This window comes from Spirosoma arcticum (assembly GCF_054779955.1).
On the sequence record NZ_BAAGXG010000003.1, the window covers coordinates 461370 to 519040 of the forward strand.

Annotated in this window: 43 protein-coding genes (2 of these 43 cut by a window edge); 13 read left to right on the forward strand and 30 right to left on the reverse strand. The window is 56.5% G+C overall.

The genetic code is table 11. The features are described from left to right. On the forward strand, positions 1-17 hold the 3' portion of the coding sequence (locus ACYVHB_RS09110) for an enoyl-CoA hydratase/isomerase family protein (RefSeq protein WP_461051393.1). Its footprint begins 760 nt before the window's first position; 17 of the gene's 777 nt are visible here — the last part of the coding sequence; its start codon lies off the left edge, out of view; the stop codon is at positions 15-17. 13 nt (positions 18-30) lie between these two features. Here the strand turns inward: ACYVHB_RS09110 and ACYVHB_RS09115 are convergent, their stop codons facing one another. From ACYVHB_RS09115 to ACYVHB_RS09140, 6 genes are all read right to left on the reverse strand, one after another. Then, positions 31-903 carry an FHA domain-containing protein gene (locus ACYVHB_RS09115; protein WP_461051394.1) on the reverse strand — a complete coding sequence of 291 codons (873 nt, stop codon included), beginning with the start codon at positions 901-903 and terminating at the stop codon, positions 31-33. Between the two features lie 174 nt (positions 904-1077). Beyond that, positions 1078-5061 (reverse strand): FtsW/RodA/SpoVE family cell cycle protein, encoded by a 3984-nt coding sequence (locus tag ACYVHB_RS09120; protein WP_461051395.1) that lies wholly within the window; start codon positions 5059-5061, stop codon positions 1078-1080. A gap of 32 nt (positions 5062-5093) precedes the next feature. After that, positions 5094-6413: a serine/threonine-protein kinase gene (locus ACYVHB_RS09125; RefSeq protein ID WP_461051396.1), complete on the reverse strand. Its 1320-nt coding sequence runs from the start codon at positions 6411-6413 to the stop codon at positions 5094-5096. Between the two features lie 4 nt (positions 6414-6417). After that, a complete protein-coding gene (locus ACYVHB_RS09130; protein WP_461051397.1) occupies positions 6418-7944 on the reverse strand; it encodes a serine/threonine-protein kinase in 1527 nt (508 codons plus the stop codon). Positions 7945-7949: 5 nt separating this feature from the next. Beyond that, a complete protein-coding gene (locus ACYVHB_RS09135) occupies positions 7950-8996 on the reverse strand; it encodes a PP2C family protein-serine/threonine phosphatase (RefSeq protein ID WP_461051398.1) in 1047 nt (348 codons plus the stop codon). 205 nt (positions 8997-9201) lie between these two features. Then, positions 9202-10242 carry an FHA domain-containing protein gene (locus ACYVHB_RS09140; RefSeq protein WP_461051399.1) on the reverse strand — a complete coding sequence of 347 codons (1041 nt, stop codon included), beginning with the start codon at positions 10240-10242 and terminating at the stop codon, positions 9202-9204. A 336-nt stretch (positions 10243-10578) separates the two neighbouring features. Between ACYVHB_RS09140 and ACYVHB_RS09145 the strand changes: the two genes are divergently transcribed. Both ACYVHB_RS09145 and ACYVHB_RS09150 read left to right on the forward strand, forming a co-directional pair. Continuing rightward, on the forward strand, positions 10579-10974 hold the full coding sequence (locus ACYVHB_RS09145; protein WP_461051400.1) for a hypothetical protein: 396 nt from the start codon (positions 10579-10581) through the stop codon (positions 10972-10974). A gap of 226 nt (positions 10975-11200) precedes the next feature. Beyond that, positions 11201-12361, forward strand: a complete 1161-nt coding sequence (locus ACYVHB_RS09150; protein ID WP_461051401.1) for a hydroxymethylglutaryl-CoA reductase — start codon at positions 11201-11203, stop codon at positions 12359-12361. A gap of 8 nt (positions 12362-12369) precedes the next feature. On the opposite strand, the gene ACYVHB_RS09155 is transcribed toward ACYVHB_RS09150, so the two are convergent. Next, complete coding sequence (locus ACYVHB_RS09155; protein ID WP_461051402.1) at positions 12370-13632, reverse strand: sensor histidine kinase; 1263 nt, start codon at positions 13630-13632, stop codon at positions 12370-12372. After that, the gene (locus tag ACYVHB_RS09160; RefSeq protein WP_461051403.1) at positions 13629-14309 is read right to left on the reverse strand and encodes a response regulator transcription factor; all 681 of its coding nucleotides are present in this window, start codon (positions 14307-14309) and stop codon (positions 13629-13631) included. Before ACYVHB_RS09160 ends, ACYVHB_RS09155 begins: the two co-directional genes overlap by 4 nt. A 186-nt stretch (positions 14310-14495) precedes the next feature. Here ACYVHB_RS09160 and ACYVHB_RS09165 point away from each other — a divergent pair, with 186 nt between their 5' ends. Then, positions 14496-15170: a phosphatase PAP2 family protein gene (locus tag ACYVHB_RS09165; RefSeq protein ID WP_461051404.1), complete on the forward strand. Its 675-nt coding sequence runs from the start codon at positions 14496-14498 to the stop codon at positions 15168-15170. Between the two features lie 260 nt (positions 15171-15430). Here the strand turns inward: ACYVHB_RS09165 and omp85 are convergent, their stop codons facing one another. Together omp85 and ACYVHB_RS09175 are read right to left on the reverse strand one after the other, a co-directional pair. Further along, positions 15431-16837: an Omp85 family outer membrane protein gene (gene omp85, locus ACYVHB_RS09170; protein WP_461051405.1), complete on the reverse strand. Its 1407-nt coding sequence runs from the start codon at positions 16835-16837 to the stop codon at positions 15431-15433. 68 nt (positions 16838-16905) lie between these two features. After that, positions 16906-17538 carry a DedA family protein gene (locus ACYVHB_RS09175; protein ID WP_461051406.1) on the reverse strand — a complete coding sequence of 211 codons (633 nt, stop codon included), beginning with the start codon at positions 17536-17538 and terminating at the stop codon, positions 16906-16908. 157 nt (positions 17539-17695) lie between these two features. On the opposite strand from ACYVHB_RS09175, the gene ACYVHB_RS09180 reads away from it, so the two are divergent. After that, a complete protein-coding gene (locus ACYVHB_RS09180) occupies positions 17696-20119 on the forward strand; it encodes a TonB-dependent receptor (protein WP_461051407.1) in 2424 nt (807 codons plus the stop codon). Between the two features lie 75 nt (positions 20120-20194). Here ACYVHB_RS09180 and ACYVHB_RS09185 read toward each other — a convergent pair whose 3' ends face one another. The 3 genes from ACYVHB_RS09185 to ACYVHB_RS09195 form a co-directional block, all read right to left on the reverse strand. Further along, positions 20195-21376: an ATP-binding protein gene (locus ACYVHB_RS09185; RefSeq protein WP_461051408.1), complete on the reverse strand. Its 1182-nt coding sequence runs from the start codon at positions 21374-21376 to the stop codon at positions 20195-20197. 108 nt (positions 21377-21484) lie between these two features. Beyond that, a complete protein-coding gene (locus tag ACYVHB_RS09190; RefSeq protein ID WP_461051409.1) occupies positions 21485-22594 on the reverse strand; it encodes an NAD(P)/FAD-dependent oxidoreductase in 1110 nt (369 codons plus the stop codon). A gap of 5 nt (positions 22595-22599) precedes the next feature. Next, positions 22600-24519, reverse strand: coding sequence for a LodA/GoxA family CTQ-dependent oxidase (locus tag ACYVHB_RS09195; RefSeq protein ID WP_461051410.1), 1920 nt, complete (start codon positions 24517-24519; stop codon positions 22600-22602). 372 nt (positions 24520-24891) lie between these two features. Here ACYVHB_RS09195 and ACYVHB_RS09200 point away from each other — a divergent pair, with 372 nt between their 5' ends. The 5 genes from ACYVHB_RS09200 to ACYVHB_RS09220 all read left to right on the forward strand — a co-directional run bounded on the left by ACYVHB_RS09200 (position 24892) and on the right by ACYVHB_RS09220 (position 34743). Further along, positions 24892-26790, forward strand: a complete 1899-nt coding sequence (locus ACYVHB_RS09200; RefSeq protein WP_461051411.1) for a 3-keto-disaccharide hydrolase — start codon at positions 24892-24894, stop codon at positions 26788-26790. A gap of 7 nt (positions 26791-26797) precedes the next feature. Further along, complete coding sequence (locus ACYVHB_RS09205; RefSeq protein ID WP_461051412.1) at positions 26798-28966, forward strand: plastocyanin/azurin family copper-binding protein; 2169 nt, start codon at positions 26798-26800, stop codon at positions 28964-28966. A 20-nt stretch (positions 28967-28986) separates the two neighbouring features. Next, a complete protein-coding gene (locus ACYVHB_RS09210; RefSeq protein ID WP_461051413.1) occupies positions 28987-30813 on the forward strand; it encodes a glycoside hydrolase family 9 protein in 1827 nt (608 codons plus the stop codon). Positions 30814-30844: 31 nt separating this feature from the next. Then, positions 30845-33619, forward strand: coding sequence for a glycoside hydrolase family 2 protein (locus ACYVHB_RS09215; protein WP_461051414.1), 2775 nt, complete (start codon positions 30845-30847; stop codon positions 33617-33619). A 62-nt stretch (positions 33620-33681) separates the two neighbouring features. Further along, complete coding sequence (locus ACYVHB_RS09220; RefSeq protein WP_461051415.1) at positions 33682-34743, forward strand: 2Fe-2S iron-sulfur cluster-binding protein; 1062 nt, start codon at positions 33682-33684, stop codon at positions 34741-34743. Positions 34744-34778: 35 nt separating this feature from the next. Here ACYVHB_RS09220 and ACYVHB_RS09225 read toward each other — a convergent pair whose 3' ends face one another. Beyond that, entirely contained in the window at positions 34779-35540 is a 762-nt protein-coding gene (locus ACYVHB_RS09225; protein WP_461051416.1) for a cyclase family protein, read from the reverse strand. Between the two features lie 66 nt (positions 35541-35606). On the opposite strand from ACYVHB_RS09225, the gene ACYVHB_RS09230 reads away from it, so the two are divergent. Continuing rightward, positions 35607-36008 (forward strand): GxxExxY protein, encoded by a 402-nt coding sequence (locus tag ACYVHB_RS09230; protein WP_461051417.1) that lies wholly within the window; start codon positions 35607-35609, stop codon positions 36006-36008. Positions 36009-36111: 103 nt separating this feature from the next. On the opposite strand, the gene ACYVHB_RS09235 is transcribed toward ACYVHB_RS09230, so the two are convergent. The 8 genes from ACYVHB_RS09235 to ACYVHB_RS09270 all read right to left on the reverse strand — a co-directional run bounded on the left by ACYVHB_RS09235 (position 36112) and on the right by ACYVHB_RS09270 (position 42630). Further along, a complete protein-coding gene (locus tag ACYVHB_RS09235; protein WP_461051418.1) occupies positions 36112-37248 on the reverse strand; it encodes an FAD-dependent monooxygenase in 1137 nt (378 codons plus the stop codon). Positions 37249-37268: 20 nt separating this feature from the next. Then, entirely contained in the window at positions 37269-37562 is a 294-nt protein-coding gene (locus ACYVHB_RS09240) for an antibiotic biosynthesis monooxygenase family protein (protein ID WP_461051419.1), read from the reverse strand. A 27-nt stretch (positions 37563-37589) separates the two neighbouring features. Further along, complete coding sequence (locus ACYVHB_RS09245) at positions 37590-38552, reverse strand: fumarylacetoacetate hydrolase family protein (RefSeq protein WP_461051420.1); 963 nt, start codon at positions 38550-38552, stop codon at positions 37590-37592. 51 nt (positions 38553-38603) lie between these two features. Next, positions 38604-39923, reverse strand: a complete 1320-nt coding sequence (gene hisD / locus ACYVHB_RS09250; RefSeq protein ID WP_461051421.1) for a histidinol dehydrogenase — start codon at positions 39921-39923, stop codon at positions 38604-38606. 8 nt (positions 39924-39931) lie between these two features. Beyond that, a complete protein-coding gene (locus ACYVHB_RS09255; RefSeq protein ID WP_461051422.1) occupies positions 39932-41050 on the reverse strand; it encodes an alpha/beta hydrolase family protein in 1119 nt (372 codons plus the stop codon). Positions 41051-41177: 127 nt separating this feature from the next. After that, on the reverse strand, positions 41178-42170 hold the full coding sequence (locus ACYVHB_RS09260) for a VOC family protein (RefSeq protein WP_461051423.1): 993 nt from the start codon (positions 42168-42170) through the stop codon (positions 41178-41180). 117 nt (positions 42171-42287) lie between these two features. Then, positions 42288-42470 (reverse strand): alcohol dehydrogenase catalytic domain-containing protein, encoded by a 183-nt coding sequence (locus ACYVHB_RS09265; protein WP_461051424.1) that lies wholly within the window; start codon positions 42468-42470, stop codon positions 42288-42290. A 4-nt stretch (positions 42471-42474) separates the two neighbouring features. Beyond that, complete coding sequence (locus ACYVHB_RS09270) at positions 42475-42630, reverse strand: hypothetical protein (RefSeq protein ID WP_461051425.1); 156 nt, start codon at positions 42628-42630, stop codon at positions 42475-42477. A gap of 223 nt (positions 42631-42853) precedes the next feature. Between ACYVHB_RS09270 and ACYVHB_RS09275 the strand changes: the two genes are divergently transcribed. Then, on the forward strand, positions 42854-44887 hold the full coding sequence (locus tag ACYVHB_RS09275; RefSeq protein WP_461051426.1) for a M13 family metallopeptidase: 2034 nt from the start codon (positions 42854-42856) through the stop codon (positions 44885-44887). A gap of 33 nt (positions 44888-44920) precedes the next feature. Here ACYVHB_RS09275 and ACYVHB_RS09280 read toward each other — a convergent pair whose 3' ends face one another. The 6 genes from ACYVHB_RS09280 to ACYVHB_RS09305 form a co-directional block, all read right to left on the reverse strand. After that, on the reverse strand, positions 44921-45814 hold the full coding sequence (locus ACYVHB_RS09280) for a helix-turn-helix domain-containing protein (RefSeq protein ID WP_461051427.1): 894 nt from the start codon (positions 45812-45814) through the stop codon (positions 44921-44923). A gap of 20 nt (positions 45815-45834) precedes the next feature. Then, entirely contained in the window at positions 45835-46599 is a 765-nt protein-coding gene (locus ACYVHB_RS09285; protein ID WP_461051428.1) for an SDR family NAD(P)-dependent oxidoreductase, read from the reverse strand. Positions 46600-46604: 5 nt separating this feature from the next. Then, complete coding sequence (locus ACYVHB_RS09290) at positions 46605-47492, reverse strand: alpha/beta hydrolase (protein ID WP_461051429.1); 888 nt, start codon at positions 47490-47492, stop codon at positions 46605-46607. Positions 47493-47512: 20 nt separating this feature from the next. Then, positions 47513-50821, reverse strand: coding sequence for a glycosyl hydrolase (locus ACYVHB_RS09295; protein ID WP_461051430.1), 3309 nt, complete (start codon positions 50819-50821; stop codon positions 47513-47515). 44 nt (positions 50822-50865) lie between these two features. Then, positions 50866-52467 carry a carboxylesterase/lipase family protein gene (locus ACYVHB_RS09300; RefSeq protein ID WP_461051431.1) on the reverse strand — a complete coding sequence of 534 codons (1602 nt, stop codon included), beginning with the start codon at positions 52465-52467 and terminating at the stop codon, positions 50866-50868. Between the two features lie 131 nt (positions 52468-52598). Beyond that, entirely contained in the window at positions 52599-54605 is a 2007-nt protein-coding gene (locus ACYVHB_RS09305) for a glycoside hydrolase family 3 protein (protein WP_461051432.1), read from the reverse strand. A gap of 534 nt (positions 54606-55139) precedes the next feature. Between ACYVHB_RS09305 and ACYVHB_RS09310 the strand changes: the two genes are divergently transcribed. Beyond that, positions 55140-55553: a hypothetical protein gene (locus ACYVHB_RS09310; protein ID WP_461051433.1), complete on the forward strand. Its 414-nt coding sequence runs from the start codon at positions 55140-55142 to the stop codon at positions 55551-55553. Positions 55554-55630: 77 nt separating this feature from the next. On the opposite strand, the gene ACYVHB_RS09315 is transcribed toward ACYVHB_RS09310, so the two are convergent. Then, positions 55631-56617: a formylglycine-generating enzyme family protein gene (locus ACYVHB_RS09315; protein ID WP_461051434.1), complete on the reverse strand. Its 987-nt coding sequence runs from the start codon at positions 56615-56617 to the stop codon at positions 55631-55633. A gap of 301 nt (positions 56618-56918) precedes the next feature. Then, positions 56919-57671: the 3' end of a sulfatase family protein gene (locus tag ACYVHB_RS09320; RefSeq protein ID WP_461051435.1), read on the reverse strand. The gene runs 822 nt beyond the window's last position; only the last 753 of its 1575 coding nucleotides appear in the window; the start codon falls outside the window, past its right edge; it ends in the stop codon at positions 56919-56921.

Consider the following 57671-nt stretch of genomic DNA (forward strand, 5'->3'; position numbering starts at 1 on the left):
AGAAGAACCGAAAATAGGTCCTGCATTGGATCAGGCCGGTTCCAGCAGCAGTTTCGCTTCGCCACCCAGCTCAATCTGGTCGCCGGGGGCCAGTACGTAACCAACGCCGGGCAGATCAACTCGTTCGGTGGTGTCGTCGGCCCGCAAGATCTTGGTTTTGTTGCCGTTAGCGGGTAATCCTCCGGCATCGGCCAGCAGACGGTAGCGTCGCCCGGCCGCGTCGTAGCGAATGGTAGCGTGCTGACGGCTGACGCTCAAATTTGGTTCACCCCGCCCGGCATCGAAACCCGGTTCCCCCGAATCCAGAAACGCAATATCGTTGGTCCGCACCCGCCCCGACGCCGTTTGCACCATCTGCCCGCGACCAATGCGAAACTCGGTTTGCACGGCCGGGTCGAGCAGGTAGCTGGTCTCGGTAGTCTGACCCGTCAGCGTCCGAATTCGCACCTGCAGGGGTTTTTCCGTTGCTGGACGTATCACCTCCAGGCCTAAATTATCCTGCCGGTAGGTGCATTCAGTGGGTAGTGCGTCACGAACAAACTGATAGGTAAATTGCCAACCGGGGGCCAGCCGGATGTAATTATCGGCTAAGTGACGACTCAGTTCAGCCTGAAAAGCACCCGGTTGACCCGAGTAGAGGGCTACCGCCATGCGGTCTTCTTCCGCTGTATCGGCGCAACGGACCCACAGCCTGAGACCCGTCGGCAATCCGTCCGTTTCGTTCGAGTAAGCGGCCAATTTCTCCACAATAAAGCGGAATACCAGTTCGCGCTGCTGGGGCGTTGGCGGCATACCGGCACGCGTTGGCACCGGTTCGCTGTCGGCCACTACTGGTGTTGGGGGGGCGTCAGCAGGGGGCGGTCCCAAGCCGAAAAACTGCTTTAGATTTTTGATGAAAGTCATGCGTTCGTGATTGTGACTACCTCACCCCCGGCCCCTCTCCTTAGGGAGAGGGGAGACGAGAATGGGAGAGACTAATGTATAGTCAGGCTTATCATACTACTCAATTTTGGTAAAACACCCCTCTCCTGGTGGAGAGGGGCCGGGGACGGTCGACCGCTGCTGTGAGGTAGACCGTCAAAATGTTCCTAAATAGCCCCGCTCTTTCAAAATCGGCGCAACAATCGTGTTCGCCAATTTAACGGCATCCGCCGACGATTCGCCCAACTCGATCCTGACGCAGGTGACCGTGTGCGAACGTCCGTTCGGCGTGGGCGCGAAGAACACGTACCAGCCGTCGTTACGCTTCTCCCCCATCACCATCCGTTCGGGCGTTCCGGTTTTGCCCGCCACCCGGCTAATGCTGATTTTAGGCCGCCCCCCCGGATTCGATTGTTCAATCATGAAGTCGCGCAGTTGGTCGGCGTAGGCGGGTTGGTTTATTAGTTTGACGCCATTCGCCACGGGGACTTTCTGAACACCCCGGCGCAGGACGTAGCGCGAGGGTTGCATCACGCCCCCGTTAGCGACAGCCCCGGCCATACGCGCCAGGGCCACCGGCGTTGTGGTCAGTTGACCCTGCCCCCAGGCTAATCCCGAAAATTCGCTCCGGTAACGACGAGGGTAGCGCAGGTCCTGATAAAGTTTGCGTCGAACTACAAACGATGAGTCGCGCCAGTGCTGAAGAATGCGGGCTTTATCGGCAGCGGTATGCGAATCAGCAAACGAATACCCACCAATGTAGTCGATGTTCATGCCCGTGGCTAAGTACAGATTCGCCAGTTCATTGTCCAAGCTATACTCATTGGCGATGCGGATAAAATACACGTTGCTCGACCGGACAATAGCCTGCCGCATGTCGACCCGCCCGCCACAGGGTTCGCTTTCCACCCGACCCCGACGAATAATTTCTCCGCAACCAACGGAAAAGCTAACATCGGCAGCGTCTTCACCTAATTTGTTCAGAGCCGCCGTCGCCGTCATGATCTTTGCCGTTGAACCGGGGGCCGTGGGATACGTCAGGGCCAGATCCCGCTCGGTGGTCAGGTAGGGTAACTTCATGCGTTCGGCGTCGGGCAGGGCCAGTTCGTCGGGCCGCTGAAGGTTGGGCAGCGGGTGCAGCGCCGACGCCAGCACCTCCCCCGTGGCCGCGTCGAGCACGGCCACCGACAGCCGTTTGTCGCTGTAGTCCGACCCGGCCAGTGCTTTTTGCAGGGCCACCTGTAAACCCGCGTCCACGCTCAGGTGCAAGTTGCGATTACGGGACCGGTACTCGTCTACCACACGCCCGTTGATGCCACTGCGCACGGCCGGGGCCAGTTCGCGGTAATCATACAGTGGTAGGGTGAGCGTTCGGGACACGGCGGGCGTGAAACGGTCAGCCCGGTAGCGGCTGGTGAGCAGCGTGTTCTGGCGGGGACGATTATCAAAGCCGCGTAGATCACTCAGGTGCGACGCTTCGGCGAAATAACCGTTCTGCTGTCCCCAGAACAACCGCGTGTTGGCATCGCCCGTCCAGAAAAAGAGTTGTTCACCAAACGGATAAAACCGCTTGAGCCGCCGACGGCTCAGGTCCGTTACCCGGTTGGCATCGAGACCCGCTTGCCGGAACTGGGACAAGTTCCGGCGCACCGTGTCGGGCGAACTGGTCGCCAGCACCCGACCGGCCCGATCATAAAGCGTTCCGGCGGCTAAGGCATCGGTCAGGCGGTTGATGCGCGGGTTGTAGCTGTACACGGGCAGGCCGTCGCGGCTGAGCACCCGGCTGGGCCGCACAATGTAGTCGGGCCAGCGCACAAGCGCCACGTCACCCGCCCGCCCGGCCAACACCAGCGCCCCAACCAGAAAGCCGACAATACCCGTGGCCAATACCGGATCGTAGTGTTTTTCGAGGTAGTCGTGCTGTATGGCTTCGCCCGGACGGTTCGCCACCGCAAACACCACGCCCATGGCCGTCAGGTTGATGATGAGCGACACCTTGCCGTAACTCAGAAACGGCACCGATATACCCGTCAGCGGCACCAACCCCAGCGACCCGCCCGCGATGAGCAGAAACTGCACCCCGGTAGCCAGCGCAATGCCCGCACAGAGGTAAAAGCTGAACGGCTGCCCCGACCGGCGGGCGTGGAGCAGCGTTCGGTGGAGCAGCATGAACAGCAGCCCGAATACCGCCACCAGCCCCACCCAGCCAAGTTCTTCGGCCAAACTCGGCAGGATCATGTCGGTGTGGGCGGCAGGCATGGCCGTGGCGAACCCTTCGCCCAACCCCTGCCCGGTCCAGCCGCCCGTAGCCAGCGTCCAGAAACTGTGCGCTAAGTGGTCGCCCCCGTACACGTCGTTGTTCCACGGACTGAGCCACATGGCTTTGCGGTCGGCTAAGCGGTCGCCTACCACAGGGATCTGATCACCGAAGGCAAACGCGGCTATTACCAGCACGAGCAGCACCGGCCCTTCGGCCAGCAGCGCCAGCCAGCCGGTGGCCGTGGTGGTGCGGGCGTGCCCCTTCCAAACGAGTAAAACCACCGCTATTAGTATGCCCACGAGCGTAGCCACCAGACCGGGTAACTGCCACAGGGCCAGCCCGTAGGCTAATCCCGCCAGCAACGTTATTCCCAGCGTTTGGCGGGCAATGGTGTAAAAAAGCAAAAACGTAAACCCGATCACTAAGGCCGGACCCATGTCGCCCAGCAACAGATACAGGCCCATCAAAATACCCGTTCCGAGAAAAACGCCGATGCTCACCCGCCACCGCCAGCGCAGGTCGGGCAGGGTGCGGAGTTGTTCTTCGTGGGCGGCAAAAAAGCCCGCCAGAAACAGCAGCACTAAGTATTTAGTCAGTTCACTCGGCTGAAACAGCAGTCCACCAATGCGCAGATTTACCCGGACGCCACTGCCCTCCGGTCCTGTTCCGAAAATCAGCGTCAGACCCGCCAGCCCAAACGCCAGCAGCAACCACGTCCAGCCCGTGAGCCGGAAAGTAGCCCGTTGGCGCCCATTCAGCAGCGGATCGAACCACCAGCGGGTATAGAACCGCCCGATGTGCAGTTGCGACACAACGGTCAGCCCCAGCAGCCCCAGCCCAACGCCCGTAACGGCCTGACCGCCGTAGAACGTGTCCTGCAACGGGTCCTGAATGGCCAGCAGCGTCAGCACCGACAACCCGGTGAGCAACATTAGAATCGGCAACAGCAATGGGTCGGGCTGAAACCGCCGGAGCGACCAGAATCCGTGAACGAGCCAGAACGCCAGCAGAAACAGAGCCACATTTAACCAAAAAGCCCCGCGAAACTGACCCGGTGTCCGCACGGTGAGCGCACGGTCGCTTTTCAACTGCCCGTAGGCGACCGGGCCGATGAGCCGGAGCGTGTGCGGGCGGGCCGTGAAGTCATAGTCTGTGGAGCCGGTAAGCCGGGCGGTACCGCGCCGACCGCCAAACTCGAAACCCGGTTTGAGCGGCAGCACACTGTATGACCCATCATCTCGTAATCCCGCAAAGGCAAACCGCCCGTCGGCGTTGGTGCGGGCGTAGGTGAGCGAGTCGGGAGTTTCGTCAGACAGGCGCTGGGCGAGGTGGTGGCGCTTCAGCTGAACCAGCACGTCCGCCATTGGCCGGGCATCGGGTGCACTGTCCAGCACCCGGCCCGTCAGTTGCAGGCCACCCGTGCCGACCACTGACGGGTACGGCCGGGGTCGGTTCAACTCCCGCCGATACAGTACCGAATCGAAACCAATCTGCTGCCGCGATACGCGCAACCGGCTTTGGAAATCGACGCCACCGATTGGACTCTGCCAGGCCACCGGCGTCCTGAGGGCAAACGCCCGTTTGTTGATGGCACCCACATTATCGGGCGTACCCTCCCGGCGCAGTTTGGCAGGCAGCGAATCGGCAATCAATCGGATATCGCGGGCGTCGGTGAGGTAGTTTCCCTGCCGGAGCATCCGCTGAAGGGCATCGCCCCGCAAACCCGGTTGCAGGTTTAGTTTAGTACCGGCGGCATAGTCCCGCTCCGCCTGATTGAGCGCGGGCTGACGATTGACGTACAAACGGGCAAAAAGCAACAGCAGCAGAACCGTTGCGCCGAGCAGGTAAGTCCGTTCGGACGAGAGCAAACTAAATTTCATTGGGTATAGTAAACGAATACGTTGAGGAGTACTCACTGAGCACTATCGGGTGGCATAGTTGCAACGGAGTCGGGTACGGCTTCTCCACTCGCGGAAGAGTCAACCGAAATTTGGTAGGTGGGATCAGCAGTAACCTGAATTTCTCGGTCTTCCCCGTCATTAAGCCCGGTAGCATTGGAATCAACAGCGGCTGATTCGGTATCATACAGTGCGCTGTCGGGCGTCGTCTGAGAGTCCGGCCCTGGCTGAACCGTTGAGCCAGTGTCCCGGATGACGTTGGCTGGTTGGCGGTGCATAAAGTTGTACAGCCCGAATGCTAACCCAATGGCCAATGCAACACCAGCAGCGGCCCACCACCAGTTGCCGCTACTGCTGACTGTCTCCGACGTCGGCACGTCCTCCGGCTCATTGGCAACCGCTGTGTCATAAGTCGCCGTCACCACCGGCCCAGCTACGGTTATGGCAATGGTTGGCGGGGTGTGTATGGACCAGTTTGCCTTTAATTGCTCAACCCGGCTTTGTTCGAGGAGCAGTTCCAACTGATTGGTGTTTTGGAGCCTGTCGGCGGGGTTGCGAACCAGCAAACTCGTTAGCAGCGTGGCTAAACTGGACGGCAGCGGCTGCCCGGACAGGAGCACGGGCGTGGGCATTGGCGCGGTCAGCACCTGCTGCATGAATCGGGCCAGCCCCGTTTCGTCCTGCAACACAAACGGCACCTTGCCCGTCAGGCATTCGTAGAGCACCACACCCAGCGCGTAGTAATCAGCCGCTTCATTAACCTGGCGGGGGTTGTCGAACTGCTCAGGTGCCGCGTATTCGTACGTCATCAGCGACTGGCCCGTGCGGGTGCGGGCGCTTTCGTCGGCCCGTAGTTTGGCAATACCGAAGTCAGTGAGCAGAAAGTGCAGTTCGCCACTGGCCAACCGGCGATATAGCACGTTTTCGGGCTTAATGTCGCGGTGGATAACGTGCCGGGGGTGAATAGCCCGCAAGGCGCCCGTCAACTGCAAACCCAGCCGGATGGTGGTTGGTACGTCCAGATGCCCCTGCTGCCGGAGCAATCCCCGCAAATCGCCCCCTTCCACAAAGTCCATGACCACGTAGGGCAGGGCTGCGTCTAAGTGCACCTCGCGCACCCGGACAATGTTGGGGTGGTCGATCTGGGTCATGATCTGCGACTCGCGTTCAAAACGCCGGAGCGTGTCGGCATCGGTGGCGAAAGCGTACTGCTTAATGGCGACCACGTCGCCGGAGGACAGGTGCCGGGCTTTTAGCACGCGGGCATTTCCCCGGCCCAGTTCGGCGATAACCTCGTAACCCGGTACGTGCGTGTTGAAACTAACGGTTGACATAGCACTATGGGGTCAGCGGTGTAGGAACGGCAATACTGTCGGGGCGTTCGGCATCGGCCCGGAGCACACGGGCGCTGAACCGGGTGCCGCGCTGGCTGTCGGGTGCCCGCCGAATAACGGTGGCATCGGGTCCAATGTTGTTGAAATACATAACGGTTGACTTGAACAGGTCGCCGTTCTCTTTGATATACTGCACCTTCACCGCCACCGACTTGAACGTTACCAGCGACGGGTTTCGCAGTCGGACAGACAGTTCTTTAACGCCCCCAAACAAGCCGGTCTTTCCCCCAAAGGCCTGCGCATTAAGCGCTGCATACCCTTCCATCACCTGCGCCTGATACCGTTGCCGGGCCAGTTCGAGCCGTTGCCGGGAATCTTCCTGCGGAGTTTCCTGAACAGCCGCCGTTTCAGTTGCATTGGTTGTTTTCGTAGTGACTTGAGCAGCCTCCGACGGACGGTTAGTTGTGGTATAAAACCAGTAAACGCCGGAGCCGGCCAGCAACACAAAACCGGCAATAAGCGCAACGGGCATCAACCGGCGACGCGAACGAATTCCGCTGCCCGCTGCCGGACGGTCCGATTGGCTCGTGCTTGAGCGGGCAGCAGCGCTGGTCGCCATGGGTCGATGTCGATACACCTCCGTTTGGGCCGTTGGGGAGCTTGTTGGTTGCGCCTGCTCGCGGTGCAGTTGTTCTACCTCCGCCTGTTTAAGCGTCAGTTTCACCGCGTCGGCACTGTGAATACGTTCGCCGGGTTTCTTGGCCAGCAACTGCTGCAACAGCGTTTCCAGGCTGCCGGGCAATGGCTGATTGGTCGGCAGTACCGGCGCGGGTGGGGGTGTTGTCAGCACGGCGTTCATGAACTGGACAATGCCGGTCTCGCTCCCCATGGCAAACGGTACCCGGCCCGTCAGGCATTCGTAGAGCACCACGCCAAGCGCGTAATAATCAGCCGATTCATTGACCTGACGGGGGTTGTCGAACTGCTCAGGAGCCGCGTATTCGTAGGTCATCAGCGACTGGCCGGTCATAGTCACGGGTTGCTCGTGCAGGCGGGCGACGCCAAAATCCGTCAGCAGAAAATGCAGTTCGCCACTCGCCAGCCGCCGGTACAGAATGTTCTCCGGTTTCACATCGCGGTGGACAATTCCCTGGGCGTGGATCAGCCGGAACGCATCGAGCACCTGCAACCCCAGCCGGATCGTCAGTTCGACCGGCAGGCTGCCCTGTTCGGTAATGAGCTGCCGTGCGGTGCCGCCTTCAATGTAATCCATCACGAGGTACGGCAATTCGGCATCTAACCGCACTTCGCGCACCCGGACGATATTGGGGTGATCAATCTGGGTCATGATCTGCGACTCGCGCTCGAAGCGCCGAAGCGTGTCGGGATCGGTGTTGAGCGTAAAGTGCTTGATGGCCACTAAATCGCCGGTTGCAATGTGCCGGGCTTTTAGCACGCGGGCGTTGCTGCGGCCGATTTCGCCCAGTACGTCGTAACCCGGAAAGTGGGTATTGAAACTAACGGTTGACATAATCGTTATGGCGTTCGGCCTGAATCAGGTTGATTGACCCGGCTGCTGTTGACGGATGAATCCGCTGGAATGATGCGCCGGGGTACTGGGGTTGGGGCTGGTGACTCATACTGCCACCAGAACACGACCGCCAGTAAACTAAGTAGTACCAACAAAGCCCCTCCACGCAGCCAGTTACGCGTCGGGGCTGGTGCCTGAACCGGCTCCGGCACTGAATCGGCGACGAGCCTTGGGACGGGCACCGACAGTGGCACAGTGTTTATTGGTGGCGCTGGCGGTTCCAGCGCGGTCACATCAGACAGGGCCGGATACTGCGTCAGCACAACCGTAATATTATCGTAGCCACCCTGTTCGTTGGCCTGCCGGATTAGTTCGTCAACCTGATCGGCCACCGGCATGGCCTGCATCAATACGTCCGTCAACTGGGCACGGGTGAGCATATCGCTTAGCCCGTCGCTGCACAGCAGCAGCCCATCGCCGGGTAAAAAGTCCGTCTCACCCGATTCCAGAAAGTCAGGGTCGTCGACCCGGTGCGTCACGGAGCCAACGTCGCGCAGAATTTCGTTCCGGCGGGGGTGGCGCATGGCTTCGCGCTCGGTCAGTTGGTTGGCATCTTCCCGAACGCCCACCAGCGAATGATCGTGGGTCAGTTTCTCCAGCCTCTGCTCTCGAAACCGGTACAGACGGGTATCGCCCACGTGCACGTAGAGCAGTCGGCGGGCGTCAGCGTCAGCAACGGCAGCGGTCAGCACGCAGCACATGCGGGCCAGCGTGGGGTCCTGCTGCTTATGACGAACGATCTGGTTATTGGCGTGCACGACGGCTTCGCGGAGCATCGTCAGCGTATCGCCGGTGGGGACGGCCATGTACTGCACAATGGCTTCTTTGGCCAGCGCAGCCGCCTGTGCCCCCCCCGCGTAGCCCCCAACCCCGTCGATCACCACCAGCAGCGCATCGTGCGCCGACCAGAGTGACGTGCTGACGAACGTGTCCTGATTGTCCTGCCGGTGCTGACCAACGTCGGTTTGCCCGGCAATGTGCAATGGGGTCATGGGTAGGGTTGTAGTTTGTGGAAGGGGTTTTTGACGGTCCGCCGTTGCGGTTTGTAGTTTGTGGTTGGCTACCGCAAGTGGCTTCTGCGGCAGCCAACCACAAACCAAGAGCTTACACTCACCTTGGCAAATTGCGGAAGTGCCGCACGAGCAGCAACCCCACAAAAGCCAGTAACACAAGGGCCGTTAGTGCGTCAAGCATACGTTACGAGTTACGTTGGAACGACAGCGTCACTACGCCGTTGAGCAGAATCTGGGACGGGCTGGGCAACTCAACCCACGCTGGGCTGCCCGGTTCACTGCGAGCGACAACGCGTTCGTTCAGACGGGTTTCGTACTGACTGAACGACGCTAACTGAAACTGCCGCGCCGTGGCGTCGTAGCGAATACGGGCGTGCGGATTCGACACGTAGGGCGAAACGAGCCGGATGTAATTGGCAAACGATTCATTGTCGGGTTCCTGACGGGCAATGACCACCTCCCGGTCGTGCATCCAGTACGTTGCTTCGGTATTCTGATCGGCCATGTAACAATCAATCCGGGCCAGCGCATCGGGCTGAGCAGAACGCGGAGCAGCCGGAGTTACCGGCCGGACTGGTGGCGCTGACGATACAACCGGTCCAGCCGGTAGTAGTATCTCCGCGCTTTGGTCGTTACTCTTCAGCAGGGCCGGGTCGATTCGGACGGCAAACGCCCCCGATTCGCGAAAATCAATCTGGCTGAAGGCGGGCAGGTTCAGATCTAATTTCTCGTACACGTTCGTGTTTTTCACTTTGCGGGTGGCCTTCAGGTTGCCGCCCGCCGGGGAACTGGAGACGCTGTCGTTTTCGAGCGACGCGCCAGTGAGCGACCCGATCACTTCGACATCAGCGGGAGTGATCGGTCGCCCGTCGAACTCCGTGCCCGGACCGAACTTAAAGTGCCAGTGCGAGGCAACCGTCACAATCCGGTCCTGTGGCCCTTTGCGCTGATTAATAGATTTGTAGAACGCACTTACCGCTTCGTTGACGATGACCGGCAGAGCCGCCAGTCGTTCGGTGTAGCTCGCCGGGTGCAGAATAACAACGTAATGCGCATCGAACAGCAGACTTGTGCCGATACTCTCCCGGTTCAGTGACGTTTCAAAACAACGAATCAGTTCGTGCAGAATCCGTTCGTTGGTAATCGTTCCGGGCGTTTGTGGCCGTCGTTTGGGCACGAGCAAACTGCCCAACTGATCCCAAAGACGACTGGGTGGTTTTTCCATTTCACTACTAACGTATTATCCGCTTTGGCGTGTATGCATCAACTTTTTAGCGGTGATTAAGTTTTTGGGGGGAGCGGCATTACGGCTCCTCCAGACACGGCATTTTCAACATGAATAAGTCTACATAAGCCGTTTGTCCAGCAACGTCTGAGGCCGTTTCAGTCGGAGAGAAAGGAGAGCTCCACACGGATCGAAAAGAACGGAAACACAATTGTTTGCTGCTAATATGAATAAAAGTACGTTTACCAGAGAAATAGGCACGGATGTTGCTAACACCCAACTAACTGATTATCAGTAACATATAACCTTTCTCAGTCTTTAAACTACACCAAAACTATGATTCGGTATTTAATTAAGGATGATGTTTACTATTCATTAAACGATGTAACTAAATGGTTAGTAAAAGAGCAGTTGCTGACCAATAAACAAAGTCAGTCATTTGCGTTTCAGTGTAAGACGCACGTGGTTGGCAAATTGGCCGATGCGTATGAGCAGGACCAGGTTTACCAGCATCAGGAGCCGATCATTCTACCACTCAATGACTATTTCGTACACTGGATTGTGTGGGCTAAGCTGCTTATTCTGCTGCCGGTAGAGGTACGCACGCACCGAAAAGTAGACGCGATAACGCTCCTGCTTGACAATCCAGCTACGGTCTACCAACGTGCCGAATCAGGCAGCGGTGTTAATTTGGTCTGTATGGACGATCAGGTGAAACTGTCGGTGTATTAAGCCGAAACGCGGGACCGGTAACGTCAGCAGTAACTCCACCTCAATAAGCAACACACCCACTTCGGTCAGTTGAAGCGGGTGTTTTTATGTGTTTTGATCGTGTCAACGACCCATCGACAACGTTTTGCGCTGAGCAATTGTCACGAGCAGCGCTTTTTTCGACGGCGTCGCCTTATCTTGAGCAGCACAGGCGAAAGCCAATCCTAAACCGCTATACCGCCAAGCCATGATCCCGACTGATAAGGCTAATAATTACAACCCCGACATCATTGCGCAGCGTCAGCAGTTTGTGGCGGGACTAACTGGCAAACCACTGCACCACCTCCCCCACTACTCGGTCGATCCGGCCGTGCTGCCGGGCAACATCGAGAACTTCACGGGCGTGGCGCAGGTGCCCATCGGACTGGCCGGGCCGCTGCGGGTGCTGGGCGAACACGCACAGGGCGATTTTTACGTTCCGATGGCCACCACCGAAGGAACGCTCGTGGCGAGTTATAACCGGGGTATGAAAATTTGCCGGGAAGCAGGCGGCATCACCACCACCGTTCTCGACGACGCCATGCAACGCGCACCGCTGTTTACCTTTACCAATGCCCGCCGGTCGCGGCAGTTCGGTGCGTGGGTAACAGCCCATTTTGCCGAAATCAAAGCGAAAGCGGAGGAAACCACGAGCGTGGGCAAACTCCGCGACATTGAGCAGTACACCGTGGGCAAGCTGCGCTGGCTCCGGTTCAACTTCACCACGGGCGATGCCGCCGGGCAGAACATGGTCACCAAAGCTACCCACCACGCTTGCCACTGGATATTGGCGCAGGAACCGGCCGGGCTGGAGCACTTCACGATGGCCGCCAACCTCGACACCGACAAAAAGCACTCGCACCTGAACACGCTGCACAGCCGGGGAAAGCGCGTCGTTGCCGAAATTACGCTCCCCAACGCGCTGATGGAGAACCGGTTGCACGTATCGGCAAAGGCCATGTTTTTCCAGCGACAATTGTCCAACACGGGGGCCATGCTATCGAACGCGGTCAATAATGGGGCGCATTTCGCCAACGGCCTCACGGCGCTGTTCATTGCCACCGGGCAGGACGTGGCCAACGTAGCCGAATCCTCAGCGGGCATCACCTACACCGAACTCAAAGACAACGGCGATTATTATTTCTCGGTCACGATTCCCTCACTCATCGTAGCGACCTACGGCGGAGGCACGGGCTTACCCACGCAGCGCGAATGTCTCGAACTGCTGGGCTGTTCCGGCGCAGGACACGTGGACAAATTAGCCGAAATCATGGCCGCCGTCGTACTCTGCGGAGAATTATCGCTCGGCTCGGCCATTGTCGCCAACGAGTGGGTCAGCAGTCACGAGCAGTTAGGCCGCAACCGGTGAGGAGGGAGTCAGCGCATTAACAAGGTGAACTCATGCAGTCGGGTCGTTTCCTGGTAGGCGTAGGGGACGGTCATGTTATACCGCTGGGCAATCTGCCTGACTAAGGCTAAACCTAAGCCCGTCGAATCGGGGCGGGCCGGGTTTTTGACGAACCGGTCGAAGAGTACATCGGGCGCAAAGGGGAGCGGTGGCCCTATGTTCCGCGTCTTCAGGTAGGTTTGGGTCAGGATCACTTCGGAGCAAGTGCCCGTTTCAGCGTGCAACACCGCATTTTTCAGCAAATTAGTCACCAGTATTTCCGCTAAGTACGGATTCAGGGTCCGGCAGATGTCCGGGGCGACTTGACACCGCCAGTTCAGTCCCCGGTAGTCGGCATAGGGGGCAAACTGGTCGTGCAGTTTCTGGACCAGTTCACTCAGGTTGACCCGCTGTAGCTCCGAAAACTGCTGGTTGTCGATCTTGGTCAACAATAGCAGTCCTCTGTTGAGGTTGGCTAACCGCCGAATGGACTCTTGCGCTGATTCCATCAATTTGACCTGTACCGTCGTCAGCGGTTCGGTGCCCAGCAAGCTGTCCAATTGCGCCGTTACCAGGGCCAGCGGAGTCTGCATTTCGTGGGACGCATGGTCAGTAAACTCTTTCTGAACCCGGTACTGCTGGTGCAGGTTGCGGCTCATCTCGTTCAGGACCGCGCTGAGAGCATTAAATTCTGCGATGTCGCTGCGGGGGAAAGTCATCGGCGTTTTCTCGTCTAACCGGTACTGCCGCAGCCCAGCCGTCAAGCGGTAGAAGGGTTTCCATAACCGCCGGGAAACCCAGCCGTTGAGCAACACCAGCAGGCCCAGCAATACCACGAAGCCCACCGTCACGACCAACGATAGCAACTGAGCGATCTCGTTCAGTTCGCCCATCGCCTGCTTAACCACAATCCGATAGCTGCGGTCCCGCACGGTTATGGTCGCCAGCAGCCGACGAACCGGTACGGGCTGATTCTCGCGCCAGTCATATTCGAGCGTATCGGCGAACACCGGCGCTGTGGGGCGACGCACCGGCACTTCCCGGACGGATGGATTGTCCAGCGGATACCGTCCCATCAACGTATGGCCTTCGGTTAATTGCTGACGAATAAAGGCCAGATCGCTGCTCAACTGCTCGTCAATTTCGTACTGAATTACCCCGTAGATGAGCGTGTGAAACAGCCAGCCACCCCCAATAACCACCGGCACAGAAACCAGCAGCAGGTACAGCAATGCTTTACGGAGCAGACTCATGTCGTTTGGCTAAATAAGTACCCGGCTCCGTAGCGGGTTTTGATGTAATCCGGACAACCCTTGTCGATCAGCTTCCGGCGCAGGTTTTTGATGTGCGTGTACAGGAAATCGTGCGAATCGGCCCCGTCCATGTAATCCCCCCAGACGTATTCGGCGATGGCCGCTTTGGTCAACAACCGATTTGGGTTAGCCATCAAAAATAGCAGCAGTTGGTACTCCTTTTCGGTCAGTTCAACCGGTTTTCCATCAACATTCACCTGATGCGCTAAGGAATCAACCGAGATAATTCCAAACGTAATCAGGGTATTTCCACCAAAAAAGCGTCGGCGCAGCACCGACTTGATCCGGGCGTTGAGTTCGGAAAGGTGAAACGGCTTGGTCAGGTAATCGTCCGACCCCAGTTCCAGCCCCGTCAGCTTATCGTCGAGCGAATCTTTGGCCGAAATAATGATCAATCCGGCCAGTTGCTGAGCCGCTTTGACCTGCCGGATCAGATTCAGTCCATTGCCGTCGGGCAGGCCAATGTCGACCACAATGCAATCGTAGTCATAGTCGTGAATGGCTATGCTGGCTTTGGCGTAGGTAGCCGCCGTGGTGACGACGTACGCTTCCTCTTCCAGAAAATGCCGCATCGCCGTCAGCAGGTCCGGCTCATCTTCGACTAACAGAATCTTCATATACCATGCACCAATTACTCAAATATGCGGTCAGAATTTGTAGCAATCCTATAGCTAACTGATCTCACGGTGCACTTAACTACTGATTTACTACAAAATTGTCCTGTATTCTTGTCCTCCTCGTACGCGTGGCATAACATGAGTTCAGTTTATTTAACGACAAATCGTTCAAACTGGCCCCGGCGTTTGGGCTGGTTTTTCATTTTTACAATCTGGGCCGTTCAGGTTGCCGCCCAGTCGGATACGACACAACCGGCTCCCCGGCAGTCGATTGCCCGTCTGGCGATTCCGTCCGCTTTTATCGGAACGGGGCTGTACACCCTGTCGGCTACCCATTCGTTCAACCGTTTCCGGACTCGGAATGCGCTTTTAGCCTACACCAGTGGCTACCGCACTCACCTCGACGATTACCTCCGGTACGGCCCGACCGTTCTGTTGGCCGGACTGACGGCCGTTGGCGTGAAAGGCCGCTCAACTCCTCTCGACCGGACCGGGTTGTGGCTGACGGCCAATGCGGTTGCGGGGATTGTAACCACCGGCCTTAAGCACACGACCAGCTACCTCAGACCCGATGGTTCCAGCCGACTATCGTTCCCATCCGGCCATACTTCGTTTGCCTTCGCCGGGGCGGGGGTACTCGACCGCGAGTTTGGGCAGACCAGCGTACTCATCCCAATTGCCGGTTATGCAATGGCTGGCACGACGGGTTACCTGCGGATGGTCAATGATAAGCACTGGATCTCCGATGTGTTCGTCGGAGCCGGGATTGGTCTGCTGTCGGCGGAGGCCGCTTATCACGTTTATCCGTGGATTAAGCGAACGCTGACCCGGCGCAGATACCACCCGGCAATTGCCAGATAATCCGGGCGGTTCTGACCGGGTGGCGAACGCTGTCGTGGGTGTTTTCCCGCGTCGGCGGTCCGATACAAAGCCATTCAGATTGGCCGCGTTTCGGATGTCGCCCTGATCGACAAAGTCGAACCGCCGATGCGTGAGCATCGTCATTACGGTTCTTTTGTCAATCACGCTGCTTCGCGAACCCGCTGCGCCCAAGCTACTAATCGGCGGAGGGATGATTTTGGCAGGGTTGCTGGTGCTTGCTTGGCCGAAATAGATCCCCCTTAAAAAATCTGCCCAATACCAAAGTAGAACAGCCGGTCTTCCCTTGACAATCCATAATCGAAAAACAGAATGGTCGAGAGATTCCAGGCCACCCTGGCCCCGGCCCCGTAGGACGTCTTGATGTTGCTAAAATCCAGGTCCTGCCACCGGTCACGCACCGTGCCTGCGTCGAAAAAGGGGGCAACACCAAGCCCAAAATTTTGTCGGCCAACTTTCAGATCGGCCAGCCTTACCCGGAGTTCCACGTTGGTGAACGCAAGCGAACGGGCCAGGAACCGGTTAGCCCGGTAACCCCGCAGCGATTGCCGCCCACCCAGCGCATTGATGCTGCCGTCGGGACTCCACTGGTCCTGATACTCGAAGAAGGGGGCCTGGCTGCCAAAAATGGTACCCGCGCCAATCCGACCGGCCAACACCGTTCGCGTACCGAAAGGCAGTTGCCGGTAGATGCGCCCTTGGAGGAAGAGCTTATTAAAATTAAACTGGGAACCGATAGCCCGGTTAGAAAACTCGTTGGCAACCTCAACGTACACGCCCCGCGTCGGGTCGGGTTCAAAGTCACGGGTGTCGTAAATCAGGGCACCCTGCACGATGGAAATTCGGCCACCATCGAGACCAAAAATCAGTCCCTGCTGCGCATCCCTGGCCAGCAGCGACGTACCGTTCGGGGCTTTGGTCTCCGCCCCCGTGACCGGGTCTATCGCATCCGTTTCGGTGCCCTGAAAGGTCTTGTACGCTAATGATTGAATCTCGTAGCCACCCATTACCCGCCATTTGCCCCTGCCTAAGGCATAATCGGCTTTGAGGTTGAGCATAAACTCCGTTTCCCGAAACCGGTTCGACAAGGCATCGCTTACCAAAGCGGCTTCGCCTTCCTGACCGGACCGCAAGGTACTGCGAGCCCGGTTATAGTCGGCGTAGGTCGCGAACGTTACAGTTGGGTCGGAGGGTAAGCGCAACGGACCCAGGGTGCTTTGACTCGATCCGAAATAGAGGTTCGACGGGTTTTGCTGCGCCCGAAAATCGGCTCTGAAACGCCAGCGGGAACCTTTGTAGTAGGGCACATCCGCCGAAAAAGTCAATTCGCGGGCGTTGGTGGTGTAGTAAGCGACGTTGGCGCGTAGCCTGACTAAGTAGGGCGTGTAGGCGAAGAGCGGGTTGGCGCGGGTGCCATTCCAGTAGGTATTGGTTCGGATCCCTACCCCAAAACCCGTGACCGGGTCTGATGACAGGTCGGGAAGGCCCGTCGTGAACCGACCTTCCCGTTTTTTGGCCAGGTCAGCCTCCGACATGCGCTTGGAGCGAATAAACGAAAGACTGTCCGTGTAAAGACTGTCGGTATTCTGGGCCGCTACTGGCAGGGATAAACTACCGATCAGCACAAGTAAGCAAAATGTTCGTTTCATTGAGTAAGTTAATTGCCATTAAAACACTGAAAGTCAGACCATATAACACTTTTCTACCACCTGAATCATTACTGCTGGGGCACGTTATCCGTTTTACGTAACCGCTGTACCACGAGCGTACCAATCACCAGCAGCACGACGCCCAGAAAGATGTACTCCACGTACTGCCCGACCTGGGGAAACCGCTGGCCCAGCCAATACCCGGCCAGCACCAGAACGGAAATGTACGCGACACAACCCGTGGCGGTCAGCACTAAAAAACGCGGCCACGGCATCCCGCTGCTGGCCGCCAGCAGCGGATTAAAGGTGCGAATGATGGGTAGAAAGCGGCCAATCAGCAAGGCCCAGCGGGGATGTTTCTGGTAAAACGCATCGGACTGATCGAGGTAACGCCGTTTGAATAGAAAGGTATCCGGCTGGTGTCGGAGCCGGTCGCCGAGTTGGCGGCCAATCCAGTAGCCCGTCAGATCGCCCGCTACGGCGGCAACGATCAACACCCCAATGAGCGCGAACACGGGCAGGCTCAGGGTACGAACGCCCGTCAGCAGGCCCGCCGTGAAGAGCAGCGTTTCCCCGCCGGGTACAATCAGGCCGAGCAGAAAACCCGTTTCGATAAACACCAGGGCCGCAATCAGGGTGGTGCCGCCCCATTCCAACCAGGCCGTGTTTAGTAGCAGGATACTAAATGAGTATAGTTCCATAACGTCGTTTTGATTTGGTAAAACAAGCGGTAGAATCTGAAGCATTCCTGAAGTTTGTCAAGCGACAGCTTTTGCTCATGCGACGAAGTCGTTTACTTCAGAATTGCTCCCAAATTACTCGTTAGCTTTGAGCATAAACTCAGCTTACTGTACCCGAATGAAGCCGTTCCTCTTTTTACTGCTGCTTACTTTTTCAGTCGTTACCACATCGGCCGTTGCCGCCTTAGCTCAAACGGCTACTGTAACGCTGTCGGGAACCATCCGGGAGACCCGGAACAAAGCCATACTGCCGTTTGTGAACGTCACGCTGCTCACCCCAGCCGACAGCGCGTTCGTGACGGGCGCTATTACCAACGAAGAAGGATTGTTTTCGATACCCGGCGTCAAGCCTGGCAACTATCTCCTGAAAGTTACCTACGTCGGCTACCGGAACACCGTTCAGCCGGTGCTGGTGGGGCAGTTGAGTGAATTTCTGAATGTAGGCACCCTTGAACTGACCGAAGAAGCGGCTCAACTCAGTGAAGTAGTCGTGACGGCCCAGCCCGAAGCCATTGCCCCCACAATGGACAAAAAAACCTTTACGTTGGCCGACAACATCAGCCAATCCGGGGGTTCGGCTCTGGAAGCTATGAAAAACTTGCCGGGCATTACCGTGGGCGACGATGGCCAGGTGCAACTCCGGGGCAGTACGCAGGTGATGGTTCTGATTGATGGCAAGCAAACGGCCCTGACGGGTTTCGGTGGTCAGTCGGGCTTAGATAATATCCCGGCCTCGGCCATCGACCGGATCGAAATCATTAACAATCCATCGGCCAAATTCGATGCCAACGGCAATGCCGGGATAATCAACATCATCTACAAAAAAGAAAAGAAAGAGGGCTTCAACGGCAAAGTGGGTCTGGCAACGGCCGTGGGTGCCCTGTGGGAAAAACGCGAAAACTACCCCACCATCCGGCCCCAGTACCGCAACACGCCCAAAATCAACCCGTCACTCTCGCTGAATTACCGCAGAAATAAGGTCAACCTGTTTTTCCAGGGCGATAACCTGTACACCCAAACCCTGAACAAAAACGAATTTGCCGACCGGTTTTACGACGACGGCACCGTAATTCGCCAGCAACTCAAGCGCAACCGGAACACCAACATCGTCACCGGCAAAGCGGGCATCGACTGGTACGCCAATACCAACAACACGGTCACCGTATCGGGGCTGTTCAGCAGCGAGAAAATCATCGACCGGGGCGACGAACCATTTTTCAACGGCAGTCTCTCGGAGCGGCTGCGGCTCTGGCAGTTTCTGGAGGATGAGTTGAAAACTACCGTGACGGCTTCGGCCAACTGGCAGCATAAATTCAGGCAGCCGGGCCGGTTGCTCAACGCCGGGTTCAATTACACCTTCCACCGGGAAGACGAGAAGTATTTTTTCACCAATAGCCTGCCGACGTTCACTGGGTTCGACTCCTTCAAGCTGCTGTCGGATGAGCACGTCGGCGATTTGACGCTCGACTACGTGCAGCCCCTGCGCTACGGCCGGGTGGAAGCCGGGGCCAAGCTCCGTCGGCGGAACATCCCGACGAACATGCAGTTTTTTCCGGGCCTGAACTCCCCGCTCGACACCAACGCCGGGGGCCGGGCGACGTACAGCGAATGGATTCCGGCCCTGTACGGCAACTACATTATCGAAACGAAGAAAGTGGAGATAGAAGCTGGGGTACGGGTCGAGTACGTGGACTTACGGTATGAGGTGGACCCCAATCACAACACGTACCGAAGCGACGGTTATCAGTACGGTCAGCCGTTTCCGAACCTGCGCCTGACCTACAAGCTGAACGACAATAACCGGCTTTCGCTGTTCTACACGCGCCGGGTAGACCGGCCCAACGAAGTCGATATTCGCATCTTCCCCAAGTACGACGATGCCGAAATCATTAAAGTGGGTAATCCCGGCCTGCGGCCGCAGTTCACTACCTCGTACGAGCTGGGCTACAAAGCGGGCTGGGAGGGCGGCTACCTTTATTCGGCTGCGTATCACAAGGCCATGCAGTCGACCATCACGCGCATCGGCAGCATTGTTCCCGGTAGTACGCTGATCTACAACATTTTCCAGAATGCCGGTCGGAGCCGTATGACGGGCGTCGAGGTCGTGCTGTCGCAGAGCTTCGACAAGTGGGCCACCGTTAATCTGAACCTGAATGGGTACCGGAACACCATTGATGCGTTTACGGTCGTCAACCAGTATCCGGTCAGGAACACGTTTTCCGCCGACCGGCAGCAGTTGGTTTCGGGCAACGTCAAAGTTAACGCTCTGTTTCACCTCCCCCGCCAGCTTGATGCGCAGCTTACGGCTATTTACTTAGCACCCGACCTGGTGCCCCAGGGCCGGATCGACTCGCGTTTTTCCATTGATCTGGGCCTGAAAAAGAGCATTCAGAAGGGCAAAGGCGAACTGTTCCTGAACGCTACGGACATCGCCAACACCCTGCGCATCCGGCGGACGGTGCAGGGCGAGGGCTTCCGGTATGTCAGCACCGACTACTACGAAACGCAGGTGGTTCGGTTAGGCTACGGGTATAAATTCTGAGTTGGCCATTGTCGCCAGCGGGTGGGTCAGCAGCCACGAGCCGTTCGGCCGCAACCGGTGATGGGTCAGGCGATATCACCGGATAAATCCACCCCAGATGTAACCCTCGAACGTGCGCAACGGATGACGCCCGACAACGTAGTGCTGACTCAGCGCCAAGTTCTGCCCCAAGGATTTCACCTGTTTTAGATCACTCTCGGCGGCTGTCTCTTTGACTTCCATACCAACGGCTTTATCCACGACAAAGTCAATCTCGCGGCCGCTTTTGAGTTGGTAGTAAGCCACGTCGCCCCGGTGAAGCAGTTGGTTGAACACGGCGTTTTCGAAACGCGCCCCGCTGCCTAAATCACCCGCTAACGAAGCGATGCCGTTGTCTAAAAAATACAGCTTACGCGCCTTCACAATCTCCCGGTCAGGGCTGTTGGCCAGTACCGGAACCGTGCGGATGAGGTAGCTTTGCTCAAGCAGGTTCAGGTAATTCTCAACCGTTTGCCGGGCCAGCCCGACTAAACTTGTCAGTTTGGCGATGTCAATCTTGGTACCAACGCGAACGGCCAACAACTTGATCAGTTTATATAGGTTGGCCGGATCACGAATGTCGGACAAGGTCAGAATGTCGAAGTTGACGTATGAACTCAAAATATCGCTGATCAGGTCCTGCTTGTCGGCGGCTGTATCGGCTAAGACAACCTCCGGGAATCCACCGAACAGGATATAGTCTTCGTAGTACTGTTTAAGCCGTTCATACTCGGCCCGGACAAAGCAGGCCGCCTGTTCATACGTGAGCGGGCCAGCCTGAACACCCCTGAACGTGAGCAACTCGCCAAAACTGAGCGGATACACGTCAAACAGTTTTTTTCGACCAGCCAACGACTCCGTAAATTGGTTTTTCAGGTAATAAGCGCTGGAGCTGGTGACGATGAACTTAATCGTGTAGGTATCATACAGGTATTTGAGAACGCTGGGCAAATTCGGCACTAACTGAATTTCATCGAGGGCCAGCAACACCGGCTCATCGAAGCGCAGCCCCCGCTGGGTGAGCGCCTGTATAATGACTTCGTAGTTTGTTTCGGTCCACAGCAGGCGGTTGTCAATGCGCTCTAAGTCGATGTACAGCGTTTGACGGATGGCCGATTCAGCCATAAGCTGCTTAACCAGAGTGGTCTTACCCGTTCGGCGCATACCCGTCAGTACGGTAATCTGAGGTCGGTTCAGGTGTTCTTTCAGTTTACTATATATTGAACGCTCAAAAAGCATATTCTTACTATTATAAAAGTACTCTGTAGATATAGTAAAACTTTTATTAGTGATTCCGGCACGACTTGATGTATTGGGAGCTGGAAACCGTGACCGGTTCATAGATACCTACCGGGGTGCGCGAAGCGTTTGCCTCCGCTGCCAAAAGGGGTGGTCTCTCCAGCGGTGTTCGCTCTCGAAGTAAGATTGCCGGTTAACCAGATACGACCCGTACAATGTCGAGAGCGCCTGGTCATACTCCGTCAGCGCGGTTGAACTGCTCTCCAAACGGCCCGCCACGGCTTTGCCTGCCATCAGACCCGTGTACATGGCCGCTAAAATGCCCTGCGACGAAAGCGGATCGAAACGCAAAGCTGCATCTCCGGTGGCAAGCCAGTGTTCGCCACCCACTTGAGTCAGGACGCTGCTGCGGGCGTCGGCGGACTGGGGCGTGTGAATTGGCACGTAACCATGACATCTGAGTGTAGCCGACACATGCACGGTTGCGGCTACCTGACGGTGGAAGCCCGTCGGAGTAGTCGCTTCTTTACACGCGGCCGACCCGGCATCGGTAAAGAAAGTAACAATCCGCTCATCGTGCGGCAGACGCGCCGAATGAAACCAACCCGTGGGGCCCGCTTCAATTAGGGTCGTTGAATCCTGATCTGACCCGGCGGTCGTGTCGGCTCGATAACGAACAAAAAACGCCACCTGACGGTCGTCATACCGGCGTTTGACACCAACATGCCGGGCCACCACACCAGACCGTCCACTGGCATCAATCAGGTGGGTGGCGCTCACGGATTGGGTTCCTTCCGGCGTTTGAACCGTAAGCTGCCAGCCGCCGGACCGGATGCTCTCTAACCGCGTAACCTTCCCCAACCGGCTGCTGACTCCCGCCTTCTCGGCGCATTGCCGAAGCCGGTTGTCGAACCGAACGCGGTCGAGGTGCCAGCCATGACCGTAGGGCGAACGAATGAAATCGGTGTCAATTAGCGTAGAGTTGCCCCAGGCCGAGCGGTTGCCGTAGCAAGGCAAATGCCCATCCGTCAGGAAGCTCGTCCACGCGCCCAATTCGGTGAGAAGTAGCTGGGCCGACGGCACTAAGCTCTCCCCCACCCGAAAAGCACCAGCCGGGGGATAGTGCCACTGCAACACCCGGCACCCGCGTTCGGCCAGCACTTGGGCCGCCACCGATCCGGCTGGTCCACCGCCAACCACCACCACGTCGTAGCGCATGGACCTCAACGGTTACGGGCACCCCGGCCAACAGGTCCCACGTACAGCCCCGTGTCGTTGGGAATAGCGTCTGAGTCCTCCTGCACGGCCTCCGGCCCCGCGCTTCGCAACAAACGCGTTGGTGACGAACCCGCCGAACCCGGCTTTGACTCCACGTACATCTCCACCGGAAAATCGGGATCGTCGGCCACGCCCGGCCGATATTCAACGACGCCTAAATCGCCAAATTTATCAATCATCGCCACCAGCGCATCCAAGTACCCAGGCCCCAGCAGGCGGTACCAACTCGCCCGGCGGTTAAACGCGTCTAAGCGTTCAGAGCGCGGGCGGCTTGTGTCCATCACCACCTCATAGTCCATTTCTTTCAACACGGTGTTGGGAACCCGGGCGGGCCAGAAAGTGGGCACCAGCGGGTCGTACTTGGCTTCGTAACCCGCCCGGCAACTGGCGGTGTCGCTTTGCCAGGGACAGGCCATCCAGCGCGTAAGATCACCCGGCCCATTCCAGAAAATACCCGGCGGGGTTGTGAACACATCGCTGAGCAGGGCGGGCGACAGCAGGGGGCCGTAGTCCGGTTCTGGGTACGTAGCAGGACGTCGCCGAATGCGGAACGGACTGGTGTACATGCCCGTCAGCCGCATGGGCCAGGTCAATTCGCAACCCGGATGGAACGGCCCGCCGAGGCAATACCACAAAGCTGCTTTGGTAAGCATAGCCGCCTGCTCACTCAGGTTGGTAATCTCGTCGATGGACTGCGGGGCGGGCGCATCAGGATTCCAGTCGGCGGCAAAGTCACCGTTGAGCCACTGGGTCAGGTTCCCGTAGAGCGTTTTGGTCAGGGTGAAGTAGCCATTGGGGGTCGTGGCCGGTACGTTCATGTTGTCGCCATACATCCAAGGCCAGCGCTGCGGCTCAATCTGAAGGGAGTTGGGCGACCGGAAGTAGTTAAAAATCTGACGCCGGTATTCGCGGTAATCATCCGTTATGGTCCCGTCCTTGTCTTTCGTGATTGTTGCCAGCCGCCGGAGCAGAGCAGGATCGGTAAAATCATAGGCTTGCTTATGGCCAAAGGCAACGTAGAATCCCTGATTGACCCACTGGCACTGACTGAACTGCTGAAGAAGCGGCAAAATGTCGTCCTGAAACGAAGGCTGCTTTTTAGGAACGCCGTAATAGCCCTGCACAGCGTCGACCGTCACGTCGTACATCGTTTGAATCGAAATGACGTCGGGGGCGTAATTGGGCGGAGCGCATATAACCCAGGCCCCCTCCACGGGCAGGCTTTTCCCATCAACGGTCACCTGCGCGTCTACCGGCCCGTCGGATACGTCGTCGTGCCAGCCGTTGTTGTTGGCAAACGTGGTGGGTGGGTTGGCCGGATAAGGCGTTCGGGAAACGCCCCGCCCGCCCAGAAACAACAATCGACCCTGCTCGTCGGTACGGAGTTCGCCCAGATAAACCGGCTCACTTAGGAAGTGCCCCCCGTCGAAGCAATAGTCCGAACCCGCCTGATTAGCGCCCGAAATCGTTACTGGACCGGGATCAATGACGAGTTGCTGCCGGTCGTCCCCCACGAAGTTGGCGTTGCGCAGGGGCACGGGCTTGGCCTGGGGAATGTCCATGGCTACGTCGAACTCATACCAGGCGGCTTTTTTATTCGCTACGTGGACTGTCCAGGTAATGTCCGCGTTATCGGCCGTTAATTCAGCGACAATGTCGCCTTTCGCGTTGAGGCCATACACGCGAAACCGGGCGGCCTGCCGCTTCAGCGCCCCGGTGGCATCTTTGTAGAAACCAGCGGGTTGTTTGGCCGCCGTCGTTGTTTCGGGGCCGATGAAATAGTCGGCCGGGCTGTTGCCTACTCTGGCAACGCCAATAGCCGGGTAGATGGCGGCCCGAACGATTGTTTGGTTGGTAGCAGTCATGAGATCAGATACGTCATAATGAGGAAGGTTTGAGGATCAACGTGGATTGAGTATGGGCAGCGCCTACCGTAAAACAGGCAGGAGCAATATAGGTAGCGAAGGAATCGGCTTTCGGTTTTTAACAGTTGGGTCATGTGATATTTATTATTTGGTTGCTCATGGTATCGTTTGTAAACAAAAGGTGATTTAGTTTCTCCCGCCGGGCTGCTTAACATTCCCACCCCTATTTGGCATCAAACAACCCTATGCCATGCGCGTGGGGAGCCGTAATTTTGGTACGACAAAAAATAGGTTTTATATCAGCCTATTTGCGCGGGATGGTATCTTCACGTTACGTTTGACTTATACCATCCTATCGTACTCGTTTACTCTATGCAACACACGTTTTGTGGTTCGCTGCTGGGCCTGCTGCTGGCGGTCAGCGCGGGGGCGCAACCCATTGAACTACCCGCTAACACGATTGCTCTCCAAAATCTGGCCGATTTCAAGCCGACAGGCGGCAACTGGAAAGTCGTCAGCGACGTGTTTTACGACCTGAACAAAGCCGGGGCAGGAGCCACCAAACCGGGTACGGGTGTGCTGGTGAACACGCCGTCCAACAAGAGCAAAGAGCCGCTGTTCACCACCCTCGAACACGGCGACCTGCAACTGGAGCTTGACTTCATGCTGGAAAAAGGGGCTAACTCCGGCATTTATCTACAGAGCCGCTACGAAGTGCAGTTGGTTGATAGCTGGGGCGTCAGCATACCAAAATCGAGCGACTGCGGGGCCATTGGCGAACGCTGGGACGAAAGCCGACCCGACGGACGAAGGGGTTACGAGGGCCACCCGCCCATGCAGAACGTGAGCAAAGCACCGGGCCTGTGGCAGCACCTGACCGTCGTGTTCCGCGCCCCGCGCTTTAACGCAACGGGTGAAAAAACGGCCAACGCCCGCTTTCTGAAGGTGATGCTGAACAGCGTTGTGGTGCAGGAAAATGTGGAAGTAACCGGCCCCACGCGGGCGGCTGCCTTCGCCGATGAGAAACCCACTGGCCCGCTGATGGTGCCCGGCGACGACGGCGCCGTTGCCATTCGCAACATCCGCTACAAAGCCTACAGCCCGGAACCGGTGACGCTGACGAACATGCAACTGAGCGCCTACGAAGGCCGTTTTAAATCGGTAGCTGATTTCGACGCGCTTAAACCAACGCGGCAGATGGACCTCGACGTGCTGGCCCACCTCGCCCCCGGCAACCGCGACCGGTTTGGCGGAAAAATCACCGGCACGCTGCGCATTCCCCGCGCCGGGCAGTACCTGCTCAACCTGAACCTCCGCTGGATTCCCGCCGAAACCGACCCCAACCGCCCCAACGGAGCCGGGGAACTGACCATCGCGGGCAAACCCGTGCTGAGCATTAGTGGTAAGCAGGGCGGCACGGCGTCGGCAATGGTCAGCTTAGACGCGGGCGATCTGCCGGTGGTGCTGGCTTATTACAAAAACAACGGACTCTGGTATGCCCGCTCCAACGACATACTGCTTTCCATCGAAGGCCCCGGCGTTCAGCAAACGACGCTCAATCAGGTGATTCGGGCCGAAGACCCGGTGGGCGAGATTTCGCTGCTGGCCAACCGTGAACCCGTTATGCAGCGCGGTTTTGTCAACCATCGCGGTCTCAAACACACGCACACAATTTCGGTGGGTGAGCCCGGTCAGGCCAATTACACCGTTGACCTGAGCAAAGGCGAATTCCTGCAAATCTGGCGGGGCGATTTTCTGGAAACGACGCCCATGTGGTACGGACGGGGCGAAACGCAGCTATCGGTGCCGCTCGGCAGCGTGATCGAGTTGTCGGGGAAACCGTCGCTAACCTACCTCGCCGATCAGAACGCGGCCTGGCCCGATTCCAACGCGACGTACACCAACTTAGGCTACGATATTGACCCGACGGGTCGGCCCGTTTTCAAGTACACGCTGGGTGCAACAGCCGTTCGGGAATCGTTTACGGCGGAAGATGGCGGTCGGAAATTAATGCACTCGTTTGCCGTAACGCCCGCAACAAGTGAGTCCAGCCAGTCATCCGGCAACCTCTGGTGCCGCGTGGCCGAAGGAAGTGATATTACAGCCCTGCCCAATGGTCTATACGCCGTGAACGACAAACAGTACCTGATTGAGTTGCCGGGTAACCAGAAGCCGATCATCCGCAGCACGGCGCGGAACACAAAAGAGATGCTGCTACCCCTAAAAGCCACCAATAACGCGGGTACGCTAACTTATTCAATCGTTTGGTAAACAACCTATGAACCTCACACATCTTTATATACCTCATTTTGCCAGAACCGCGCTGCTGTCGGCGGGGCTGGCCTTGTTCGGCTTTTTGTCGGCCGACGCGCAGATTCAGTCCAAAACGGGTTTGCCGGTCAGTTCGAGCAGTAAGCAACCCGCTCCGGCTCCGAAGGGACTGGCTAAAGTGGACGCCGACCCTGAAAAGGAAGACGATTTTTATAAACTCATTTCGCTGCCCGTACCGGAAGACATCATTCTGGAAGTTGGCGGCATGGCCACCCTGCCCGATGGCAATCTGGCCGTTTGTACGCGCCGGGGCGAAGTCTGGATCGTCTCAAATCCGTACATCAGCGGTACCGAGCGGCCCACCTACAAACGCTTTGCCTATGGTCTGCACGAACCGCTGGGGCTGGCCTACAAAGACGGCGACATTTACGTGACGCAGCGCAGCGAGGTGACCCGCCTGCACGACAACGATGGCGACGGCCGCGCCGACTCCTACGATAAAGTGTATTCGTGGCCACTGTCGGGCAATTACCACGAGTATTCATACGGGCCGACGTTCCTGCCCAATGGCAACATGCTCGTGACGCTCAACGTAGGCTGGAGCAACAGCTTAGGGCATGGCGTGAGCTTAGTGCCCTGGCGCGGCTGGACGCTCGAAATCACCCCCGACGGCAAAATGACGCCCTTCGCGGCCGGGATGCGCTCGCCCGCTGGCTACGGCATGAACGAATCCGGCGATTTCTTCTACACCGAGAATCAGGGCGACTGGGTCGGGTCGGGCCGCATTTCGCAGGTCGAGAAGGGCGATTTCCTGGGCAACGCCGAAAGTCTCCGCTGGACGGATTTGCCCGGTTCACCCCTGAAAATTAAACCGCAGGACGTGCCCAATACCGGCGAACCACTCTACGACGTGTCGAAGCGGTTTACGGACCTGAAAGCCCCCGCCGTCTGGCTTCCGCACGGCATCCTCGGCATCTCGACGTCGGGCCTGCTGACCGACAACACAAAAGGGAAGTTTGGACCGTTTGCCGGACAGTTATTTGTGGGTGATCAGGGCCAAAGCATTCTGTCGCGCGTTGATTTCGAGCGGGTGAAGGGCGAGTATCAGGGCGTGGTGTTTCCGTTTCGCGAAGGCTTTTCGTCGGGTGTACTGCGGATGGTTTGGGGCCACGATGCGTCGCTGTTCGTGGGAATGACGAGCCGGGGCTGGTCCTCAACCGGCAAAGAACTATTCAGCCTGCAACGCGTGGTCTGGACGGGTAAAACGCCGTTCGAGATGAAGACCATCCACGCTATGCCCGATGGATTTGAAATTGAATTTACCCAACCCGTCGACCGAAATCTGGCGGCAGACCCGGCTTCGTATAAGGTGACGGGCTTCAACTACAAGTACCACGCCACCTACGGCAGCCCGGTTATCAATCGCGGGGGCTGCCCGGTTCGCGGCATCGTCGTATCGAAAGACGGGTTGAAAGCAAGGCTCGTGGTCGACAGCCTGCGACTGGGGTATATCCACGAGATTACGACACCGGGCGTTCGGTCGGCCACTGGCAAAGCACTGCTGCATACGGTGGGCTACTACACGCTCAATAACCTTCCCGACGGCGACCGGTTGACCGTGGCCAGCATCGCGCCGAAGCATGACCACGCGGCCATGATGACGACCTCCACGTCGGGCACACCGCCGGTTAACGCAAAAACGACTACCAAGAAAGCGTCGCCAACCAAACCGGTTGCGGCCGCGAAACCAACCGGCCGGGCACTGGCAAAACGGGTGACCGAGATGCCCGAATCGTGGGGTGAGCCGGATTACACCATCAACATGGGCACAAAGCCGGGGCTGAAGTTCGCGCCGGAGCAGTTTCAGGTAAAAGCGGGCAGCAAGGTGCGGGTAGTGTTCAACAACGAAGACGACATGCTGCACAATTTCGTGGTGGTCATGCCCGGCTCCGCGACGCAGGTGGGCGAACTGGCGATGAAATTGGGGCTGGAAGGGCAGGAGAAACAGTACATTCCCCAAACTGAGAAGGTGCTGCACCACACGAACCTGTTACAACCCAATACCAACGAAACCATCTATTTCATAGCGCCCGACAAACCGGGCAGTTACGAGTACGAATGCTCGGTGCCGGGCCATTTTTACGTAATGCGGGGTCGTATGAACGTTGTGAAATAAGCAGCAAACCTGATTAATTAATGAAAACATCGTTTGGTCGGTTAACTGCCCTTTTAACTTGGCTGATTCTGGCGAATGGCAGCCTCCTGGCGCAGAATCAACCCCTGGCCGAAAGTATCCGGCTGAATCAGGTGGGGTTTTACCCCAACGCGGCTAAAGTTGCGGTGGTTGTGGGCGATACGCCGGGCAAATTTCAGGTGATGACGCCCGACCTCAGAACGGTGGTTTTCGTGGGGCCAATGAGCAGCTCGCGCCAGAATCCCATTTCGGGAAAAATCACCCGCACGGCCGACTTTTCGGCCTTCACCAAACCGGGTGAGTACGTCGTTGTCGTGCCGGGTCTGGGCCACTCCTACCCGTTTACCATTCAGTCTGACGTGCATCGGGCGGTAGCCGTTGGGGCTATCAAAGGATTTTATTATCAGCGAACGGCCATTGAGTTGCCCGCGAAATACGCCGGGCAGTGGGCGCGTCCGGCGGGTCACCCCGACACGCGGGTGCTCATTCATCCGTCGGCGGCTTCGGCGGGACGACCGGCGGGAACGGTCATTTCGTCGCCCCTCGGCTGGTATGATGCGGGCGATTACAACAAGTACATCGTCAACTCCGGCATCACGATGGGGACACTGCTGTCACTCTGCGAAGATTTCCCGGACTATGTCAAAACGCTGAACACCAACATCCCCGAGAGTGGCAATACCGTTCCCGACGTTCTCGACGAAGCACTGTGGAACCTCCGCTGGATGCTGACCATGCAGGACCCCGGCGACGGGGGCGTTTACCACAAACTGACCAATCCCAGCTTCGACGGCATGATAATGCCCGACAAAGCCGTCAAAGACCGGTACGTGGTGGCGAAAGGCATTACCGCCACGCTCGATTTTGCCGCCGTGATGGCGCAGGCCGCCCGTGTGATCAAACCCTACAATCGGGAGTTGCCCGGCCTGGCGGATTCCTGCCTGTCGGCGGCTGTGCGGGCCTGGGGCTGGGCGAAAGCGAACCCGACACTGGCCTACAATCAGCGGGACATGAATACCAACTTCGACCCCGACGTGGTTACGGGTGGCTATGAAGACCGTAACGCGGCCGACGAGTGGATTTGGGCCGCTGCTGAACTGTATGTTACCACCAAAGACGACACCTACTACACGACTGTCAACCTGTTTCCCGATGCCCGGATGCCCCTGCCGTCGTGGGCGCAGGTTCGCACCCTCGCTTATTACACGCTGGCCCGGTCGGGTAACAATTTGACCGCCCTCGGCCAAAAAGACCTGCCCATGCTGAAGCAGCGGTTAGCGGCCATGGCCGATTCGCTAATAATGGGCGCTGACCAGCAGGCGTTTCAGACCGTAATGGGCAGGTCGGCGCGGGATTTCATCTGGGGTAGCAGTGCCGAAGCCGCCAACCAGGGGATTGCGCTCCTTCAGGCGTACCGGCTGACGGACTCACCCAATCGTAGTCGTTATCTTCACTATGCTCTGGGCAACTTAGATTATCTGCTGGGCCGCAACGCCGTTGGCTACTCGTTCCTGACCGGCTTTGGCGACAAAACGCCCATGCACCCGCACCACCGCCCGTCGGTGGCCGACGGCATCGACGCGCCCGTGCCGGGCTTGTTGTCGGGAGGTCCCAACGCCAATGCCGCCCGGCAGGACAAATGCCCCGGCTACACCACCACCAACGCCGATGAAGTGTACATTGACGCCGACTGCTCATACGCGTCCAACGAAATTGCTATCAACTGGAACGCCCCGCTGGTGTATTTAGCCGCTGCGCTGGAAGCCCTGCAACGCGACCAAAAAACCACCCCCGACGCCAACCTGAAAGCCACTAATTCGGGCAAATAGCACTCATTTTTTATTTTTGCTTCCTAACCCAATGCGCATCGCTTTCTACCTGTTCATTAGCTGTCTGCTGGCAGCCCAGCCGCTCTTTGCCCAGAAAACCGAAATCAAATACCTGTCCGGCACGGGTAAGGACGACACGGTTAACTGGGAGTTTCAGTGCACCGCAGGCCGCAACAGCGGCAAGTGGACCACCATTCCGGTACCGTCGAACTGGGAGTTGCAGGGGTTTGGCAACTACGATTATGGTTTCGGCAAAGAGGATTCGCTGGAAGTCGGTTTGTATCGGCACTCGTTCACGGTTCCGGCTAACTGGCAGCAAAAGCGCGTGTTCATCGTCTTCGACGGCTCCATGACGGACACCGAAGTGAAAGTGAACGGTCAGTTAGCCGGACCCATTCACCAGGGGGCTTTCTATCGATTCCGGTATGACATCACCCCTTTATTGAAAGTCGGACAACCGAATCAACTGGAGGTTCGCGTCAGCAAAGTGTCCTCGAACTGGACGGTGAACGATGCCGAACGGAAGGCTGATTTCTGGGTGTTTGGAGGTATTTTCCGGCCGGTTTTTCTCGAAGCCTATCCGCAGCAGCGCATTGAACGGACGGCCATCGACGCTAAAGCCGACGGGTCGTTCAGCATGGATGTTTTCACCGACGGGATCACGTCCACCGGATCGGTCGAAGCCCGGATTGTTAACAAACGCGGCCAGCCCGTCGGTCAGGACCTGACCGTAGCGGTTCAGCCCGGCGATACTGTGGTTCGGGTGCGTGGAAAATTTACCAGTCCGGCCCTGTGGTCACCCGAATTTCCGAATCTGTACCGGGTAAACGTCAGCCTGAAAGTTAAAACGGCGGTCGTTCACAGCCTGACCGAACGGTTTGGCTTTCGCACGGTCGAACTGCGCGAGCACGATGGCCTCTACGTCAACGGGCAGCGGATCATGTTCCGGGGTGTCAACCGGGGGTCGTTCTGGCCCACAACGGGGCGCACCACCAACCGGCAAATCAGCGTGCTGGACGTGAACCTCATCAAAGACATGAACATGAACGCCGTGCGGATGTCGCACTACCCGCCCGACAAACATTTTCTGGAGGTGTGCGACTCGCTGGGGCTGTTTGTGATTGATGAACTGACGGGCTGGCAGTATCCGCCCTACGACACGCCCGTTGGCCGGAAATTAGTAAAAGAGCTCATTATCCGCGACGTAAACCACCCCTGCGTGGTGCTGTGGGCCAACGGCAACGAAGGCGGTTTCAACTTCGATCTGGTGCCCGATTACCCGCGTTACGACATTCAGAAACGACCCGTGATTCACCCCTGGATCAACCGCTATGGCACTAACACGAAGCATTACATCAACTATAACTACGGCCTGAACACGTTTTTCAACGGCCGCGACGTGTTTTTCCCAACCGAGTTTCTACACGGTCTCTATGACGGCGGCAATGGAGCCGCGCTGGACGATTTCTGGAACCTGATGCGGTCTACCCCCCTGTCGGCGGGCGGATTTCTGTGGGATTACTGCGATCAGGCGGTAGTTCGCACGGACCAGGACCGTGGCGACGGACCGGAAAAGATGGACACCAACGGTAATTCAGCCGCCGATGGTATTCTAGGTCCTTACCGCGAGAAAGAAGCCAGTTTCTACACTATCCGCGAAATCTGGTCGCCCGTGTTTTTCCCGAAACGATTCATCACGCCCCAGTTCAACGGGCAGCTCCCGGTCGAAAACCGGTTTGACCAGACCAACCTCAACCGCTGCACGTTCCGCTGGACGCTTAAAAAATTTAGCGGCATGACCCCCGGCGATACGACGACGCTAACGGGCAGCCTGACCGCCCCCGACGTTAAACCCCGTACCACGGGTACGTTGACGGTGTCGCTGCCCAAAGCCTGGCAAGACTACGACGCGCTGTACGTGACAGCCAATGATCCGTACGGTCGGGAAATTCACACGTGGTCGTGGCCCATTTCGATGCCCAGCCGCGTTGCCAATCGGCTGATGGAGAAGGGGCAGGGAACGGTTACTACCCGCAAAACCGGTGACCAACTCACGCTGTCGGCGGGCGGGGTATCGGTTGTGCTGAACACCAAAACGGGCTTGCTGCAGGAGGTAAAAAATACCAAAAACACCCTCCCACTAACCAACGGCCCGGTACTCATTGAGGGGGATGCGGTTTTCAAAAGTCTCCGGCACTACGACACGCTCGGTACGCACGTGGTGGAAGCTACCTACGACGGCAAGTTTCGGTTCAACGTCGTCTGGACAATGTACCCGTCGGGCTGGTTGAAACTGGCGTATCGCTACCGGCCGGGCGTGGCCCTGGAGATGCCTGGCGTAACGTTCGACTACCCCGAAAAGGCCGTAACCGGCATGTATCTGCTGGGCAACGGTCCATACCGGGTGTGGCGCAACCGGCTCAAAGGCGGCACCCTTGGCGGGTGGAACAAGCCCTACAACGATGCCATCACGGGCGAACGCTGGGACTACCCGGAGTTCAAAGGCTACTACGCCAACTTCTACGGGGCGCGGGTGCAAACCACCGAAGGCGCGTTTACGATGCTGTCGGCCAGCGACGATTTGTTTTTGCGGATGCTCACCCCGGCCCGGCCCAAGGCGGCTCCCAATGACAACACGGTGCCGGTATTTCCGGCGGGCGGCATCTCTTTTCTGCACGACATTCCGGCCATTGGCACCAAGTTTCAGAAAGCCGAGGGACTTGGCCCCCAGAGTCAGAAAGCCCTGACAGGTGCCAACGGTGGTCAGGACACGTTTCAGGGGGTGCTGTATTTCGATTTCCGGTAGTGAAACCCCGGAGCCATGTGCGTAAACCGGTGAGCAGACTATGGTCATGAAACGCGAACACTATGCCTGACTCACCCCTAACCCTCCGCGTTGTACGGATTGTTGACGAAGCCCCCGACACGCGCAGTTTCTGGCTGGAGTCGACTGACGGTCGGGCGGTGCCTTTCCGGCCAGGTCAGTTTCTGACGCTGCTGATACGGGTCAACAGCCACGAGGTTCGGCGGTCGTACTCGCTTAGTTCACTGCCCGGCGATGGACTCCGAATCACCATCCGGCGCGTAGCCAATGGCGCGGTATCCCGCCAGTTGCTGGACACGCTGCAACTGGGTGACCTCCTCCAGAGCCTGCTACCCGCCGGTCGGTTCACCCTGAAAACGGAGCCGGATGGACCACCCCGCGACCTGCTGCTGTTTGGCGCGGGCAGCGGCATTACGCCCCTGCTACCCCTGCTGCGGCAGGCGGTAGCGGAGGAGCCAAAAAGCCACGTGACCCTGCTCTACAGCAATACCCACTCATCCAGAATCATTTTTCGGGAGGAATTAGCCCAGCTACACCAGCAGTACGCTAGCCAGTTTGCACTCATCCATCTGCTCAGCCAGCCCGACCACACCGACACCAAATCAGGGGGGCGGGTTGAGCCAGGACGGCTGAGCAACCTGCGACTGCAAACGCTGCTGCCGACGCTGCTTCGGCACGACGCGGGCCGGGCACAGGTGTTTATTTGCGGCCCTGCCGACTACATGCGTATGATTCGGTTTACGCTGCTGGTAACCGGTTTTCGCGATGATCAGATCCGACGGGAAAATTTCGTGGTTCATTCGGCTTCCCCTACTCCGCTTCCGGCATTTACCCAGGCCCGAACCATCCAGGTAGTGATCCGGGGGCAGGCGTTCTCCGTTCACGTACCCGCTTACGTATCCATCCTACAGGCCGCTTTGGACGCCGGTATTCGCCTGCCCTACAGTTGTCGCGGGGGCCGTTGCTCCACCTGTGCCGCCCATTGTTCGGCCGGGGAGGTCAGGATGACTATCAACGACGTACTAACGGATCAGGACAGAGCCGAAGGCTGGATTCTGACCTGCACGGGCTACCCCGCCACCGATGACGTAGTGATTACCGTGTAGACGTACTGGCCTCTCCAAGTAAGTTTTGCCCGAATCTATGCCTCCAGAAAAGCAACGGCCCGGCACCAGCCCGCGCTGCCTCCTTTAATTTTTACCGGGAAACAACTGACTTTAAACCCGTGCGAAGGCAATTGGTCGAGGTTGGCCAATTTCTCGATCTGGCAGTACTCTTTCTCCCGGCCAACGTAGTGAGCTGCCCAGATCACACCCGGACGCGGGTTCTGCGCGTAATCCTCAGCCTGAATGTGCAGGGGAATGTCCCAGCCCCAGCCGTCGGTACCCATGACCTTGATACCCTGGTCGATGAGCCAGTGAGTCGCTTCGGCGGAGGCCCCAACGTGAATTTTCACGAAGTCATCGTCGTGGAGTCGCTTGTCGGCATCGCAGCGCACCAGGACAATGTCGAACGGTTTGAGCGTGTAGTTCATGGCCGCTAACTTCTCCTGCGCGTCGGCGGTGGTGAAACAGTAGCCGTCGGGTTTGTCGGTGAAATCCAGCACGACGCCATCGCCGTAGAACCATTCCAGGGGCATCTGCTCGATGGTTCGCGACGGCTTGCCCTCGCTGGTGGGAAAGTAGTGCCACGGGGCGTCGATGTGCGTTCCGGCGTGGCCCGTCAGGTACAGGAACTCCCCGGCGGGGCCGTTGCCTTCCAGAAAAACGCCTTCAGAAGCCCCGCCGAAGAGTTTGGATCCCATTTTCCGGGCACCTTCTTTGTGGTCTTCGTAGTCAATTTTAGTTGGCAGCGGCTCTTTAATCTCCGGCGAAATAGTAACTGAGAGGTCGATGATTTTCATAATGGAACGCAGATGATTATGATTTTTAAGATTACTTTATGATTTCTTAAACCAATCGTAACGAGCATGAATACCAATTACCTGCATTCTGACATTACTCAGTTGATTTTGAAAGCTTTTTACAAAGTTTATAATACACTGGGATATGGATTTCTTAAAAAGGTTTATGAAAATGCGTTACGGTTAGAAATCCGTAAAATGAGCTTGTCTTGCCCGGCACAGCAGCTCATCGATGTGTATTATGACACAGAAAAAGTGGGATTATATTATGCCGATTTGATCGTTGCTAATTGTGTCATCGTAGAATTGAAGGCGGCAACAGGCTTAGCCCCTGAACACGAAGCACAGCTAACCAATTATCTCAAGGCCACTAATCTCGAAATTGGATTACTTCTCAATTTCGGAACACAGCCGCAACACAAACGAAAAGTGTTCGCCAATGACCGAAAAAATCATAATTCAATCTGACAATGGAACCGCACCGGCGGACCGGCAGATGGTTATGATTTTTATGATGAATTAAGATCATTTTTAAATCATAAAAATCATAACTATCCGCGTTCTATACTATTTAAATCGGAGCCATCATCGCGCCTAATGTCTGACCCATGGTTCGGCCGATGTTGACGCCTTCGGGCAGTTGCCCTTTCCAGTCTAACTGTTCCCATTCGCCGATCTGGGCGGATACCTCCACGACCATTTTACACCGCTCGAAACGGCGATTCATGAACTGCTCAAAAGCCGCCGGAATGCTGGTTTCCCGCCCGATCACTTCTGCCAGCACGACCGCATCTTCAATAGCCAGCGACGCCCCCTGCCCCAACTGCGGAATCGTCCCGTGAACGGCGTCGCCAATGAGCACGATCCGGCCTTTGTACCAGGGCTTAGGCACCAGAATCGTTTCGAGCGGGCGGCAAATGACTAAGCGGGGATCAGTAATCTGATCGACGAGTTCCGCAATCATCGGGGCCGGGTATTCCTGCAGGTGCGCTTTCAGACGGGGGACCAACTCATCTTCGGCAACAAACGGATCGTCACCTTCCGAAGTCACGCAGAATAGGTACATCCGGTTGTGGGTCATGGGCACCAGGCCAACCTTCGACTGCCGACCGAACAGCATGTGAGCGTTGTCCATGTCGGCGGGGCGGTCAAAGGCGTAACGCCAGACCGACTGCCCGGTGTAGCGGGGCTTGACCGCATCGCCGAACAGGTGCTTCCGGACGCTGGAGTTGATGCCATCGGACCCAACCACGAAATCATAGTTGCCCGTTGTGCCGTTCGAAAACGTTACGTTCACCGTGTCGCCGGTGTCGTGCAGGGCCGTCGCAGTTTGTCCCATTCGGAAGGTTACACCCTGCTCAACGGCTCCTTTGTGCAGTACCTCGTGCAACACCCGGCGCGAGATGCCGTTGTGAGCGGGCAGGTGGCCAATGCCGGGCGTTCCCGTCGTACCGATGGGGGTACCGTCGGCCAGCGCGAGATTAAAATGCGAATAGGGCGACCCCTGGGCAATGCACGCGTCGGCCAGGCCCAGCGTGTCTAAGGCCCGCAGCGCGTTAGACGGCTGAATGATGCCGACGCCGTACACGTTGTATTCCTGGTTCATTTCAACGAGTTCGACGTCGAGACCAATCTTCCGCAGTGCCACACCGGCGGACAAACCACCAATACCACCACCCACGATCAATACAGTTGCAGCGGTTGCCATAGTTAAGTAGAGAGTTGAGTTTAAGCGTTCAGGGTTTCATAGTGCTCAACCACCGGTGCCTTGTCGAAGAACGGCCCGATCAACGCCCGCCACTCGGTAAACAACGCCGATTGACGAAAGCCGGTCGTGTGCGCTTCCAGCGAGGTCCACTGCACCAGCAGCAGGTATTTGGTTTCGGTTTCGAGACACCGCTGCATCGAGTGGCTGAGGTAGCCCTCCGCCCGACTGATGACCAGTTCTGCTTTTGCAAAAGCCAGTTCAAAATCGGCCTGCGTACCCCGTTTAATTTCCAAAATAGCGACTTCCGTTACCATTCCTGATTCGTATTTTTACCAGACTGGCTAAACCACCGTGTTTCGCAGGACGCCAATGCCTTCTATTTCCAACTCTACCACATCGCCGGGTTCGAGCGGGCGGTGGACTGAAAAATTATTCTCGATCAGGCTCCCCCGGCCGACCGTACCAGAACCCAGCACGTCGCCGGGCATCAGGGTTACGCCGTTTTCGGATGCCCGCTCAATCATCTGCTCGAAGTTGTAATGGACGGTTTTGTAATTGCCTTCGCAGACTGTCACGCCGTTGATGCGGGTCTGCATTTTCAGGTCGAAACGGTCTTTTGGCCCCGGTGGAAAGCGGAGTGGTTCGGGAAAATCAGCTTCGGTGATGGTGCAGCGGTACTGTTCCATTTCGTCGGCGGTGACGATGCAGGGACCGATGGCGTTGGCAAAGTCTTTGCCTTTGTGCGGCCCCAATGGTGCTTCCATCTCGCGCCGTTGAATGGCCCGTGCAGTCCAGTCGTTGAAAACGGTATAGCCGAAAATATAAGGGCGGGCTTCGTCGGCCACAATGTCGCTGCCCGATTTGCCAATGATGCAGGCTATTTCCAGTTCAATATCCAGCTTCGTTTCCCTGGCGGGCCGTTTGATATCGTCGTCGGGGCCGTAGATCGCCTGATGATTTGTGAAATAGAAAATCGGCATCTCATACCAGGCATTGGCAATGCTGTGGCCAAACGACCGCGAGGCATTGAGCATGTGCATTTCAAACCCGATATAATCCCGGAAGCTGCGCGGATTGGGCAGCGGAGCCAGCAATGTTACATCGCTCGGGGCATACGTTGGGGCCGAATCCCGCCAGCCGTTGGCATCAATCAACCCCAAATAGATTTCTTGGTTATCAATGAAGGTGAGCATGTCAGTGGGCAGTGCGCCGTTGCTCACCTGGTTCATATCGACCACGCCAGCAGCAGTCAGCCAACCGGCACGGGTGATGCCTTCGGGGTTTTGGAAGGTTACGAGTTTCATATAGTGAAAGAGCGAAAGGGTGAAAGAGCAAGAGCGTGAAATCGAGTCACGTCATCCAGTCATTTGCACGCTTTCATTCTTTCGCTCTTTCACCCTTTCACTATATCTTCTTACCCGCAAATCCGCCTGCGCCTGGTGGCCTGCGAAGTTCTCAATGGCGCAGAGCCGTGAGCAGTATTCGCCAATCAGCGCACTGGCTTCGGGCGTCCTGATTTCCTGATACGTGCAGGTTTTCAGAAACTTACCGACCCATAAGCCCCCCGTGTAGCGGGCCGCTTCTTTGGTAGGTAATGTATGGTTGGTGCCAATCACCTTGTCGCCGTAGGCCACGTTGGTTTTGTCGCCCAGAAATAAGCCGCCGTAGTTGGTCATGCGCTCCAGAAACAGGCGCGGATTTTCCGTCATTACCTGCACGTGTTCGGAGGCAATGCGGTCGGCTTCCGAAATAAGTTCGTCCACCGTATCGACCAGAATTACCTGACCATAGTCGCGCCAGGCGACACCCGCAACATCGGCGGTCGGGAGCGTTTGCAGTTGGCGGTCAATTTCGGCCTGAATACCATTGGCAATGGTCGGACTGGTGGTCAGCAGGATGGCGGGCGAGGTTGGCCCGTGTTCGGCCTGTCCGAGCAGGTCGGTAGCGCAGGTTTCTACGTCGGTGGTGTCGTCGGCAATGACGAGCATTTCGGTCGGTCCCGCGAACAGGTCGATGCCCACTTTGCCGTAAAGCTGCCGTTTAGCTTCGGCGACGTAGGCGTTGCCCGGTCCCACGATCATGTCGACCGACTGCACGGTTTCGGTGCCGAGCGCCATCATCGCCACCGCCTGAACGCCACCCAGCAGGTAGATTTCGTCGGCCCCGGCCATGTGCATTGCCGCCACCGTTGCCGCTGGAATTTCGCCCTTTATCGGTGGAGTGCAGGCAATCACGCGCTTCACGCCCGCCACTTTAGCCGTCAGTACGCTCATGTGCGCCGACGCCACCATCGGGTAGCGACCACCCGGCACGTAACAGCCGACACTGTTGACCGGAATGTTTTTATGCCCCAGAATCACGCCCGGCAACGTTTCGACTTCCACATCGCGGATCGCTTCGCGCTGAATTTGGGCGAAATTGCGGATTTGGGTCTGCGCAAACCGGATGTCGTCCAGCACCTGTTCGGGCAGCGTGGCGATGATACGCTCAATCTGCTCCGCCGACAGCCGGAAGCTCTCCGGTGACCAGTTGTCGAGCCGGGCCGACAACTCCCGCACGGCGGCATCACCTCGTTGGGTCACGTCGGTCAGCATCCCTTCAACCGTGGCCCGCACCTGTGCATCCGCTTCGCCCGATTCGGCGTAGGTGATTCCTTTTTTGATTTGTTGTATCATAGCCGTTACTAATCCTGAGTAAGTTCCTGCTGCAGCCAGTCGAGCATCGGAAACGCTTTGGTGAAGTCGTCAACGTGGCAATGCGCTGAACCCGTGCTGCCCTTGGGGACGATGTTGATGTACCTTTCGCACGTCAGCGCATCGTAGGTTTTGTACGCGTTCTCGACGAAGTTCTGCCGGTCATCCTCGCCGTGGGAGATGAAGGTTGGCATGGTTATTTTCTCCGCCACGCCTTCGAGCGTAAACTGCTTTAGTTTCTCGCGGGCCTCGTCCATTGTCTGCGCGTCCACGATGTGCATCACAATCGGGGCCAGCGGGTGATTGTCGGGGCGGTTTTTCCAAATGTCGTAGTAGCTCCAGACAGCCCCCCAGATGGCACAGGCCCGGAAACGGGGTTCAAAAGCCGCCGACCGGGCCGCCATGTACCCGCCCATCGACACGGCCATGATACCAATTCGCTCCGGGTCGAAAATCGGGTAATTAGCCAGCACCCAGTCGAAAGCCAACGTCGCCGGAACCTCGTAATCGTAGCGCGTATGGATGCTATTCAGCCGCAACGCTCCCCCCTGACCGGGTCCGTCGATCACCAGCAGCGAGATGCCCCGTTCGTTGAGCAGGGCACCGGGGCCGTACCACATCTCTTCGGCGCAGCTATCCAGTCCGCCAAACATGATCACCAGCGGGCTGTTTTGGGGCAGCTCCTTCGACGCGTTGAAGAGGTAACCCGGCAGAAAGGACTCTTCGTAAGGGATTTCGACAATCTCGGGTTGGTTGTCCCAGAGAACAATGCTCTTGCGGAACGCGTCGACCGATTTGACGTAGGCCGGTAATTTATCAGTATCGTTCAGTTCCAGAAAAAACTCGGCCGTACGCAAATAATTGGAAGCCCGTAAATAAGCGGCCCGTGCGGTAACGAACCGATTTTCGGACGCGGCTTTTTCGGCTTCGGCGAAGGCTTTTTCACCCTGCTCGTGCCAGGCTTCGTAAAACGAATGTCGATTACCGACCTGTATTTTAGAGGCCGCTTCTAAACACTGATTAAACTCACCACCCCCATAATGACTCTGCGTCAGGATGCGAATGAGCTGGTAGGAGAACATATAGTGCTCCGGGAAATAATGCCACATAAGGAAAGGGAGGATGGAACCGCACCGGCGGACTGGCAGATTTTCATGATTTCTAAGATTTACAATGATCTTAATTTATCATAATCATCATAACAATCAGCCGGTCCGCCGGTGCGGTTCTATTAGACTAAATATCAACGGGTTTAACTACGCCATCGGTAAGGCCGAGCTTCTTGCCTTTGCCCATTTCGGCAAACGGATTGGCCGTTCCCCAGGCATCGTTCGGGTTGTCTTTCAGATAATGCAGGTCCGGGCCGTGGTCGGGCGCGAAAATCAGGCGGGCACCGGCGTAAAACTCAAAAATAACACCGCTGCCGGGGTCGATGATGTAAATAAAAAAACCCTCGTCGGCTTTGTGGCGCGTGGGTGCCCCCATCACACTTTTAAAGCCTTTTTCAGTAAAATAATCGAGGGCCAGCAACACCTCCTCCCGACTGTCGAAGTTGAAAGCGATGTGGTTCAGGACACCCTCGTCCGGTTCGATGTTGGGGTCGGTGAATACGGCAATGTCGTGCGAGAGGTTGCCAATGGTCCATAGCCCGCCGATGGGCGGAATCTCGTCGCTCATGCGCACCTCATCGGGGTTTTTCAGGCCCATGCCTTGCCAGAACTCCTTTTCTTTCTGGTACTGGAATTTTGCCACCATAGTCGTCACGTGGTCGAACCGGCGGGGGTTGACGCCAAGGCGTCGGTTGCTGGCGTAGCGGTCGGCGTAGATACTGCCCCGTTCACCCGTTTCGCGCAGCCAGACCACATCCCAAAACACCTCGTGCGTATGACCCTCGGGCGACAGGAATCGGTAAGCCCGGCCGTGCCCTAAGTCGCCATCGACCCAGCCCTGTCCGGCCCCCGTTTGTTCGAGATAGGCCACGCACTCTTCCAAGGCTTCGGCGCTGTCGGCCCGCCAGCCCAGATGCCCCAAACCAGCCGTTTCGCGGGCGGTGACTTTCAGGGTATGGTGAAAATAATCGCCCCAGGCTCTGAAGTAGACTGACTCGTCATCACGCCCGGTTTCGTCCAGCCCAACAATGTCCCGAAGGAAATGAACCGATTTCTCCAGATCGGGCGAATAGATCTCGATATGTGCTAATTGGGAGAGATAATGCGGGTTCTTCGCCATGATTTAAGGATTCATGTATTTTATGATACAAAACTAATAGAGAGGGTGGCAACGCAGATAAGCGGCAAACGGCAGAAACCATGCAAAATCCGGCAATTTCTTATGGACATCATTGTTTTACTCCGTTAGTAACCGCTTCATTACCCGCTCACACGCCCGAACCGCCATTGCCACCGGAAGGTTGGGAACCCCGTATACGGCATCGCCTTTTTGAAAGCCAGTTACGTCGCTGCCCCATTCTTCTACTACGCCTGCCGCATCCCAGCCTAATGTCATGGGCAATTTAAAAAGAGATTTCAACGCGTCATTTGCGCCATTGCGAGTGACCCAGTCGACCGGGTTTCACGCCACTGGCGTATACGTTTACCAAAATTTCATCCGGTGCGGGCACCGGACGTTTTATCTCTTCAACGTTCATGACCTCCGATCCGCCGAACTGGTGAATTCGTACTGCTTTCATAATAGCAATGGTTCTGTTTATTGATGCAAGAAAGGTCATCACTTCTTGAAAAAGCGATTTAGCCAAAATGCCTTTTGGTTTAGTCAAAACAGCCGGTCAGCATTGGCCTGGCACCCAACGCGGGTTGGCAACCGGATAAAAGTAGCGGCCGTTCCGCTCCCAAATTGATTAACTTTGGCAGTAGTGTACTCTGAAAGCAGGAACTAAACGTAACCGATAAGCCATGAAAAGACTGGTCTATTTCTCGCTAATGCTGTTGCTGGCCGGAGCCTGTCAGCGAGGTTCTATTCCAAATGCAACTAATTCGACAACAAAACGCGTCGTCATAACGGGGATAGACGGGTCTAAAAAACCCGGCGATGATTTTTTTACGTATGCCAACGGCATCTGGAACGATACCGCCCGGATACCAGATAGTCAGGCCGGCGTCGGTTCGTATTCCTTTATGAATTATCCGCAACGCATCCGGCTACAGGCGATCCTGGACAGCGTTTCGGCAGGCCAACAGTCGGCCGGGAGCATCGAACAAAAGGTAGGCGATTTTTATGCGTCCGGCATGGATACGGCCGCCATTAATAAACGCGGTTATGAACCCATCAGGCCCCTGCTCGTCCGAATCGATGCCCTAAACGATGTACCCCAGTTGCTAACGCTGGTGGCTGACCAACAGCAAGTAGGTGATCGATCCATCATTGGCTTCTACGTAGGCCCCGACAACCGGCAGAGTACGGTCAATATTGCGCAGTTCAGTCAAACCGGCATTGGCTTGCCAGAACGGGAGTATTATTTTAAGACCGATTCGTCAACCGGCACGGTTCAGAAAGGATACCGTAACTACCTGAGCCGCCTGTTTGAACTCACCGGGACTGAAGCAGCTACTGCCGAAAAAAACGCAGCCGTTGCCTATGACATTGAAAAACAGTTGGCCACCGCCCATAAAACGAATATTGAACGTAGGGACGTGAAGGCCAACTACAATAAACTGGCGGTCGCTGATTTGGCAAAAAAACAGCCTGCCCTGCGCTGGACAACGTTGCTGAACGACTTAGGGGTACGGGCTGATTCCGTCAACGTGTCACAACCGGCTTATTATGATAAGCTGAATGCGCTGTTAACGGCCGTTCCCATCGATGATTGGAAAGTCTATCTAAAAGCCCGTGCCCTGACCAACTATGCAACGTACCTGAGCCAGCCGTTTGTGGATGCGTCGTTTGCGTACACCAAAATTCTGACCGGGCAGGCGGTTAAGAAAACGCGGGCCGAAGACATGACACAGGCGGTTGATGGTTCGCTCGGCGAGGCACTGGCCCAGTTGTACGTGAAAAAATACTTCCCGGAAGAGGCCAAAAAACGCATGGCTGTCCTGGTCGACAACCTGAAAAGGGCCTTTGAAGCCCGGATCAACAAGCTGGATTGGATGAGCGATTCGACCAAGACCAGGGCAAAAGAAAAACTGGCTGCCTTCACCGAGAAAATCGGCTACCCAGACAAATGGCGGGATTATTCAAAAGTGGACGTAAAACGGGACGCTTACTTTGAAAACCGGTTGTCGGCCGCTAAAAATGATTATCTCCAAAGCGTAGCTAAAGTGGGTCAGCGGGTCGACCGAACGGAATGGCACACGACTCCGCCCACGGTAACGGCGTATAATAATCCTCCGCTCAATGAAATCGTTTTCCCGGCGGGCATCTTACAGCCCCCCTATTTCGACGTGAATGCCGACGATGCGCTGAACTACGGCGGCATTGGCATGGTCATTGGCCACGAAATAACGCACTCGTTCGACGATCAGGGCGCGCAGTTTGACAAAGACGGCAACGTGACCAACTGGTGGACCAAAGCCGACTATGCCAAATTCAAAGCAAGGACTCAGCAGGTGATTGACCAATACAATACGTTTACCGTGCTGGATTCGGTGCACGTAAAAGGTGCCCTGACCGTGGGCGAAAACACCGCCGACATTGCCGGGGTTGCCATTGCCTACGATGCCTTTAAATTGACCGAGCAGGGTCGGGCCACGACGAAATTAGATGGCTTTACCCCCGATCAACGGTTCTTTATTTCGATAGCCCGCATCTGGCGGGTAAAAACCAGGAACGCGTTCATGGGCATGTACGTAAACACGAATCCGCACTCACCGGCCAAGTGGCGTGTGAACGGCCCGCTGATGAACTTCACGCCTTTTTACAACGCCTTTAACGTGCAGCCGGGCGATAAAATGCACAAACCCGAAAAGGACAGGATAGTCGTTTGGTAAGGGTAGGACTATCAGACAGCGCAACAATGCCGGTCAAATACTGCCGGTCAATTGCTTATACTGTTTGGGGGTAAAGCCCGTTTTGGCCTTGAAAAAGCGGGTAAAATCGCTGGGCGTTTTCTCAGAGAGTTTATAGGCTATATCGCCAATGGAAAGCCCCGTTTGCGAAAGCAGCACTTTGGCTTCGAGCAGCAACATGTCCATCAGTAAATCCTGGGCCGATTTGCCGGTTATCGCCCGAACGCATTTGTTCAGGTGGTCGGGCGTAACCGAGAGCAGTTCGGCGTATTCGGTAACGTGCTGTTTTTTATAGATATGCAGCGACAGCGCGTTTTTGTACGATTGGGTAATCCGAAATGCCGCATTCTTTTTGGCCAAAACCGGCGGCTGAGCCAGTTGCTTCAACTCCGTAAAGAGCGCCATCAGATACACTGCTACCACCGAAAAGTCGGTCAGTTCGGGCTTGGCATACTCCTGTTCGAGCCGGTTGAGTAATGGGTTGACAGTTGCCGGGTCGACCAGCACTAATGGATCTCCGTCCGGCTGTAGAAACGGACACGCCCCGCTGATGCTGTTGTTCGGAAAAACCTGCTCAACGATGCCCGGATCGAAATGACAGAAAAACCCACGCGCGTCTTCGCTCATCGACTCATGGGTCGAAATCTGATAGGCAGGCAGAAAAAAGAATGTATTCGCCGAAAACCGGTATTCATTCAGCCCTTTGCTTCGCTTCGACTGGCCGTGGGTGAGAAAAAGGAAATCGTACAGCGTTTTGCGGTGCGGCAGAATCGGAAACCGGAGTTTTTCGCGAATGTCTTCAATCCGGTTAATGTGAAACAGCAAATGCACAGCCGGGCGGATAGGCTGCCATTCGGAGTTCCGAAAATGGTAGTCGTCCAGTTCGCCCGGCTTGAGTGTCTTTATCATGTCGGATTTAAGATCTCAAATTATCTTAATGGTCTTCCGCCATCAACGGGAATAATACTGCCGGTGGTGAACGTCAGCGTGGTCGCTAACGCCAGCACGGCATTCGCTACATCGGCGGGGACGGCTAAGCGGCCCATCGGCGTCAGGTCGGTTTGGGCCTGAATATAGGCCGGGTCGAACTGCCGGGCGTAGTCGCCCATGACCCAGCCCGGCGCTATCGACACCACCCGAATTTGGGGAGCCAATGCCCGCGCTAAGGAACGGGTCATGGAATCCATTGCTGCTTTAGACGCACAGTACGCCACGTTACTACCGATGCCCGTTTGCCCCGCTACCGACGAGATATTGACGACTAACCCGCCTTCGTCCGTCGCCAAAAGGGATTGACAAGCCCGGATCATGGCAAAAGCACCCCGCCAGTTCGTCATAAAAATACGGTCAATCCACTCATCGGTCAAGCCGTCGAGATCCTCGTGCGGCACCGGCGTCGTGACGCCCGCGTTGTTGACCAAGATATCTAACCGTCCGTAGCGCTGCGCCACAAAACGGGTCACCCTACCCAGCGATTCACTATCCGTTACCGACGCCTGAACGACCGCGTGGCCTTCGCCGGACAACGTTTCCAGCAGCGAATTAGCCTTGACCGAATCGCTGTTATACGTCATGACGACGGTGGCCCCAGCCTGGGCCAGCGTCCGGCTGATGGCCGAGCCGATGCCCCCCGCCCCACCGGTAACGACGGCTACTTTACCGGTCAGCAGGTCAGGCGTTTGCTGGGTTGACATTCCGTTCATTCGGTTAGATACCCATTCAGTTTCAGCCAGTCGCCAAACCGGTCGATCCACGTGTCAGTGGGCAGGTTCTGTTTCCGCATCCCGAACCCATGACCGCCTTTCAGGTACATGTGCAACTCAGCCGATTTACCAGCCGCGATCCAGTCATTGTATAGTTTGGTACTGTGAGGAGCGAGACCCAACTGGTCGTCGGTAGCGGCACAGACAAACAGCGGGGGCGCGTCGGTCGGGACAACCTGATGGGCAATTGCACCCGCGCCGAGGTACGGATAAATCGGGGCCAGAAAATCGGGCCGGTTGGCTGCATTGTGATCAAACCCAACGCCCATTGTCACCGTGCCACCCGCCGAGAAGCCCATCAGCCCAATTCGGTTGGATTGGATGTTGAATTCCTTCGCGTGTTGCCGCACATACTCCATCGCCCGCCTGCCATCGGCAATGGCTAAAGGAATGACCGGGGCGTTCTCGGCATCTAATTTTTGCTTATCGGCCATCTTGGGCATCAGCTCGGCGACGGGGTCATTGGTCAGACTGCGCACCACCCGGTATTTGAGCACGAAAGCCGCTACGCCCTTTGCGGTCAGCCACTTGGCTACCTCGATACCCTCGGAATCAATCGAAAGCGTATGAAACCCGCCACCGGGCGCAATAACCACCGCCGTGCCCGTGGCCAGGTCGGCGCTGGGCAGGTAGGCGGTCAGCGTCGGGGTGCTCACGTTGTAAACAACCCGCGTTTTGAACAGATTGGTGTTATTCTCGGCTTCGTCCCACGTCCAGCTCTCAGAGCCGGGGGCTTTGCCTTCATACAGACGAATGACCTGCTGAGCCTGGATAATCGGGCTGATAAGTACGCCCAGTATCAATAAAAGATGACGTGACGACATAGATTTTAAGCGTTTAGGAATTACTTCGACAAAATCCGCACCGGTCCCATCAGGCCCGACGGCAGCAGGGGCGAATCGGGTTGATAGAACGGCATGGTGGTGAAGGTGATCTTGCTGGTGACACCCGGTTGGGCATCGCCAATGAGTCGGTTCACCCACAGGTTGGTGACCTTGATTTGGACAGTGTTCGCGCCGGATTTCAGGGCCTCCGTTATATCGATCTGGAAAGGCTTTTTCCAGGCGATGCCCACATTTTTTCCATTGACAATGACCTCGGCCATATTTTTAACATCTCCTAAATCAAGGACATACCGCCCGTTTCTGGCCACTGCTGGCAGGTTAACCGTATTCTCGTACGTGGCAGTACCCGAAAAGTACTTGATGCCCGCGTCGGTATTCTCAGACCACGACGCCAACGTGTTGACTGTAGCCTGCGCGGGTGCCCCCCGGCCTTCCTGAAAAGACACTTTCCAGTTTCCATTCACCTGAGCTACGGTTGACTCTGTAACCGCCGGTTTTGTGTAGGAAGCCACCGTCGTTTTTTCGCTAAACACGATGAAATAGGCATCCCAGGACTCGAACTTGAGCGGTATGATAGTACGGCCGTCTTTGATCTGGTACGATACGGTTTCGGTTTTGCCTGTTTGGGGATGCCATAACTTGGGAACTTTACCCGTTACCCGAAAGCTAACCGTAGCTTCGTTGGGATCATCGCTGCGGTTGTCGAGCCAGTAAAGGTCGGTATCAGTAGTCTGTCGGTGTACGTAGAGAATGTCAGCCTTATTGCCGGTTATGTCCACGTCTTTCTGAATGCCCATTTCGCTCAATACAACGTTCATCGGCTTAGTCGATACGTTCGGGCTGCTCCAGATTTCGTTAGCAGTGTATGTAAAAGCGTCGGGATTACTGCTCAGACTGGGGGAACCTTCAGGCTTAGCACCTACCACCCTCATGCCTGCTTTGACCAATTCACCCAACTTTTTCAGGGCGGTTAGGCTCATCATGGTATTCGATGTGCCGTCCAGCACCAGCATCCGGTATTGCTGACCGCTCGGCGTAATAAGCTTGCCCCCCTCAACGCGCAGGGCTTCTTTTAACACCGTCGCATTGGCAAAGTCGAACGCGTAGCCAGCCGGGATAGCGGGCAGTTTATCGGCAAATGCCGAGGTGATGTTGTGGTTCTCGCCGTAGTAATAGAGTACGTCTACCACGGGTTTGCCCTGTTGCAGCAGGTAGCAACTCCGGCCCAAGTAGTCCATCCAGGGTTTGGCCTGTTCACTCCAGGTTTCCTGCCGGGTAAAGTACTGCCCGAAAGGCCCGAGCGAAAAGCCGGGCTTTTTGTCGTCGAGCGGCTGGTGAACGGACGTATGAATCACGAACCGGTTCAGGCCCGACGCCATTTCGAGGTCGGCGGTGCGTTTGAGTTTCTCGGGGTGCCAGCTAAACGCATTCTGAATGGAGGTCATCGACTCGGCGGCTACTAAGTTCTGCCCGTAGATATGCGCCACCGAAGCCGCTTCCCGAATGTCGGCTTCGCTGCGAACTTCTTCGTCATTGCCACCGGCCAGACTCCCCGGCGTCCACATCGCCGACATCGGTACGTCGGCCCGGCGCTTTACGTCCATGCCGTCGGCTAAGTAGATCCGGCCGTTCTCGTGCGACTCGGTGTAGCGTTTCATGCCCCGTGCTTTCAACGCATCGCCAATTACCTCGTAGTGGTTTTCAACGATTAGCTCGCCGATGGTCTTGCGGAAATCCCACAGGAACTTCTCGCTTGCTTCGGCACTGCGAACCACCCGGCCCGTCAGCACCGGCAACCAGGGCGTGAGGGCGTAGCCGCGCCGTTTCAAAAATTCCTCGGGCATGGCTTTGGTCCAGGTCATGTGGCCCGCTTCGTAGGAGTCCAGCACCATGTACTCCAGCCCTTTCGTGCCCAGTTTACCACCCGTAGCATCGTTGTACATGTCGAGGTACGTGTCGATGTATTTTTTCACGGCCACCTTGTCGAGCTTGTCCACCTCCAGGCCCGTTGCCTCGGGCGAAGCGGGGTGGTTTTTGCGACCCGTAATCGAATAGCCCAGGCGCATAACCGTCCAGTCCCCGGCGGGAGCCGTCCAGTTCAGCGTACCGTCAGCGCTCATTTTGGCCGTCAGGTCCACCACGTCTTCGGTCGGGATGGCATCGGCGTCGGCTTTCACTAAGGAGTGAGTACTTTCGTTCCAGGGGCTGAAACCGGCTTTTTGCTCGAACAGATCCACGCGGTCGGTGTTGTGCAGCACGAGTTCGGCGATGGGTACGCCCTGCGGCTTGCCGGGTTCGGTACTGCCTCCCGTCATGGCCGCAAACGTGTTAACCTCAGGCTTTTCGGTTTTAAACGTAAACCGGAAATATTTAGCCGTCGTGGGCAAAATAGCCATCGTGCTTTGGGGTATCGTGCTGCCCCGGATGATGACGACATCGCGGAAGGTGGTTCCGTCGTCGCTCACTTTCAGCATCCGGTTGTCGGGCATGCCTCTGAATTCAGCCAATGGACCTGCCGGGGCCGACCCTACGATGGTAAACGCCTTGATCGTCTGCGGGCTATCGAATTCGTACTGAATCCACGCGTCCTGCCCGACTTCTACCGGCGGCAACTCCCTGGCCTTGGCTAAGTCGCCGTCGGTCAACTCGGCTAAGCTGAACGTGCCGCCACTTGCGGTAATTTTCGGATTCATCGACGAAATAGTTTTCTCGGCAGCAGGTACACGATAGGCAATAACGGCGGCATCGGCGTAGTAGCCCGGCACCTCACTCACTGCCCCGCCGAAAGCATCCGCAGCCAGCGCGACGTTCTGAAATTTACCCGTTGTGTTCGGCGGCTGGGGCAGTTTCCCAGAAAAGGGTTTTCCGCCCGCTACCCGCGTTTCGGTCCAGACGTATTTTTTCATGGCATCGGGCGGCTGCACCCACGGCCCGCCCGTTACGCTCCAGCCAGGCGACCCGGCAATGGCCATTTCGAGTTGTAGTTTCTGGGCCAGCTCGGTCGTGTGCCGGAACGCGTCCTTCCATTCGGGCGTCATGAACACTAATTTTTTGGGTGTTACGTTGGGCGTAAACAGGCTGGCGTCGAAGTTCTGGAAGCCCCCAATGCCGACCCGCTTCATCCATTCGAGGTCTTTGGTGATACCTTCTTTGGTGATGTTGCCGTTCATCCAGTGCCACCACACGCGGGGTTTGGCGGCATTGGGTGGGGTTACGAAGCCCGTTCTGAGTCCATCAGGCGATGGCTGACAGAAAACGGTTGCCGATGGAATGAAGCAGAGCAGGAATAGGTATGTGTATTTCGTCATGACGGTAAAATGATAGTTCAGGCTTAGGTGATGATCGTCGTTCGTTAGCGCTTGCTCGGGATCGTCCGGAGAAAATCAAGGGCGGCCCCGTCCGGTAATCGTTTGGCCGCTATCCGGGTATCGAATACCATAACCTGCTTGTCTTTGCCCGAGTAAGCAGGCCACTGAGGAAGTTGCTGACCGTTGGGGTCACCGGATTTTGCGAAGTTTATCCAGTAGGACGACATGTTCCGGGCCAGTTCAGTATCGACTGATTCCAGGGGTCGAAGCCGATGGTCAATAAATTGCAGGTTGTCGTAGGCATAGGCTACCTCCCCCGTATGAAACGCCCCGTACTGGGCATACTCACCCGTAGCGGGCACTTTCCGGGTAAACCGGTAGACATACACGTTTTTCCCCTGCTGGCTCTGGATGTCCGCCCAGATGTAGTTTTGTAGGCCGAAGGTCATATCCCTGGACATTTTCACCTGGGAGCTGGCAGCCTCCTCATCGGTGCCACCCGGATAAAATCGTAGTACCGTTTGCGCATCGGCCCCGTACTGCCGATCAATCGCTGTGCGGTAGGTGCCCGCATTTTTTAGGGGGCCGCGAAGCATTCCTTCGTCCTCATTCCAGCCCGTCAGCAGCGTTACTTCATTTTGTTTACCGGCCCTGAAGATGTCGGCAACGGATTGGGGTAGGACATAACCGTCAACAATAGGGAACTGGCCCGGCATTTTTTGGAGAATTTCCTCAGCGGGTTTCGCCCGGAGTTCCCGCAGCGATGAAGCCCCGGCCGACTGCGCCAGTTTAAGACCGGCTTCCTCCGCTTGCCGAAGCGTTATAGGCGGATTCGTGAAATTAGCCCCGCTTTGCGCAATCGCCCTTTTGAACAGATTTTTGGCCACCGGGGAGGCTACCAGACAATTAACGCTCATGGAACCGGCCGACTGCCCCGCAATGGTTACGTTGGTTGGGTCACCGCCGAAGTAGGCAATATTTTGGTTGACCCATTGCAAGGCCGCAATCTGATCCATCAGGCCATAATTTCCCGACGCGTTGCGCACCGGCCGGTCCCGCTCCGGCGTACCGGCCGGTGCGGTGGATTCCCCCGATTCTTGGCTCAGTTCCGGATGGGCAAAGAAACCAAACGGCCCTACCCGGTAATTAATACTGACAAAAATGACGCCCTTGCTGGCCACCGCTTCGCCGTCATAAATTGGAACGGAACTGCCTCCACTGCTAAATCCTCCGCCGTAAATCCAAACGAGCACGGGTCGTTTTTCACGATCTGATTTGGCCCCCGTCCACACGTTAAGGTAAAGACAATCTTCGCTGATTGGCCGTTGGGGAATTAAAAATTCGGCACTCCAGGGGCCGAACGCCGAGGGAGAACGCTGCATCGGACTCGGTCCAAACGTATCGCAGGTACGAACCCCCGTCCAGGAGGCAACCGGCTGGGGTGATCTCCAGCGCAGGTCGCCAACCGGCGGAGCGGCAAAGGGAATTCCCCTAAAAATATGAACAGCTCCGCTTTTGCTACGGGTGCCTGCGATAAGTCCTGTCTTAATTTTTACGACGCCCAGGTCATTGGGGCAGGATATGAAGGCAATCATTCCTACGGTGGCCAGAACAGAAATCAAAAACAAGGACAATTGCTTTTTCATGTATGTAATGTAGAAATAGGTACGATCAGGGTTAGCCTTGCTGCCTCTTAGCCGCTTTTCAATACCGATAGAACTTGATTTTGACTATGCTATACTCATCCCATACGTCTCCATGTTGGTTCTGGTACGGGTCAATAGCTTAGTCCGGCACCGAATTTGAAAAGAGCATATCCCTTGCCTTCGCTGTGTCCCGGCACATCCGACTTGTTGTCGGCTACCGCTTTTTCTGAACTGGGTATCGTGAACGGCAGCTTACCCGTTGGTTTAAACGCTCCGCTCACAATGTCGGTCAGGGCATCGGCGGTCGTACCGAACGTGGCCAGCATCGTTTTGGTTGTGCCCGCGTCCAGTTCATCCAGCACCCAGGGACTCGAAAAGTTGATCGCGAGGATAGTCGGCTTAGTTTTCAGCAGTTCGTTGACGTGGCCTACATCAATCCGATTCTTTGATAAGCTCAACTCAATCGGCTTACCGGTGGTGCTGAACAAGCCGCCCGCGTTTGGAATCAGCCACAACAGCACGACGTCGGCTTCTTCTTTCGTGGAAACAAACTCAAGGGAGTTCGGCTGACCCGTTGGCTTAGCCACCTTTATGGGGCTGTTGCCGCGTCCGTTGTCGTAGTAGGTTTCAAAATAAACCTTGATTTTTGGCTTTAAGGGGAGCAGTTTGGCTTGGTTCTGCAACAGGACGATGGACTTGCGCTGAGCCAGGTCGGCGCGTTTCTGGAACTCCGCATTACCAACAAGCTGCCCGGCTTTTTCGGCATCGACGTACGGGTTTTCAAACAGACCCAGTTCAAACTTTTCGGTCAGCAACCGCCGAACCGATTCGTCGATACGAGCCTCCGAAACCAGTCCCTGTTTAACCGTTTCCAGCAAGATGGTGGGGTCAGCCGTTCCCGAAAAAATATCGACACCCGCGTCAATCGCTTTCTGATAGCGTTGGTGCAGGGTGAGTTTTTCAACGCCCCAGGGCATCATATCAATAGGTCCGGTATCGGAGTTGATGATTCCTTTAAAGCCTAATTGCTTGCGCAGTAAATCCTGGATGATGGTTTTGTTGTAGGAGAAGCCTACTTCGTCGAACCCCTTTCCTTTAGGAGCCGAGTAGTACGGCATAATGGCGGAGGTCCCGGCCTCGATGGCGGCCCTGAACGGTTTGACGTGGTAGTCGAAGTTACCGCCCGGATAATGCGCAAATTTCCCCCAGTCAAAATGAGAGTCCTGCCCGTTTTCCTGTGGCCCCCCACCGGGGAAGTGCTTGGTCGTCATGGCGACCGACGTGTTGCCCAATTTCGCTCCCTGGAATCCCAGCACAACCTCCCGTATCATGCTGGATGCCCAGTCGGCATCCTCGCCGAAGGTGCCTTCAATGCGCTGCCAGCGGGGTTCGGTGGCGAGGTCGGCCATGTACATGTAACCTTTGCGGAGACCAACCGCCGACCATTCCTGGGCCGCAATCCGGGCAAATTCACGGGTAAGTTTCAGATCGCGCATGGCCGACAAGCCTAACTCGCCCGGCCACTTCGAGAAAGCCGTCGTACCCACGCTCAGGCCAACAGCCGCATCGATGGTTACGTGATTGCGGGGATTGGAGGCTACAATGGCCGGAATGCCCAGCCGCGACGTTTCGCAAAGCGCCTGTAGGTTGTTGGCCCACTCGGCGATGGTGCGGGCGGGCGGATTAGCCCGGAGAATGAAGTGACGAAGGTGGTACTGCGTCACGCCTTTGGTGGTTCCAGCCGCCGACATGGTTGGCACGGGCAGCGGCTGGCGGGTAAACATATTGTTCGGCTGAACCAAATCGTCTTCGTTAAACCCGCTTGTGATTTCAGCTCGGGGTGCGTTGGGCTGGAAGGCGTTATCCCCCGCCATGCGCGTGGTACAGATAAGCATAAACCCGACTTTTTCAGCCAGTGTCATCTGACTCAGCAAGTCGTTCACCCGTGCCGCAATGGGCTGCCGCCAGTCTTCGTACGGGTCCAGTTTATTGTTTTTGTTTAGGTCTTTGAACTCCAGCAATTTATCGCGCAACAGCGCGACGGTCCGCTTGCCCAGCACTGGCTGAACGGACGGCTGGGCAAGCGCCGTAGCCGCTGCCAGCAAGCTCGTTATCAGGTATAAACCGGTTTTTTTCATCTACTTTTTACAGTTTCTCTGCGTCACCATTCCTGGCGTTTAGCCCGTTACGCGGTCGGTGATAAGGGTAACGATTAACTGATTCGTACAGCGGTTTTCCTGAAGCTGAATTGAGCCTATAATTTCTTGTACAAATTTGATGGAAGAACACGGAGAGAAATTCGCATTAAACGGCAATTTCTATGCAAAATCCGTCAATTTTCAATGTTTTGTGCCTGTTTATAGTCAAAACAGCCTATTTTCCGTGATCGGGTAGCCGAAACGGAGATAATTTGTCGTTTAGAACATAACCGCGTTGAGGTTCAGGACTCGAAGTTTTGGCACATACAGCCTTAAATGAGGACATGGCAACTGTGGTGGTGCTGATGGTTGGTATGGTATTCACAATTTTGTTGAAAACGGTGACCACTACCAGGTTAATCTTAGAGTAGACGTTGGTGCTCGCCCCTAAATCGGAGTCAAATGAATAGACTACTTAAGTTATACTTGTCAGTTGTGAGCAGCATGAGTGTTGCGTGTTTGTTGCATGGGTGTATGACTAAAAGCGCTGACCCTTTTTACTTGCTGACAGGTGGTACGAGAGGAATTTGGGAATGGGAGCGTACAACAACGCCAAGCCGTGTTGTTACACCACAATCGGTTGGTTACACCAAGCAGTTAGCTGTTTTAACTGACAACCAGGGTGCTTACATCGCTTTTTATCGGAACGATAGTTTACAGCGCCGAGCCAACGAAACTTCTCGTGATACACTTCATACCATAGTGGATAATAAGCGGAAAACCGTTTTGATTAAATATGGAGGTGCTGGCTATGTCATGTACCACGTAAGACAAACGGGTAAGAATACGGTGCTGACTGTAAGTGAGTTTCTTAATCCGTATACACCTCAGGCAGATACCGTACATAGTGTATACAGACCTGTAAATAAACAGCTGTACCCATACTAATCACTTATTCAAGAATCATTCGGCAAGTACATTGAGCTACTCAAAAAGTTCTTTGGGTAAACAGGTAGAAAGGGTTTCTATAAATCCCTGACGCACCGAAAGCCAACGTGCATCAGGGCGGTTTCAGGCGTACTGAACGAGCGTCCCGACACCCGGTAGCCGTGACACCAGCCCGGCTCGCACAGGAATGAACCGCCCCGCATGGCTTTCTCCTGACCGGCATCGGGCAAACGTCCGGCGGTAACGTCAGCATACGAGCTTCGCCAGTCGGTGCACCACTGCCACACGTTGCCCGTCATATCGCTCAGGCCGAGGGGTGTTTTGCCAAAATAACCCACCGGCGATGTGTGATGAAACCCATCGGTACAGGCATCTTTTTCGGGAAACGTGCCATTCCAGGTGTTGGCTAAGGCCCTGCCGTCGCGGGTGGTCAGTTCATTGCCAAACGGATAGAGCGTACGGGCGTTTACGCCGTTGCGGGCCGCGTGCTCCCACTCTATTTCAGACGGTAGCCGCTTACCCGCCCAGCTTGCGTAGGCCGTTGCATCATGCCACGATACCTGCGTTACGGGGTGATCGTCGGGCGCGGCTGGCGCGTCAGGCCCCAGCGGACGATGCCAGCAGGCTCCCCTGACCAGCGTCCACTCCTTGGTTATGTCGCTGAAAACCGCCCCGTCGCCGAAGGTTTCGGCCTGGGTTTTGTGTTTGGTGGCCTTCACAAACCGGCCAAACTCAGCCACCGTCACCGGGTGCTGATCTATCCAGAAGGGCTTCACCCGCACCCAGAACGTAGGCTGCTCCTGCGGCAATCCATCGTCCGAACCAATCAGCGTTTCACCCCCGCGCACAAACACCATGCTGGCCGGGGCATTTACCGAAGTTAACGTGTCAGCCCGCATTTGTCCAGCTCCGGGCCGCGCCGAACCGGGCTGGCCGATGAGCGTTACGGTCGTAGTTAGTAGAATGGAATCAGGGCTGGTTTGCGTCGGTTTCCGGTCCGTACAGCTTTGAATGACCGCCACAGTCAAGGCCGTTACCCATACCCGAAAGAGCCAGTGGTTCATAAAAGACGGGGCAGTGGAGAAGTTGTAAAGTAATATGAATTCGGAATTAGACTGAACCCGCAGAAGGTTGGTCCGTAGGACCTTAACAGCGCAGGGTCGGTAGATACGGGCAAGTTTCCGATGGGTGAATGTGCCGTAGGTACATCACATTTGCCCATTGTTGTGTACCTACGGCACATTAAAAACGTGGATGTGCTCTTTCTTCTACCGACGCTACGCTGTTGAGTCTCTACGGGACAAAAAGACAACGTTCACACATTTTATAATCCTGTACTCACATTCAATTAGATACGGAAACCGGTCAGTACGTGCCTTTATACCGGTGGTCGGAGCGTTTTTGCCGGACCGGGTGGAGCGGAATCTGCAACCCGCCCGTCTGTTCGAGCCAGTCGAAAACCTGATTCCGCAACTCTCCGGCAATGGTCTGATGGTCGGGACTGCGAATCAGGTTGTTCACTTCCATCGGATCGGTTTGCAGGTCGTACAACTCGTTGGCATCCCAGACGCCGTGGTTGAAAATGTACTTGTAGTGATCCGTGCGAACGCCAAACATGGTGGGTGTCTGCGGGAAATCGGCCTCCCAGTAATACTCATAAAACGCCCGGTCGCGCCAGGGGCGTTCTGGCGTCCCAGTTCTCTCGCCCCGCAGCAGGGGTAGAAACGAGTTACCCTGCATTTGAGCCGGTTTGGGCAGGCCCGCCCAGGCCAGCAGCGTCGGGGCAATGTCCACGTTCTGCACCACCTGCGTCAGCACCGTACCCGGTTTTATCAGGGCCGGGCAGCGCACCAGCAGCGGCACCCGCATGGATTCTTCGTACATGTGCCGCTTGTCAATGAGACCGCGTTCGCCGAAGCTGAACCCGTTGTCGCCCATGTAAACGACCATCGTGTTATCCAACTGCCCGTTGTCTTCGAGCCATTTCAATACCCGTCCTACGCTGTCGTCCACGCCCAAAAGCGTTTCGCAGTAGCGCCGGTAGAAATCGTTGAAACTAATTGCGCCGTGGTACATGTAATCCACCCCGTGCCAGCTATACCGCTGATTTTTAACCCA

Excerpts from the sequence above, each read along its gene's own strand:
- ACYVHB_RS09115 (WP_461051394.1), bottom strand. The coding sequence starts at position 903 with ATGACTTTCATCAAAAATCTAAAGCAGTTTTTCGGCTTGGGACCGCCC.
- ACYVHB_RS09120 (WP_461051395.1), bottom strand. The coding sequence starts at position 5,061 with ATGAAATTTAGTTTGCTCTCGTCCGAACGGACTTACCTGCTCGGCGCA.
- ACYVHB_RS09125 (WP_461051396.1), bottom strand. The coding sequence starts at position 6,413 with ATGTCAACCGTTAGTTTCAACACGCACGTACCGGGTTACGAGGTTATC.
- ACYVHB_RS09130 (WP_461051397.1), bottom strand. The coding sequence starts at position 7,944 with ATGTCAACCGTTAGTTTCAATACCCACTTTCCGGGTTACGACGTACTG.
- ACYVHB_RS09135 (WP_461051398.1), bottom strand. The coding sequence starts at position 8,996 with ATGACCCCATTGCACATTGCCGGGCAAACCGACGTTGGTCAGCACCGG.
- ACYVHB_RS09140 (WP_461051399.1), bottom strand. The coding sequence starts at position 10,242 with ATGGAAAAACCACCCAGTCGTCTTTGGGATCAGTTGGGCAGTTTGCTC.
- ACYVHB_RS09145 (WP_461051400.1), top strand. The coding sequence starts at position 10,579 with ATGATTCGGTATTTAATTAAGGATGATGTTTACTATTCATTAAACGAT.
- ACYVHB_RS09150 (WP_461051401.1), top strand. The coding sequence starts at position 11,201 with ATGATCCCGACTGATAAGGCTAATAATTACAACCCCGACATCATTGCG.
- ACYVHB_RS09155 (WP_461051402.1), bottom strand. The coding sequence starts at position 13,632 with ATGAGTCTGCTCCGTAAAGCATTGCTGTACCTGCTGCTGGTTTCTGTG.
- ACYVHB_RS09160 (WP_461051403.1), bottom strand. The coding sequence starts at position 14,309 with ATGAAGATTCTGTTAGTCGAAGATGAGCCGGACCTGCTGACGGCGATG.
- omp85 (WP_461051405.1), bottom strand. The coding sequence starts at position 16,837 with ATGAAACGAACATTTTGCTTACTTGTGCTGATCGGTAGTTTATCCCTG.
- ACYVHB_RS09175 (WP_461051406.1), bottom strand. The coding sequence starts at position 17,538 with ATGGAACTATACTCATTTAGTATCCTGCTACTAAACACGGCCTGGTTG.
- ACYVHB_RS09180 (WP_461051407.1), top strand. The coding sequence starts at position 17,696 with ATGAAGCCGTTCCTCTTTTTACTGCTGCTTACTTTTTCAGTCGTTACC.
- ACYVHB_RS09185 (WP_461051408.1), bottom strand. The coding sequence starts at position 21,376 with ATGCTTTTTGAGCGTTCAATATATAGTAAACTGAAAGAACACCTGAAC.
- ACYVHB_RS09190 (WP_461051409.1), bottom strand. The coding sequence starts at position 22,594 with ATGCGCTACGACGTGGTGGTGGTTGGCGGTGGACCAGCCGGATCGGTG.
- ACYVHB_RS09195 (WP_461051410.1), bottom strand. The coding sequence starts at position 24,519 with ATGACTGCTACCAACCAAACAATCGTTCGGGCCGCCATCTACCCGGCT.
- ACYVHB_RS09200 (WP_461051411.1), top strand. The coding sequence starts at position 24,892 with ATGCAACACACGTTTTGTGGTTCGCTGCTGGGCCTGCTGCTGGCGGTC.
- ACYVHB_RS09205 (WP_461051412.1), top strand. The coding sequence starts at position 26,798 with ATGAACCTCACACATCTTTATATACCTCATTTTGCCAGAACCGCGCTG.
- ACYVHB_RS09210 (WP_461051413.1), top strand. The coding sequence starts at position 28,987 with ATGAAAACATCGTTTGGTCGGTTAACTGCCCTTTTAACTTGGCTGATT.
- ACYVHB_RS09215 (WP_461051414.1), top strand. The coding sequence starts at position 30,845 with ATGCGCATCGCTTTCTACCTGTTCATTAGCTGTCTGCTGGCAGCCCAG.
- ACYVHB_RS09220 (WP_461051415.1), top strand. The coding sequence starts at position 33,682 with ATGCCTGACTCACCCCTAACCCTCCGCGTTGTACGGATTGTTGACGAA.
- ACYVHB_RS09225 (WP_461051416.1), bottom strand. The coding sequence starts at position 35,540 with ATGAAAATCATCGACCTCTCAGTTACTATTTCGCCGGAGATTAAAGAG.
- ACYVHB_RS09230 (WP_461051417.1), top strand. The coding sequence starts at position 35,607 with ATGAATACCAATTACCTGCATTCTGACATTACTCAGTTGATTTTGAAA.
- ACYVHB_RS09235 (WP_461051418.1), bottom strand. The coding sequence starts at position 37,248 with ATGGCAACCGCTGCAACTGTATTGATCGTGGGTGGTGGTATTGGTGGT.
- ACYVHB_RS09240 (WP_461051419.1), bottom strand. The coding sequence starts at position 37,562 with ATGGTAACGGAAGTCGCTATTTTGGAAATTAAACGGGGTACGCAGGCC.
- ACYVHB_RS09245 (WP_461051420.1), bottom strand. The coding sequence starts at position 38,552 with ATGAAACTCGTAACCTTCCAAAACCCCGAAGGCATCACCCGTGCCGGT.
- hisD (WP_461051421.1), bottom strand. The coding sequence starts at position 39,923 with ATGATACAACAAATCAAAAAAGGAATCACCTACGCCGAATCGGGCGAA.
- ACYVHB_RS09255 (WP_461051422.1), bottom strand. The coding sequence starts at position 41,050 with ATGTGGCATTATTTCCCGGAGCACTATATGTTCTCCTACCAGCTCATT.
- ACYVHB_RS09260 (WP_461051423.1), bottom strand. The coding sequence starts at position 42,170 with ATGGCGAAGAACCCGCATTATCTCTCCCAATTAGCACATATCGAGATC.
- ACYVHB_RS09270 (WP_461051425.1), bottom strand. The coding sequence starts at position 42,630 with ATGAAAGCAGTACGAATTCACCAGTTCGGCGGATCGGAGGTCATGAAC.
- ACYVHB_RS09275 (WP_461051426.1), top strand. The coding sequence starts at position 42,854 with ATGAAAAGACTGGTCTATTTCTCGCTAATGCTGTTGCTGGCCGGAGCC.
- ACYVHB_RS09280 (WP_461051427.1), bottom strand. The coding sequence starts at position 45,814 with ATGATAAAGACACTCAAGCCGGGCGAACTGGACGACTACCATTTTCGG.
- ACYVHB_RS09285 (WP_461051428.1), bottom strand. The coding sequence starts at position 46,599 with ATGTCAACCCAGCAAACGCCTGACCTGCTGACCGGTAAAGTAGCCGTC.
- ACYVHB_RS09290 (WP_461051429.1), bottom strand. The coding sequence starts at position 47,492 with ATGTCGTCACGTCATCTTTTATTGATACTGGGCGTACTTATCAGCCCG.
- ACYVHB_RS09295 (WP_461051430.1), bottom strand. The coding sequence starts at position 50,821 with ATGACGAAATACACATACCTATTCCTGCTCTGCTTCATTCCATCGGCA.
- ACYVHB_RS09300 (WP_461051431.1), bottom strand. The coding sequence starts at position 52,467 with ATGAAAAAGCAATTGTCCTTGTTTTTGATTTCTGTTCTGGCCACCGTA.
- ACYVHB_RS09305 (WP_461051432.1), bottom strand. The coding sequence starts at position 54,605 with ATGAAAAAAACCGGTTTATACCTGATAACGAGCTTGCTGGCAGCGGCT.
- ACYVHB_RS09310 (WP_461051433.1), top strand. The coding sequence starts at position 55,140 with ATGACTAAAAGCGCTGACCCTTTTTACTTGCTGACAGGTGGTACGAGA.
- ACYVHB_RS09315 (WP_461051434.1), bottom strand. The coding sequence starts at position 56,617 with ATGAACCACTGGCTCTTTCGGGTATGGGTAACGGCCTTGACTGTGGCG.